Raw genomic sequence first — 55,532 nt, 5'->3', positions numbered from 1 at the left:
CGGTGGCGGCAGCGATACGGCAACCCGCCCAAGAAGCCGCGACATGCTGCTGTTGTATTCGGACTCTGTCACTGTCTTGCCCACTGCACCCTAGGTGCCATCATTGCTACGGTGATTATCTTCGGCCTTCGCATCGATACGGCCGGCGAAACGTTGCGGCCCTTGTACATCGGCGACTTCGTAGGCGCGGTGGCCGTAGGCGTCGCATTCCGCTACGCCACCGAGGCCCACACAGGTGGCCGAAGAGTATGGGCTGCAATAAGGAGCGTCGCCAGAGAGGACTTGCTGACCGTATCCGCGGTCGAGCTCGTCCTATTTATTTGGATAGAGCTAGTGGAACATCTTGTTTTCCCGGAGGCCCTGCGGCCTAACAATCCGGTGTTTTGGTTCATTCACCAGATCGGGTTGATCATCGGTTTCTTTGCCGCTTGGCCGGCAACCTCGTGGCTGATCCATCGCGGCATTAGAGGGGAAACGCCGGGCACGCCTCCGTAGTAGTTTCGCCGTACTTCATGGTCTGATCATGTGAGTCGGGTTCGGTGGTGGTACCAGCGGGCGCGGGCTTGGTGGCACTGCGCGGCGAGGCCGTGGTGGGAAGCGGCACGTGCACCCCGAGCAGGCCCCGTGACGAACTACCGGAAGCGGGGTCAGATGCCGGAGCCGGATGCGACGGTGGGGCGCACTCACATGTGGCGCCCGAGCCGGGTCGTGTCCTGGCATGAGAGCCGTCCCCGCCCTGGCGTCGGCGGTCGCCCAAGCCAAGCAACCGAAGGCGGGAGCGACGACGGGGTCAGCTCGCGCTGAGGGCTCGCACCTCGTCGAGGTACGAGACCGCCTCCGGCTCCGTCGGGTACCGCTCCCGCAGTAGGGTCGCCAACTCCTTCGAACACATCAGAAGTGACGGCAGCGACTTGCCGTCTCCTTCTAGTGCCCGTCGGCCGTAGGAAACTGCGCGCTCAAGGTCTCCCGCCCTGGCCGCCACCACGCCGAGGGTGATCCGGGCTTCGGTGTTGCGCATCGGCTTGCGCTCGGTCCCGTCCGGGTTGGTCGACGAGCGGATGACCTCGCGGGCGTACATCTCCGCCAGGCGGTCTTCGCCCGCAATGCGATAGCAGTCCATCGCGTAGAAGTCGAACTTCGCCGGGTCCGCCACGTTCGCCGGCCTCGGCGGCCGCGATGACGCCTCGATAGTCGCCCTGCGTCAGCGCGTACCAAGCCCGCATCTCGTGAGCCCAGCCCGAAATGGCAGCGTTACCGCTTTCCTCGCCCAGCCTCAACGCAGCCTTCCGGGTGCCTTCGGCGATGCGTTTGAGCCCCATGTCGTACTCGACGCTCAGCCTGGTTGCCCAGACCGGCGCGACCTGGTCGCCCGGGGCCGGGCCGCCGGCATCCCCGTAGTTGCCGCCACACAGCGGGGCCGACACGGATCCGGACGATGGGCCGGCGGGAGTGCCCGTGCCGGCCAACTGAGACAAAAACTGAGACCGCAAGATCAAACGCCCGGCGGGTCGGTGTCGACCCGCCGGGCGTTGGCGCTGCTCAGGCGAGCGGAGGATACGAGATTCGAACTCGTGAGGGGGGTTACCCCAACACGCTTTCCAAGCGTGCGCCCTAGGCCTCTAGGCGAATCCTCCGTCCGCAAGGATACAGGTCCCCGGTGGGCCGGCCACCCCACCACCCCCTGATGATCCACTGGAGTTCGGGTACTCTTGACTCACCCCCCGTGCGGCGTGCATCTCGTGAACCTCCCCAGGGCCGGAAGGCAGCAAGGATAAGCGAGCTCTGACGGGTGCACGGGGGGCCTTTCTGTCTCCGGGTCCCGGTAACGTCCCTGCGGGTCAGGTCGCGGGGTGGTGGTTGGTCACCCGTGCCCGACCGGCGCAGAATGGCTCGGTCGAGAGGAGGCGGGACGGGTGGCACTGGCCCTTTACCGCAAGTACCGGCCGCGCACCTTCGCCGAGGTCATCGGCCAGGAGCACGTCACCGAGCCGCTGTCGCAGGCGCTGCGCAGCGGGCGGCTCAACCACGCGTACCTCTTCTCCGGCCCCCGCGGTTGCGGCAAGACCTCCAGCGCCCGGATCCTGGCCCGCTCGCTCAACTGTGAGCGGGGCCCCACCCCCGAGCCGTGCGGGCAGTGCGAGTCCTGCCGCTCGCTGGCCCCCGACGGCGCCGGGTCGATCGACGTCATCGAGATCGACGCGGCCAGCCACGGCGGCGTCGACGACGCCCGGGAGTTGCGCGAGAAGGCGTTCTTCGCGCCGGCTCGCAGCCGCTTCAAGATCTATATCATCGACGAGGCGCACATGGTCTCGTCGGCCGGCTTCAACGCCCTGCTCAAGCTGGTCGAGGAGCCGCCGGAGTACGTCAAGTTCATCTTCGCCACCACCGAGCCGGAGAAGGTCCTCGGCACGATCAAGTCGCGGACCCACCACTACCCGTTCCGGCTGTTCCCGCCGAAGGTGCTCCGGCCGTACCTGGAGCAGCTCTGCGAGGCGGAGGGGGTCCGGGTCGAGCCAGCGGTCTTCCCGCTGGTGGTGCGCGCCGGTGGCGGCAGCGCCCGGGACAGCCTCTCCGTGCTCGACCAGCTCATCGCGGGTGCCGGCCAGGAGGGGGTCAGCTACGCCCGGGCCGCCGCGCTGCTCGGGGTGACCGACTCGGCGCTGATCGACGAGATGTGCGACGCGCTCGCCGCCGGGGACGGCGCGGCCGCGTACGCCACCGTCGACCGGGTGGCCGAGGCCGGGCACGACCCGCGCCGGTTCGCCTCGGACCTGCTGGAACGGCTGCGCGACCTGATCGTGCTCCAGCAGGTGCCGGACGCCGCCGCCAAGGGCCTGATCGACGGTCCCTCGGACCAGATCGAGCGGATGACCGCCCAGGCCCAGCAGCTCGGCCCCGGCACCCTCTCCCGCTGCGCCGACATCGTGCACAACGGCCTGGTGGAGATGCGCGGCACCACCGCACCCCGGCTGCTGCTGGAGCTGATCTGCGCCCGGATGCTGCTGCCCGGCGCGGACGACTCGACCGGTGGCCTGCTCCAGCGCCTGGAGCGGATGGAGCGCCGGCTCACCCTGGGCGGCGTCGAGCCGCCGTCCGCCGCCGCCGGCCCCGCGCCGGTCGCCCCCGCCGCTTCCGTACGCCAGGAGCCTCCCGCCGCGCCCGCGACTGCCGCCGCGTCCCACCCGGAGACCGCCGGCACGCCGGCGGCTGCCGGGGCCCCGTCCGGGGCGCCCGCCGCCCGCGCCGCCGCTGCGCCCGCCGCCCGCGCCGCCGCTGCGGCCGCCGGTTCCCGTCCCGCGCAGGTCGCCGCGGAAACGGCCGACCCGTCCCCGGGCGGTTCCGCCCCGACGGGCGCCGTGGCCGGTGGAACCAGCTCCGGCGCTCCCGCCCGTCGCCCCGTTCCGCCGTCGGCGGTGATGCCTGACCCAGCCATCCCCGAGCCGCCCCGCCCGGGCTCGGCGCCCGGCGGGCTGGACGCCGTGGCGGTGCGCCGGGTCTGGCCCGAGGTGGTCGGCAAGGTCAATCGGACCAACAAGCGGATCGCGGCGCTGATGCGCGACGCGGTCGTCCGCGAGCTGGACGGCGACACGCTGGTGCTGACGGTGAAGTCGACGGTGCTGGCCAAGATGATGTCCGACCATGCCCCAGTGCTCGCCGATGCGCTCTACGAGGAGCTGGGCGGCCGCTGGGAGATCCGCTGCGAGGTGGCCGGTGAGCGGGGCGGCGTGTCGCTGGGCGGCCCGGCCCGCCCGGCCGCCCCGGCCCGGCCGGCTCCGGCGTCGACCGCCACGACGGCCGCCAACGGCCCGGCCGGTGGTTCGGGTGGTGGCGGGGCCACGGGCGGGTCGACCTCCTCAGGCGGCCCGGCACGTCCGGGCGGTTCGTCCGGCGGCGCCGCGTCTCGCTCGTCCGGCGGCGGCCCGGCCCGCCCGGGTCGCTCGTCCGCCGGTGCCGAGTCCCCCTCGTCCGGCGGCGCTGCCAGTGGAGCGACCGGCACGGCCGGCGGTGGTTCGGCGCGACGTTCGGTCGGCCGGGTGACCGGGGCCGGCCCGTCGGGCGGCGACGACGAGGAGGACTGGCCCGAACCGGCCCGCCCGGGTGGCAGCGCCGGTGGGGGCGACGACTGGCCGGAGCCGGCCCGGCCCGGCGGCGCCGCGACCGCTGGCTCGGACGACTGGCCGGAACCGGTCCGCCCGGGCGGCGCGCCCGCGACCGCCACGGCGGTCACCGCGACGACCACTCCCGCCGTACCGAAGCCGGCCGGTCCGCCGGCGGCGCCGCCGCAGCCCACGGCGGCCGGCACCGGCGGCGTGCCGGTGAGCAGCGCGATCGCGGCGGCCCGGGCGGCGGCGGCCGCGGCGGGTGCCGGGGCGGCGAAGGGCTCGCGCACCGCGGCGGCGGCGCCGAAGACCGCGGACGCCGACTGGGCCGGCGAGCCCCCTTACGACCCGGACTACGACGGCCCGCTGCCCGGCGCTGGACGGACGGGCGGTGCGGCGCCGGCGACCCCGATGTACGAGGGCTTCGACCCGGGCGACGAGCCCCTGGACGAGGTGATCGACGAGCAGACCGCCCGGCAGTCCAGCGAGGAGCAGGCGGTGCAGCTGCTCCGGGAGGCGTTCGGGGCCGAGAAGATCGACGAGGTCGACGCGCGCTGACCATGTCGGTCGTCGAGGACGTGTGCCGCCGCCCGACTAGGCTGGGCGGCGGCCGAGCAGACGAGTGCGAGAAGGAGCCATCGTGCGCCCAGGTGGACAGCCGAACATGCAGCAGATGCTGAAGCAGGCGCAGAAGATGCAGCAGCAGATCGCGAAGGCTCAAGCCGAGCTGGCCGAGGCGGAGCTGACCGGCACCGCGGGCGGCGGCCTGGTCACTGCGACCGTCGCCGGCACCGGTGAGCTGAAGGCGATCAAGATCGACCCGAAGGCGGTCGACCCGGAGGACGTGGAGACCCTGGAGGACCTGGTCGTCGCGGCCGTGCACAACGCCGCCGAGGCGGCCCGGGAGCTGACCGAGCAGAAGATGGGCCCGGTCGCGGGCGGCATGGGCGGCCTCGGCCTGCCCGGGTTCTGAGCCGGCAGATGTACGAGGGTGCCATCCAGGACCTGATCGACGAGCTGGGGCGGCTCCCGGGGGTCGGCCCGAAGAGCGCCCAGCGGATCGCCTTCCACGTCCTGTCGGCGGATCCGGCGGACGTGAACCGGCTGGCCGGCGCGCTGCGCAAGGTCAAGGAGCTGGTGCGGTTCTGCACCACCTGCTTCAACGTGGCCGAGTCCGAGCAGTGCCGGATCTGCCGCGACCCGCGTCGCACGGACGAGGTGCTCTGCGTGGTGGAGGAGCCGAAGGACGTGGTGGCGATCGAGCGGACCGGTGAGTTCCGCGGCCGCTACCACGTGCTCGGCGGTGCGATCAATCCGCTGGAGGGGATCGGGCCGGACAATCTGCGGATCCGCGAGCTGATGACCAGGCTGAGCGGCGGCGCGGTGCGGGAGCTGATCCTCGCCACCGACCCGAACACGGAGGGCGAGGCGACGGCGACCTACCTGGCCCTGATGGTCAAGCCGATGGGGATCGCGGTGACCCGGCTGGCCAGTGGTCTGCCGGTCGGCGGCGACCTGGAGTACGCCGACGAGATCACCCTCGGCCGGGCGTTCGAGGGCCGGCGGGCCGTCTGACCCTTCCCGCGTACGCGGCTGGCCGGCACCTAGGTGCCGGCCAGCGCTGTTCCCGTATTCCGAATGTTGGACATGTGCCCCACGTCACTCGGACCGCCCTCAGCCCGATGGAGGTCGCATGTGTGTCGATTTGCGGTGGTCTGACTGGTCACCCGACGGACCTGCGGGTGTGACAGTCCTGTTTGCCGGAAGATCCGGCGCTGTCAGACCCGACGGCTTGGTGTCGGCTTGATAGCAATTGCCTAACGGCCGTTCCGCTTCTGTGTGTCGTGCCATAGCCTCCCGCACACGGACTGAGTCACAACTCGGCGTGGACATGCGCATGACAGAGGTGAGAGATGCAGGCGAGCAGGCTTAAAGCGGCCGTGGCCCTGGCGGCCGCTGCCGCTCTGGCGGTCGGGGCGTCCGGCTGCGCCAAGAGCGAGCGCGACGGGGACAGCGGTGGGGCCAAGACTGGCGGCACCTTCGTCTTCGCGGGTGCCGGTGACCCGAAGAACTTCGACCCGATCTTCAACGACGACGGTGAGTCGTTCCGACCGATCCGCCAGATGTACGACACCCTCGTGCAGAACAAGCCGGGCACGGCCGACCTGCAGGGCGCGCTGGCGGAGAGCTGGGAGCACGACGCGGACGGCAAGGTCTGGACCTTCCACCTCCGCAAGGGCGTGAAGTTCCACGACGGCACCGACTTCAACGCCGCCGCGGTCTGCTTCAACTTCGACCGTTGGTACAACATGAAGGGCGCCGCCGCCCAGTCGCAGATGATCTACTACATGGACGTCTTCGGTGGCTTCGCCAAGAACGACAGCCCGGACGCCGGCAAGTCGGTCTACAACAAGTGCGAGGCCAAGGACGACGCCACCGCCGTCGTCACGATGAACCAGTACAAGGGCGCCTTCCCCGGCGCCTTCGCGCTGACCGCGCTGTCGATCTCCAGCCCGGAGGCGCTGAAGAAGTACGACGCCGACACGGTCAAGCAGAACGGCGACTCCTTCGAGTACAGCGCGTTCGCCAACGAGCACCCGGTCGGCACCGGCCCGTTCACCTTCGGCGGCTGGGACAAGGCCAAGGGTGAGATCACCCTGAACCGGAACCCCGACTACTGGGGCGAGAAGGCCAAGGTCGACAAGCTGGTCATCAAGGTCATCAAGGACGAGAACACTCGCAAGCAGGAGCTGCGGGCGGGCACCGTCCAGGGCATCGACTTCCCGGCCCCGGCCGACCGCAAGGCGCTCTCCGGTGAGGGCTTCCAGGTCCTCGACCGCCCGGCGTTCAACATCCTCTACCTGGGCTTCAACCAGAAGAACCCGAAGCTGAAGGACCTGCGGGTGCGCCAGGCGATCGCGTACGCCCTCAACCGTCAGCAGCTCGTCCAGACCAAGGGCCCGGGTGGCACCAAGGTCGCCGACGAGTTCATGCCGGACACCGTGCTCGGCTACGCCTCGGACGTGCAGAAGTACGAGTACAACCCGGACAAGGCCAAGCAGCTGCTCAAGGAGGCGGGCGTCACGAACCTGACGCTCAACTTCTACTACCCGACCGACGTCTCCCGGCCGTACATGCCGAACCCGCAGGAGATCTTCACCGTCCTGGCCAACGACCTGCAGGCCGTCGGCATCAAGGTCAACGGTGTGGCCCGCCCGTGGAACGGTGGCTACAAGGACGACGTGCAGCAGTTCGGCAAGCAGGACCTGCACATCCTCGGCTGGACCGGTGACTACAACGACCCGGGCAACTTCGTCGGCACGTTCTTCGGCCGGGCCAAGAACGAGTTCGGTGACGCGGCGATGACCGACATGTTCGACGCCATCACCAAGGCTGACGGCACGGTCGACGAGGCCGGCAAGAAGGCCGCCTGGGAGCAGGTCAACCGCGACATCGCCGCCAAGTGGCTGCCGGCCGTGCCGATCTGGCACGCCCCGCCGGCCATCGTGGTCACCAAGGACGTCAAGGGTCTGGTCGCCAGCCCGCTGACCGACGAGCGGTTCAACACCGTCAGCGTCGGCTGAGGACGCCGCTGACGCCGCACACGGAATCGGCCCGGGCCGGGCTTCCCGGCCCGGGCCGACCCGCTGTTATCGAGAATCTGGTGTGAGAGATGTTGCGAGTCATAGTCCGCCGCCTGTTGCAGCTGGTGGTGACCCTGATAGCGCTGTCGGCGCTCATCTTCATCTGGCTGCGGAACCTGCCCGGCGGCCCGGTCGAGGCGCTGCTCGGTGAGCGCGCCACCCCTGAGCGCCGAGCCCTGCTGATCAAGGCGCTCGGCTACGACCAGCCGATCCTGGTGCAGTACGGCAAGTTCATGCAGCGGGTCCTGAGCGGCGACTTCGGCAACTCCATCCGGACCGGCGACCCGGTCTCGGAGGTGATCGGCCGCGCCTTCCCGGCCACCATCGAGCTGGCCCTGGTCGCCATGATCATCGCGGTCGGGCTCGGCGTACCGCTCGGTTACCTCGCCGCCCGGCACCGGGGCCGGCTGCTGGACAACCTGAGCATCGCCGGCACCCTGCTCGGCATCTCGATCCCGATCTTCTTCCTTGGCTACCTGCTCAAGGACGTCTTCACCCAGAACATCCACTGGTTCCCGCCATCCGGGCGGATCAGCACCGGGGTGGACAACACCGAGGTGACCGGCTTCTTCGTCCTCGACGGACTGCTCACCCGGGAGTTCGACGCCACCGCCGACGCGCTGTGGCACCTGATCCTGCCGGCGTTCACGCTGGCCACCATCCCACTGGCGGTGATCGTGCGGATCACCCGGGCCAGCGTGCTCGACGTGCTCAACGAGGACTTCGTCCGCACGGCCGAGGCGAAGGGCCTGCGGCACAAAACCATCCGGGGCCGGCACATCCTGCGCAACGCCCTGCTGCCGGTGGTCACCATCATCGGCCTGCAGACCGGCGCGCTGCTCTCCGGCGCGGTGCTCACCGAGAAGGTCTACAACTGGGGCGGCCTGGGGACGCTGATCACGGACTCGATCAGCGGCGGCCGTGACTACCCGGTCCTCCAGGCGCTGATCCTGCTGGCCGCGCTGGTCTTCGTGGTGGTCAACCTCCTGGTCGACCTCTCCTACGCCTTCATCGACCCGAGGGTGCGTGTGCGATGAGTGACCCGATCACCCGGCCCGGCGTGGCCGCGCCCCGCGACGGCGCCGACAAGCACGGCGGCGACCAGCGACGCGACGGCACGAGCGAGCGCAGCATCGGACTGCTCGGCGACCGGAAGAAGGCGCGACTGGACGAACTGGCCCGCGCGACCGCCGACAAGGGCGGCGTGAGCCTCGCCCGGGACGCGTTCCGTCGGCTGCGGCGCAACCCGGTGGCCATCGTCGGCGCGTCCATCGTCGGCCTCTTCATCCTGGTGGCGATCCTCGCGCCGCTGCTCGCGCCGCATGACCCGGCGCAGCGCTTCGACGAGCTCACCAGGAACCTCACCGTCGACAACATTCCCGGGGCCAGCGGCGAGTTTCCCCTCGGGTCCGACCCGCTGGGAAGGGACTTCCTCTCCCGCCTGATCTACGGCAGTCGGCAGACCCTCTTCGTCGGCGTGGTGGCCACCCTGATCGGGTTGGGCCTGGGCGTGCTGATCGGCGCGATCGCCGGCGCCTTCGGCGGCTGGGTCGACAACATCCTGATGCGCTTCACCGACGTGATGCTGGCCCTGCCGGCCCTGCTGCTGGCGATCAGCCTGGTGGCAATGGCCAGCAGGTCCAGCCAGTGGACGGTCATCTTCGCGGTGGCGGTCGTCAACGTGCCGATCTTCGCCCGACTGCTGCGCGGCTCGATGCTGGCGCAGCGGGAGAGTGACCACGTGCTGGCCGCTCGGGCGCTCGGCGTCAAGGGACGGTCCATCGTGTTGCGGCACATGCTGCCCAACGCGATGACCGCGGTGATCGTGCAGGCCACGCTCACCCTCTCCACCGCCATCCTGGAGGCCGCGTCGCTGTCCTTCCTCGGTCTCGGCGACCCGGACATCAACCGCGCCGAGTGGGGCCTGATGCTCGGTGTGGACGGCCAGCGCTACTTCGAGGTCCGGCCCGAGCTGGCGTACTACCCGGCCGTCGCGATCATCATCGTCGCGCTCGGCTTCACCCTGCTCGGCGAGGCGATGCGCGAGGCGCTCGACCCGAAGAACCGGCGGTGACGGCGATGCGACGGACCAGCACGGCCGGCGCGGGCCGGCGGCGAGCGCGAGGAGTGAGCTTGCGAGCCCCGCAGTCGCGAGCGAAAGACCAGTACGGTGAGGAAGTGACCAGATGAGCCTGCTCGACGTACGCGACCTGAGCGTGGTGTTCCAGCGCCGCGGTGAGCGGCCGTTCACCGCGGTCGACAAGGTCAGCTTCAGCGTGGAGCCGGGGCAGACCGTGGGCCTGGTCGGCGAGTCCGGCTGCGGCAAGAGCGTGACCAGCCTGGCGATCATGGGCCTGCTGCCCAAGCGCGGCAACAAGGTCACCGGCGAGGTGCTCTTCGACGGCGCCGACCTGCTCAAGCTGAGGCCCGACGACATGCGTGACCGGCGCGGCCGGGACATCGGCATGATCTTCCAGGACCCGCTCTCCTCGCTGAACCCGGTGGTCCCCATCGGAACCCAGGTGGCTGAGGTGCTGGAGCGGCACCGGGGCATGGACCGGAAGGTGGCGCTGAAGGAGGCCCGGGAACTGCTCGACGCGGTCGGCATTCCCGACCCGAACCGGCGGCTGAAGGAGTACCCGCACCAGATCTCCGGCGGCATGCGGCAGCGCGCGTTGATCGCCATCGCGCTGGCGTGCAAGCCGCGTCTGCTCATCGCCGACGAGCCGACCACCGCCCTGGACGTGACCATCCAGGCGCAGATCCTCACCCTGCTCAAGCAGCTCGTCGACGAGACCGGCACCGCGCTGGTCATGATCACCCACGACCTGGGCGTGGTGGCCGGCCTCTGCGACACGGTCAACGTGCTCTACGGCGGCAAGGTGGTGGAGCGGGCGCACCGGCACGAGCTGTTCGCCCGGCCGCGGCACCCGTACACCCACGGGCTGCTCAACTCGGTGCCGCGGCTGGACTCGCCGCGGGGCGAGCGGCTGCACGCCATCCGGGGCTCGGTGGCCGACAACATCCCGTGGGTCGAGGGGTGCGCGTTCGCGCCCCGCTGCGGCAACGTGGTGGACGCCTGCCTGGAGGGCACGCCGCCGCTCGAACCCACCGCGACCGGCGGCGACCTGCGCTGCAACAACCCCGTTTCCGAGGAGGTGGCGGTGCCGTGACCGAGCGGACCGGACCACTGGTCGAACTGCGCGACGTCAAGGTCCACTTCCCGATCAAGAGCGGTCTGCTCTTCGACCGTACGGTCGGCTACGTCTACGCCGTCGACGGTGTCTCACTGTCGATCAACAAGGGCGAGACGTACGGGCTGGTGGGCGAGTCGGGCTGCGGCAAGTCCACGCTGGGCCGGGGCCTGCTGCGCCTGGTCGAGCCGACCGCCGGTGAGATCGTCTTCGACGGCACCGACATCCGCTCGCTCAAGGGCGAGTCGATGCGCCGGGCCCGCCGTCGGATGCAGATGATCTTCCAGGACCCGCTGTCCAGCCTCGACCCCCGGCAGTCGGTGGAGTCGCTGCTGGTCGAGGGGCTCAAGGCGCACGGCCTGGCCGACGACAAGGCGGCCACCAGCCGGCGGCTGCGGGAGACCCTCGACGCGGTCGGCCTGCCCGCCTCGGCGCTGAGCAAGTACCCGCACGAGTTCTCCGGCGGCCAGCGGCAGCGCATCGGCATCGCCCGGGCGCTGGTGCTCGACCCGGACCTGATCGTCGCCGACGAGCCGGTGTCCGCCCTGGACGTGTCGATCCAGGCGCAGGTGCTCAACCTGATGGAGGACCTGCAGAACGAGCTCGGCCTGACGTACCTGATCATCGCCCACGACCTGGCGGTGGTCCGGCACATCGCCGACACCGTCGGGGTGATGTACCTGGGCGGCCTGGTGGAGGAGGCGTCCAGCGACGACCTCTACCGCGAGCCGATGCATCCGTACACCAAGGCGCTGATGTCGGCGGTGCCGGTGCCGGACCCGCTGGTGGAGGACCGCCGAGAGCGGATCCTGCTCGCCGGCGACCTGCCCTCGCCGACGAACCCGCCGGCCGGGTGCCGGTTCCACACCCGCTGCCCGTGGGCGCAGCCGACCCGCTGCGCGGACGAGCGGCCGGCGCTGCGCGAGGTGCTCAGCGGGCACCGGGTGGCCTGCCACTACGCGGAGGACATCGCGGCCGGGCGGATCCGCCCGCACGAGGTCGAGCCGGAACTGGTCCGGCCGGACGAGGGCGCGGCCTCGGGTGACACCGGTGAGCTGATCCCCACGCCGTGAGTACGGCACGAGGCCCCCTTCCCGACACGGGAAGGGGGCCTCGGCCGTTTCAGCCCTCGGGGCGGTTGAGCAGGGCGACCGCGATGCCGTGCACCGCGTCCAGCCCGGCCGGGTCGGCCAGCGCCACCTTGCCGCCGGTCACCGTGTACCACTCGTCGGCGTCCTTGTACTGCACCCGCAGGGTGACCTGTCCGTCGGCATACTCGGTGCGCAGGGTGAGCTCCCCGGTCACCACGCCGACCTCGTCGGTCATCACCCCGCCCGGACCGGCCGTGATGTCCGCGGTCCGCTGCCGCTCCCCGGTCACGGTTTGTTCGCCCATGTGCAGCCCTCCAACATCTCGGTGAGGGCGGCCTTCTCGGCACTGGTCACCGTCAGCCGCCAGTAGTGCTTGACCGTCACCCAGTCTGCCGCGTACTGGCACCAGTACGACCGGTTCGCCGGCTTCCACTGGGACGGGTCCTGATCACCCTTTGCCCGGTTGGAGCGCATGGAAACCGCGACGAGCTGCGGCCGGGTCAGATCGTTGGCGAAGTCGCCGCGCTTCGAGTCGTCCCACTCGTCCGCGCCCGAGCGCCACGCGTTGGCCAGCGGCACCACGTGGTCGATGTCCACGTCGGCCGGATCGGTGAAGACGAGACCGTCGTAGGGGCTCTCCCAGCGCCCGGCCACCACGTTGCAACCGGAGAGCTTGATGCTCTCCCCGTCCCGCTGGAGCACGCTGTCGCGGACGTCGCAGTTCTTGCCGGTGTCCCGCCAGTGCGGGAACCGCGCCCGGCTGTAGCCCTTCATCGAGCCGGCGGCGGCGACGGTCAGTTCGCCGAGCTGCTGGGTGACGGTGCCGCTGCTGCTCGGCTCCGGCTCCGCCTCGTCGACCGGCACGCAGCCGGCCGCGCCGAGGGCGATCGCCGCGGCGAGCGCGGCCGCCGTCGCGGCGCGGGCTCCTGATCTGGTACGCACAGACGACACCTCTCCAGCTTGCGCGCTCCCGGCGATCCCGCACAGTACTCCCGGACGGTTTCGGCGATTCGAGGCGTCCCGATTGGATCGGCAGGAAGATTGGTAACCATGACCGCACCCGCTCCCGCGCTCCGGACGGGCACCGCCGCCGGGCGGGGCACGCTGCTGGCCGCCACCCTCGCCTCCGGCATGGTCTTCCTGGACGCCACCGTGGTCAACGTGGCGCTGCCCCGGCTCGGCGCCGAACTCCGCGCAACGGTCGCCGGTCTGCAGTGGACCATCAACGGCTACCTGCTCATGCTGGCCGCGTTCGTGTTGCTCGGCGGGGCGCTCGGCGACCGGTTCGGCCGACGACGGGTCTTCCTGCTCGGCGTGGTGTGGTTCGCCGGCGCCTCGCTGCTGTGCGGGCTGGCCCAGGGGACCGGCTGGCTGATCGCGGCCCGCTTTCTCCAGGGCGCCGGCGGGGCGCTGCTCACCCCGGGCTCGCTCTCCGTGCTGCAGGCCAGCTTCCATCCGGACGACCGGGGGAAGGCGATCGGCATCTGGGCCGGGCTCTCCGGCGTCTCCACCGCCCTCGGTCCGCTCCTCGGCGGCTGGCTGATCGACACGCTCTCCTGGCGGTGGATCTTCTTCATCAACCTGCCGTTGGCCGTGGCGGTGGTGCTCGCTGCGCTGCGCTGGGTGCCGGAAAGCCGGGACGAGGCGGCGTCGCGTGGCGGGGGCCGGCGGTTCGACGTGACCGGCGCGCTGCTCGGCGCGCTCGGCCTCGGCGGCGTGACGTACGCGCTGATCGACGCCCCGGCCCGCGGCGTCCGCTCCCTCCCGGTGCTGCTGGCGCTGCTGGTCGGGGTGGTCGCGGCGGTGGCCTTCGTACTGGTCGAACGGCGCCGCGGGGACGCCGCGATGCTGCCCACCGGACTCTTCACCAGCCGGCTCTTCTCCGCGCTCAACGTCTTCACCGTGGTGGTGTACGCGGCCCTCGGTGGTTTCACCTTCTTCCTGGCCGTCTACCTGCAGAACGTGGTCGGCTGGTCGGCGATGCTCACCGGCCTGGCCACCGTACCGATGACGGTGCTGCTGGCGGCCGGCTCGTCCCGGGCCGGCGCGCTCTCGGCGCGGATTGGTCCGCGGCTGCCGCTCACCGTCGGCCCGGTGGTCGCGGCGGTCGGCCTGCTGCTGCTGCGCCGGGTCGGGCCGGGCGCGTCGTACTGGGTGGACGTGCTGCCCGGGGTGGTCCTGTTCGGGGCAGGGCTCACCCTGGTGGTGGCGCCGCTGACCGCCTCCGTGCTGGCCGCGGTGGCCGACCGGTACGCCGGCGTGGCGAGCGGCTTCAACAACGCGGCCTCCCGGGCGGGGGGTCTGCTGGCGGTGGCCGCGCTGCCGCTGCTGGTCGGCCTCTCCGGTAGCGGCTACGAGCAGAAGGCCCAGCTGACGGACGCCTTCCGTGGCGCGATGCTCTGGTGCGCCGGACTGCTGCTGGCCGGCGCGGCGATGGCCGCGCTGCTGATCCACCGACCGGAGCGGGAGGCGCCGCCCGCGCAGCCCTGCCCGTCGCTGCCCGCCTCGACCCCGCCCGAGCGGCGCCGCTGACCGGCGGGCCTGACGCGGCAGTGTCCACTGGGTGCGGTGGGGCCATCGGCCACCGGGCGGAACCGGGCGGCCGCACCGACACACCCAGCGGGTGATCGTCATCGAGGTGACCGACCCGGCGGCGGTGACCCCGCGCCCCGCCGACCCGTTGCTCCGGTCCTATCTGGACCGGCTTGTCCGGGACACGGGGTCGTCGGTGGTGGTGCGGGCGCCGATCGCCGGGCCGGATCAGGAACAGGCCGTGATCGATCGGCTGGCCCGGCAGGGCGTGCCCCGCACCGACGGCTGACCGGGCCGCCGCCCACCCGGTGACCGCAGGGCCGGGCGGCGGCGTCCGGCGGGTGCCGGACGCCGCCGGAGACTCAGCCCCGGGCGCGGTTGACCGCGCTGGTGACCGCCTTCACCGAGGCGGTCACGATGTTGGCGTCCACCCCGACGCCCCAGACGGTCCGGCCGTCCACCTCGCACTCCACGTACGCGGCGGCCTGCGCGTCCCCACCGGAGGACATCGCGTGCTCGTGGTAGTCGAGCACCCGTACCGCCACGCCGAGGGACTGCAGCGCGTTGACGTACGCGTCGATCGGGCCGTTGCCGACCGCGGTGAGCGACTGCTGCGCACCGCCGAAGCCGACCTGGGCCTCGATCTCCACCTTGCCGTCCGCGGTGCCGATGGCGTAGCTGGCCAGGGTGAGCGTCGGGTCGGCCTGGTGGTCGACCAGGTAGTTGCGGGCGAAGATCTCCCACATGGTGGCCGGGTCGACCTCGCCGCCGTCATGGTCGGTGACCTGCTGCACGACGCCGGAGAACTCGATCTGGAGCCGGCGCGGCAGGTCGAGCTGGTGCTCGGTCTTCATGATGTAGGCGACGCCGCCCTTGCCGGACTGCGAGTTGACCCGGATGACCGCCTCGTAGGTGCGGCCCAGGTCCTTCGGGTCGATCGGCAGGTAGGGCACCGCCCAGGTGTGCTGGTCGACCGGCACCCCGGCGGACTCGGCATCCTTCGCCAGGGCCTCGAAGCCCTTCTTGATCGCGTCCTGGTGGGAGCCGGAGAAGGCGGTGTAGACCAGGTCGCCCGCGTACGGGTGCCGCTCGTGCACCGGGAGCTGGTTGCAATACTCGACGGTCCGCTTGATCTCGTCGATGTTGGAGAAGTCGATCATCGGGTCGATGCCCTGGGAGAACAGGTTCAACCCCAGCGTCACCAGGTCGACGTTGCCGGTCCGCTCGCCGTTGCCGAAGAGGCAGCCCTCGATCCGGTCGGCGCCGGCCAGCAGCCCCAGCTCGGCGGCGGCCACCCCGGTGCCCCGGTCGTTGTGCGGGTGCAGGCTCAGCACCAGGCTGTCTCGCCGGGGCAGGCGCCGGTGCATCCACTCGATCGAGTCGGCGTACACGTTCGGCATCGCCATCTCGACGGTGGCCGGCAGATTGACGATCAGCTTCCGGTCCGGGGTGGGGTCGATCACCTCGATGACCTTGGCGCAGACCTCGAGCGCGTAGTCCAGCTCGGTGCCGGTGTACGACTCCGGGGAGTACTCGTAGTGGATGTCGGTGTCCGGGGTGTGGATCTCCGCGTACTTCCGGCAGAGCCGGGCGCCCTGGGTGGCGATGTCGGCGATGCCGTCCCGGTCCAGGCCGAAGACCACCCGCCGCTGCAGCGTCGAGGTCGAGTTGTAGAAGTGCACGATGGCCCGCCGGGCGCCGCGCAGCGACTCGAAGGTCCGGTCGATCAGGTGCTCCCGGCACTGGGTGAGCACCTGGATGGTGACGTCCTCCGGGATCAGGTCCTGCTCGATCAGCTGCCGGACGAAGTCGAAGTCGGTCTGGCTGGCCGACGGGAAGCCGACCTCGATCTCCTTGTAGCCCATCTGTACGAGCAGCTGGAACATCCGGCGCTTGCGCTCCGGCGACATCGGGTCGATCAGCGCCTGGTTGCCGTCGCGGAGGTCGACCGCGCACCAGCGGGGCGCGGCCTCGACCCGGCGGGTCGGCCAGGTGCGGTCCGGCAGGTCGATCCGGAATTGCTGGTGGTAGGGCTGGTAGCGCTGGAACGGCATCCGGCTGGGGCGCTGCCGGGCGATCGGATCGGTTTCAGCGTCGATGGCGGGTTGAGCCATTACGGAGTGCTCCCCTGAAATGTGGCGTCAGCAATCGGAAGGTGTCGGCGTGCTGCCGGGCGACGTTGCCGGGCGGTGCCGATGAGAAGTTCGGATGTGCTGGACGGCGCGGTTCAACTCCGCGACGAGGTGCCGGCCGTCAGGCCTCGTCGCGGCAGCCAAGGAGAAGGAGCGCCTGCCACATGACAGGGTGACCCTACGTGATCACGTGGGTTCGTGGTAGCGCGGTCCGCAATTTGAGACGTGGGTCCCAGTGACGGGTCTCTGGTCAGCTCGCCACGGTAGCCGGCTCGCCGATCGCAACGACCTCGTCCTCGCCGAGGCGGGGGCGGCGGGCCGCCCAGTCGACCAGGGGCACCGCCGCGACGGCGGCGACGCCGAAGAGCGCGGCCATCGGCAGCCAGCCCCAGCCGCCGGTGCTCACCCCGAGCGCGGTCAGCCCGGCCGGGGCGGCCAGGTACTGGAGTTGTCCGCCGAGCCGGAAGGCCCCGACGTACGCGCCCCGGTGCGCGGCGGGCGGCATGGTGCTGGTGATCCCCCAGGCGCCGGCCGACTGGACCAGCTCGGCGAGGGTGAGCACCACCGCCGCGACCACCAGCACCGCGATGGTCACCACCCCGCTGGTCAGCGCCGAGATCGGCAGGATCAGGCAGAACAGGGCGATCAGCAGGCCGCCGGTGCGCAGCGCCCGGCCGGCGCCGGCCACCGCTTCCGCGCCCCGGCTGGCGCGTACCTGCAGCAGCACCGCGAGGATCGTGTTCAGCAGCACCAGCGCCGCGATCAGGGTGCGCGGGGCGTCGGTGTGGCTGAGCACCCAGAGCGGCAGCACCACCAGGTAGAGCGTGCCGTGCGAGCTGAGCAGCCCGGCCAGCAGCGACACCGCCATGAACGGCCGGTCGGTGAGCACGGCCAGCCGGCTGGTCTTCTCCACCGAGCGCGGGGCGACCGGCACCCGGGGCAGCCGGACCACGAAGACGGCGGTGACCAGCAGCATCGCCGCGTTGAACCAGACCATCCCCCGGTACGCGACCATCGTGTCCAGGGCCAGCACCACGCCGCTGATCACCGCGCCGAGCCCGAAGCCGACATTCAGCGCCGAGCGCTGGTACGCCAGCGCGGTCACCCGCTGGTCGGGCGGCAGCACGTTGATCGAGTAGACGCTTCGGGCCACGCCGGCGCTCGCGTCCACCACGGCCAGCGCGACCACCACGGCCAGGAAGCCGGCGAAGCCGCCCACGAACGGGTACGCCGCGAAGAGCGCCGCCTCGGCGAGCAGCCCGACGAGCCAGACGCGCTGCGCGCCGTACCGGTCCGTGAGCGCGCCGAGCGGGACCGTGCCGAGCAGGGACACCCCGGCGGCCAGCGAGAGCCCGAGCCCCACCTGGGTCGGGCTCAGCCCCAGTGCCCGGGTGAAGAAGACGGCGCTGCCGGCCTGGAAGAGGCCGTGGCCGATCGCGTACACCATGGCCTGCACGGCCAGGGCGCGGGTCAGGCCCGCCGGCGGTACGACGTGGCTCACGGCGGTGCGGATGGTGTCCCTGATCCCCATGGCGCCAGAGCAAACCGTGCCCCCCACGGCCGGGTCGAGCCTTTTAGGCTGGAGCGAATTCTCGGCGGGGGTGGAGATGTCGCAGCTGCGGTTCAGCGCGTCGGACGTCGCGGGACTGCGGTTCGGTGTCTCCGCCGTCTGGGACACGGTGTCCAGTCTCTGGACGCTGCGGTGCCCCGTGCGCGGTGCCGTCCACCTGCCCTGGATCGACCGCGCCCGGCAGATCATCCGGCGGCCCGATGTCGCGGTCGCGGTCGGCCCCCTCCGGGAGCTGACCCGTCCCCGCAGGTGGCTGCCCGACTTCCTCACCCCGCCACCGCCCGGGCCGGACGCGGAGTTCGAGGAACAGCTCGAGCAGATCGCCGCCACCCCGCCGGACGTGGTGGTCCGGGACCTGCTCGCCACCACCCGCCGGGGACCGCTGGGCCCCTTCGGTGACGCGCTGCGCAGAGACCCGAAGGCCGTGCTGCCCGACCTGGTCACCGCCGTACAGGTGTGGCACGACGCGGCGATCGCTCCGGACTGGCCGCGGATGCGGGCGTTGCTGGAGGCGGACATCGCCCACCGGGCGACGCGGCTGGCCGATGGTGGTGCGGGGCAGGCCCTCGGCACGCTCCACCCGACCGTACGTTGGGCCGGCGACCGCGTGATCAGCGACGATCCCTGGCGGCTCGACTTTGACCTGGGCGGCCGTGGGTTGGCGTTGAACCCGGGGATCTTCACCTCGTCCCGGGTCCTGTGGAACCTGCTGGAGGATTCGCCGCCCGGCGGGACGTACCCGGTGCGGGCCGTGGCCACGCTCTGGGAGGCGCCCCCGGTCGCGGCCGCTGACCCGCTGGCCCGGGTGATCGGATCGGGGCGGGCGGCGCTGCTCAACCTGCTCGACACCGCGACAACCACCACCGACCTGGCCCGCCGGACGGGGATGTCCTGCGGGAACGTCTCCCAGCACCTCGCCGCGCTGCACGCCGCCGGGCTGGTCTCCCGGTCCCGGCAGGGCCGGCACGTCCTCTACCGGGGCACCGAGGCGGCCGCCGTCCTGCTCCGGGCCAGCCGGGGCGGGTGACCTCGGGCGCTCTCCGACCGGTCAGGGCGACGCGGCCCGCGACGTCGAGCTGATCCGGCGTGGTCAGCCCGGCTTGGCGGGGGCGCTGACAGGGTGGCCAATACGACCCTTAACAGGACAACGGGTCACGGCGTTTCCGCGCTCGGGCTGTCGGCCGGGGACGGCGCGGCGCTGTCGAGCGGCTCGCTGTCCACCACCGGCCCGGCCAGTTGCACCGTCGCCGACGCCGGGCCGGGCGGCCCCGCCAGGGTGAGCGTGCCGAAAGCGGCGCGTACCGCGGTCGGGGTGCCGTCCGGCTGGTAGCAGTAGATGCCGACGTCCAGCGGCGCGTTCAGCGAGGCCGAGGTCGACTCGACCGAGTAGCACTGGCCGCTGACCCCGGACGGCGGGGTGGCGGGCGAGACCGCGAGCGGGGCCCGCCGGTCGGTGAGCACCTCGAGCCAGTCGGTGAAGGGGTGCTGCACCCGGGGATCGAGCCGCCGCGGCACGGTGTCGTCGGGGTCGCCGAGGCGTACGCAGGCCGGGTCCGGCCGGCCGGCCGACGGCAGGGCGCACTGGAAGAGCCCGTCGGCGGTGGCGGCGAGCGAGATGTCGACCGTGCCACCCAGCCCCCAGGCCGGCACGTCGACCCGCCAGCTGCCGTCGTTGGCGCTGGTCACCACGATCGTGCGGTCCGGGGCGTCCGCCGCGTTCAGCGTGTACCGGGCGGTGAGGTGGCGGTCCAGCGCGGCGGCCGCCAGGGCGGCCAGCTCGTCGCGCGCCGCGTCCATCCCGGCCGGCACCGGGTCGGCGGTGGCGCTGGGTGGGGGCGGCGTCGGAGGGTCGGCGGTGCAGGCGGCGAGGAGCGCCGGCATGGCGATCGCCAGGGCGCCGGTCAGCCGCCGGGCCGCGCGGAGGTGAGCGTGCACCGACACATTCTCCGGTGCCGGGACGGGTCTCGGGAGCCCGCCGGGCGGCTGTCGCCCCGGCGTGTCGCGTCGCCCGTCGGTCCGGGTCGGCCCTGGTGAGCCGGCCCACGCCGGGGCCGGATGGTGGGATCACCCGGACCGGCGAGGACCGCCACGGGATACCCTGAACGGGTCTGACACGCGCCGCCGGGCCGAATCCCGGCGGCGTCGGCACGCTCAGGGTCGCTGGGAGGGAGTGCACCGTCGTGGCACTGGTGGTGCAGAAGTACGGCGGGTCCTCCGTCGCCAACGCCGAGCGGATCAAGCGGGTGGCCGAGCGCATCGTGGCCGCCCGCAAGGCCGGCGACGACGTGGTGGTGGTGGTCTCCGCGATGGGGGACACCACCGACGAGCTGCTCGACCTGGCCAACCAGGTCAGCCCGCTGCCGCCGGGCCGCGAGCTGGACATGCTGCTCACCGCCGGGGAGCGGATCTCCATGGCGCTGCTCGCCATGGCCATCCACAACCTCGGGTACGAGGCCCGTTCGTTCACCGGCTCGCAGGCCGGCGTGATCACCACCTCGGTGCACGGCAAGGCGCGGATCATCGACGTCACCCCGGGCCGCCTCAAGGGCGCGCTGGACGAGGGTGCCGTGGTGATCGTGGCCGGCTTCCAGGGCGTCTCGCAGGACACCAAGGACGTCACCACGCTGGGCCGGGGCGGGTCGGACACCACCGCCGTGGCGCTCGCCGCCGCGCTCGAAGCGGACGTCTGCGAGATCTACACCGACGTGGACGGCATCTTCAGCGCCGACCCGCGGATCGTGCCGAACGCCCGGCACATCAAGCAGATCACCTACGAGGAGATGCTGGAGTTGGCCGCCTGCGGCGCCAAGGTGCTGCACCTGCGCAGCGTCGAGTACGCCCGGCGCGCGGGGTTGCCGATCCATGTCCGTTCGTCATACTCGACCAACACCGGCACGATGGTCACCGGATCGATGGAGGACCTTCCTGTGGAACAGGCACTGATCACCGGGGTCGCCCACGACCGCAGCGAAGCGAAGATCACCATTGTCGGGGTGCCCGACGAGCCGGGCGCCGCCGCGCGGATCTTCGACACCGTGGCCGGCGCCGAGATCAACATCGACATGATCGTGCAGAACGTCTCCACCGAGGGCACCGGCCGCACGGACATCTCGTTCACGCTGCCCAAGACCGACGGCCCGACCGCGATGGCCGCGCTCAGCAAGATCCAGGACGTGGTCAAGTTCAAGGGCCTGCTCTACGACGACCACGTCGGCAAGGCCTCCCTGATCGGCGCCGGTATGCGCTCGCACCCGGGGGTCGCGGCGGCCTTCTTCGCCGCGCTCGGCGCGGCGGGGGTCAACATCGAGATGATCTCCACGTCCGAGATCCGGGTCTCGGTGGTCTGCCGGGACACCGACCTCGACAAGGCGGTCCGGGCCATCCACGACGCCTTCGACCTGGGCGGCGAATCCGAGGCCGTGGTCTACGCGGGGACCGGGCGGTAAGGCCATGTCGTCGCTGCCCACCCTCGCCGTGGTCGGGGCGACCGGTGCCGTCGGCACGGTGATGTGCCAGCTGCTCTCCTCCCGGCGCAACGTCTGGGGGGAGATCCGGCTGCTCGCCTCCGAGCGTTCGGTGGGCCGGCAGGTGCAGTGCCGGGGCGAGTACCTGACCGTCCAGGCCCTCACCCCGGAAGCGTTCGACGGCGTCGACGTGGCCATGTTCGACGTGCCCGACGAGGTCTCGGCCGAGTGGGCGCCGATCGCGGTCAGCCGCGGCGCGGTGGCGGTGGACAATTCCGGCGCGTTCCGGATGGACCGGGACGTCCCGCTGGTGGTCCCGGAGATCAACCCGGAGCAGGTGCGCAACCGGCCCAAGGGCATCATCGCCAACGCCAACTGCACCACCCTCGCGATGATCGTGGCGATCGCCCCGCTGCACCGCGAGTACGGCCTGCGCGAGCTGGTGCTCGCCTCCTACCAGGCGGTCTCCGGCGCCGGGCAGGCCGGCGTGGACGCGCTGCACGCCCAGCTCGGCAAGATCGCCGGGGACCGGGTGCTCGGCTCCCGGCCCGGCGACATCCGGCAGGCGGTCGGCGACGAGCTCGGGCCGTTCCCGGCCCCGCTGGCGCTCAACGTGGTGCCCTGGGCCGGCTCGCTGGCCGACGGTGGCTGGTCGTCCGAGGAGATGAAGATGCGCAACGAGTCGCGCAAGATCCTCGGGCTGCCCGACCTCAAGGTCTCCGCCACCTGCGTCCGGGTGCCGGTGGTGACCGGCCACTCGGTGGCGGTGCACGCGGTCTTCGCCACCGAGGTGGACGCCGAGGGCGCTCGCGAGGCGCTGCGCAACGCGCCGGGGGTGATCCTGGTCGACGACCCGGCGGCGGGCGAGTTCCCGATGCCGATCGACGCGGTCGGCACCGACCCCTCCTGGGTCGGCCGGATCCGCCGCGCCGTCGACGACCCCAGGGCGCTGGACCTGTTCGTGACGGGCGACAACCTCCGCAAGGGCGCCGCCCTCAACACCGCCCAGATCGCCGAACTCCTCGCCGCCGAACTCACCCACCCCTGACCCACCCCCACCCACCCCCACCCCCGGGCTCACCCCCCCGGCTCCGCGATCTTGCAGTTTCGGTGCCGACAAAGCGGGCTGTAAGGTCCAAAAGGTCAGCCCAAAGTGCAAGATCGCTGCGGGCTGCGGGCTGCGGGCTGCGGGCTGCGGGCTGCGGGCTGCGGGCTGCGGGCTGCGGGGTGCGGGGGTTAGGCGGCGGCGAGGCGGACGCCGTCGCGGCCGTGGCGCTTGACGGCGTAGAGGGCCTGGTCGGCGCGGCGGAGGGTGCCCTCGGGTGACTCGCCGGGCTGGGGGAGGGCGACGCCCACGCTGATCGTCCGGCCGGTGCGCCGCGCCGCCTCGGTGAGCCGCTCGGCGATCCGGACCGCCTCCTCGGGGCGGTTCACCTCGATCACCGCGACGAACTCGTCGCCGCCGATCCGGTACAGCTCGTCGCCCTGCCGCAGCGCCGCCTCCAGCGCCCGGGCCAGCCCGACCAGCAGCCGGTCGCCGGCCTGGTGGCCGTACGTGTCGTTCACGTCCTTGAAGCCGTCCACGTCGATCGCCAGCAGGGCGGTACGCCCCGGCGTGGCGGCCGCGATCCGCTGGCCGAACGGCCCGGTGTGCCGCAGCCCGGTGAGCGGGTCCGAGCTGGCCTGCTCGCGCAGCCGGGCCAGGGTGTGCAGCCGGTCCAGGCAGGTCCACGCCTGCCCGGCCAACAGTTCGATCAGGTTGACCGTGGTCGGGTCGGGCCGGAGCAGCCGTTCGTCGGCGACCAGCAGCACGCCACCGGTGTCCGGGGGCCCGACCGGCACCGCCACCAGGGTGCGTACGCCGGCGCGGGCCAGCGGCGCGTACTCGGCGGTGGGTGGGTGGCCGGCCTCGCCGAGAGTGTACCCGGAGCCGTGCCGGTGGGCGCGGGTGATCATCCGGCCGAGCGCGATGGGTCCCGCCTCGGTCAGCTCGGCCCGGATCCGCGACTCCAGTTCGCCCGGGGCGGCGCCGGTCGGGGCGCCGAGTCGGGGCCCCCGCCGGCCGGCGAGCACCAGCACCGCCGCGGTGAGGGTGGAGACGTCCCGGGCGGCACCGATCGCCGCGGTCAGCAGGTCCCACTCGGTCGGCGCAGCGGTCAGCGCGGCGGCGTGCCGGAGCAGTTTCTCGCTGCGGCTCTCGGCCGGTGCGCCGCCGAGCGCCACGATCCGGGCCCCGAGCCGGGCCGCCACCCGTGCCGCGGTCTCCCGCCACGGGTCCAGCTCGACCGGGTCGCTCCACTGCAGGTCCAGTACGCCGATCGGCCGCCCCGCCGGATCCAGCACCGGTACGCAGACCTCGGCGGTCACGTCGGGGCGTACCGGGAGGTAGTCGGGGTCCGCGGTGACGTCGGGGACGGTGGCGGCCTCGCCGGAGGCGTACACCCGGCCGACGATGCCGGTCTTCAGCGGCACGGTGGAGAAGACCTGCCACGCGCCGGTGGCCGCGACGCAGCGGAGCCGGTCGTGGACCTGGAGCAGGATCGAGATGGTCGCCGGGGCGTGTCGGGCGAGCGCGCTGACCGTCCACTGGCATGCCTCGAGGGCGGTCGACGCCATCGGGAGGCGGACCGTGACGTCTCGGATGACTCGCTCGTGATCCACGTCGTTCCTGGTCGGGGGCCCGGGCCGGCGCCGGGGGGCGCGATCAAGCGTACTCAGCGGGCGATGGACCGCCCACCGGCAAGATCATCCGCTGCCCTCGTACACATGTGCTATCCACAGGATGTGGACGCGGCCTGTGGGTGCGGCGGGGCGCGCGCCGCGGGTCGTCGGCGATAGCGTGAGGGTTCCGGTCCCGAGGAGGCGTCGATGCTCATCGCCCAGCTCAGCGACCCGCACGTGACCACCGGGCCGCTCGCCGCCGAGCAGGCCACCGGGCTGCACTGGGCCCTCGGTCGGGTGCTGGCGCTGCGTCCCCGGCCGGGCTGCGTGGTCATCACCGGTGACCTGGTCAACAACGGCCGCCCCGACGAGTACGTCGCGCTGCGCGACATCATCGGGCGCTTCCCGTTGCCGGTCCACCTGGCCACCGGCAACCACGACGACCGGGAGTCGCTGCTGGACATCTTCGGCGGCACGCCCTGCCTGGGCGGTGGCTTCTCGGCGCACTACCACGTGGACCACCCGGAGGCCACGATCGTGGTGCTGGACTCGCTGACGGCCGGCAACGGCGGCGGGCGGCTCGGCGACGAGCAGCTCGGCTGGCTGGACGGCGTGCTGGCCAGCCGCCCCGCGGTGCCGGCCGTCGTGTGCCTGCACCACCCGCCGGTCGCGGTCGGCGTCCCAGCCGCCGACGCCATCCGGCTCGCCGACGGCGACGCACTCGCCGAGGTGGTCGGCCGCCACCCCCATGTCGTACGGGTCACCGCCGGGCACCTGCACCGCGCGGTCACCACCGCCTTCGCCGGCACCGTGCTGACCACCGCCCCGAGCACCTGGGTTCAGGCCTCGCTGACGATGACCGATGAGGAGGAGATCGGGCTGGTCGCCGAGCCGACCGCCTTCCTGCTGCACCGGGTGAGCGACGACGGCTGCGTCACCCACACCGTGCAGGTCAGCCACGCCGCCGGGCAGACCTGCTGGTTCTGACCGCGCCCTTCATGATCACCGTCCGGTTCGGAGTGCCTCGGTGACGGGTCAGCCGAGCAGGGAGTCGCGGAGCTCGGCGGCGAGGTGCTCCGGGGGCACCTCGTGGAAGCCGCCCTCCAGGCTGCGGTGGGTCGCGCCCGGGATGGCGCTGGCCGTCGCGGCAGCCGCGTCCCGCAGCCAGGGTGGGCTGCCCGTGCTGTCGACGACGACGGTCGGCGCGGTGATCGTCCCGAGCCGGGCGGCGGGCAGGGGGCCGTCGCCGGTGACGGTGGTGTCGTAGGCGAGGGTGTGTGCCAGCCCCTCCATCCACGACCACTCCGGCATGCCCCGCATCCCGGCGACGGCATTGGGCGGCAGCCCCACCGCAGCGGTCAGGAACAGCTCGACCGCGTCGCCGCGGCGGCCCGCCGACACCAGCTCGGTGAGCCGGTCCGGCAGCTCCGCCTTGGCACCGCCGTGCGGCCCGACCTGGAACGGGGGCTCGAAGAGGGCCAGCCCGGTGATCGGCAGCCCCTCGGCCGCGGCGTACGCGGCGAGGATCGCCCCGGAGGAGAGGCCGTAGACGTACGCCCTGCTGCCGGCCACCTCGATCAGCGCCGCAACGTCCTCGATCTCGCGCTGTACCGCGTACGGCCCGGTGTCGCCGCTGTCCCCGCGGCCCCGGCGGTCATAGCCGTACGCCGTGAAGTCGGACGCCAGCGCGGCGGCCAGCGCCCGGGTGGTCGACCGGTCGTTGAAGGCGCCACCGACCAGAATGATCGGCGGCCCCTCGCCGGCCGTCTCGTACGCGATCGTGGTGCCATCGGCGGACCGCACCGTGTCCACCGTCCAGGTAGTCCCGTTCGACGTCATGGCTACTTTTCTAGTCCAGCGGCCTGACAGTGGGTGGCCGTGCAGGAATTCACCTGCCCGTCATGTCGGACTCGTCGGGCAGACCGGTACAGGTCGCCGTCAATATCCATGGTTCTCTTGTGCTGCCCCGGTCGACCGATTGGGCGGCGGATGAGAAGCTTGCCCTCGGGCAACGGCCCCCGACCGCCGCCGCCCGCGCTCGACCCCTGTCACGGCACGGATCAGGGCCGCCGGACGAACCATCGCCCGGACAGCCACGCGCCGAGTCTCACGAGGAGTTTCATGTCCGTCCCCGGGATGCGCCGGGCCGCCGTCGGTCTGGCCGCGCTCGCCGCGACCGCGCTCGGCACGGTCGCCGTCAACCCCAGTCAGGCCGAGGCCGAAGCCACGCCGGCCCACGTCAAGCTGCTCGCCATCAACGACTTCCACGGCAACCTCGAGCCGCCGACCGGCTCCAGCGGCAGCATCGACGGGAAGTTCGCCGGTGGCGCCGAATACCTGGCCACCCAGCTTGCCAAGCTGCGCGGTACCACGGAGGAGGAGCAGGACCGCACGGTCACGGTCGCCGCGGGTGACCTGATCGGCGCGTCCCCGCTGCTCTCCGCGGCGTTCCACGACGAGCCGACCATCGAGGAAATGAACCTGGCTGGCCTGGACTTCGCCAGCGTGGGCAACCACGAGTTCGACGAGGGCGCGGCCGAGCTGCTCCGGATGCAGAACGGCGGCTGCCACCCGGTCGACGGCTGCGCCGACGGCACCCCGTTCAAGGGCGCGAAGTTCCAGTACCTCTCTGCCAACGCCTTCACCACCGCCACCGGCCAGCCGCTGCTGCCGCCGTACGGCATCAAGCGGGTCGACGGGGTGAAGGTCGGCTTCATCGGGATGACCCTGGAGGGCACCCCGGAGATCGTCAGCCAGCAGGGCGTCGCCGGGCTCACCTTCGCCGACGAGGCGGAGACCGCCAACAAGTACGCCCGGATCCTGCAGGCCCAGGGCGTGCAGACCATCGTCGTGCTGCTGCACGAGGGTGGCGTCCAGACCGGCGGCATCGACATCAACAGGTGTGACGGCTTCGCCGGGCCGATCGTCGACATCGCCAACCGGATGGACCCGTCGATCGACGTGATCGTCAGCGGGCACACCCACCAGGCGTACAAGTGCAACATCAACGGCAAGCTGGTCACCAGCGCCAGCTCCTTCGGCCGGCTGGTCACCGACATCAACCTGGAGGTGGACCGGAAGACCGGTGACGTGCTCACCGCCAAGGCGAACAACGTCGTGGTCACCCGGGACGTCGCCAAGGACCCGGAGTCGACGGAGCTGATCAACCGGTACAAGACCGTCCTCGGCCCGGTCGCCGACAAGGTGGTCGGCGAGACCACCGAGGGGATCACCCGCACCCCGGAGGTCCTGCTCGGGACCGCTCCGTGCGACTACAAGGTGGTGAAGGGGTCCTGCGGTGAGTCGCAGCTGGGCAACCTGATCGCCGACGCGCAGCTCGCCGCCACCGACGACGAGCAGGGCGCAGTCGCCGCGTTCATGAACCCCGGCGGCGTCCGGGCCGACCTGGACGCCGGCCCGGTCACCTACGGGGAGGCGTTCAGCGTCCAGCCGTTCGCCAACAATCTGGTGACCCTGGACCTCACCGGTGCGCAGCTCTACTGCCTGCTGGAGCAGCAGTTCGTCGCCGGCCCGGTGCTCCTCCCGTCGTCGACGGTCCACTACGTCGTCGATTTGGCCGGCACCGCCGGCCCGGCAACCGACCCGTGCGCCGGCAGCCGAATCGTCCGCGGCAGCCTCACCATCGGCGGCACGGCCGTCAGCGCCGACGCCACCTACCGGATCACGGTGAACAACTTCCTCTCCGGCGGCGGTGACGGGTTCAACGTCCTCAAGGGCGGCACCAATCCGGTCACCGGCATGATCGACCTGGACGCCTTCGTCGCGTACCTGACCGAGAAGTCGCCGGTCTCCGCGCCGACGCTGGACCGGATCCGCACCACGGCCGAGGTCGCGGCCGCCTGACGGCAGACCTCATCGCATCGGGCCCCGGAGCCTTCCGCTCCGGGGCCCGTTCGCTGTCCGAGATCCGAGCCCGACCGCGATGCCGTCAGCCGGCGGCGGGTTCGGGCTCGCGGGCGGGGATCGGGGCGGGGGTCGCCCGCCCGTCCTGGGTGGCGGACAGCAGCGGGCGGAGGGAGAGGGCCAACAGCGAGGCGCTCAGGCAGCCGCCGACCACCACGGCGACCCAGATCTTCCCGTCGGCCGCGCCGATCAGCGGGCCGGCGGTGACCGGACCGATGATCCCGCTGATCCCGAAGATCATCGAGCTCATCGCGTTGTACCGGCCCCGCAGCTCGTCGGTGGCGAGCGCGTTGGTCAGCGCCGGCATCACCGGCGACAGCATCGTCTCGCCGAAGCCGAAGATCACCGAGCAGGCCACCACCCCGAGCGCGGCGACCAGCGCGTTCCCGGTACCGATCAGGCCGGCCGCACCGAGGACCAGCCAGGCGGTCGCGAAGACCGCGCCCACCGCGACGAGCGCGCCGGTCCGGCTCCGCCCCTCCATCCGGCGGATCACCAACAGCTGGGAGAGCACGATCATCACCGTGTTGCCGGCGAGCGCCCAGGCCACCACCCGCGGCGTCACCTCGGCCACCCGGACCGCGTACGCGGTGAAGCCGACCTCGATCTGCGCGTACCCGCAGGTGGTGAGCACCAGGCCGAAGATGACCAGCCGCCGGAACGGACGGTCGCGCAGCACCGACAGGTAGCCCCCGGTCGACGGCCGGTCCGCCGTGCTCGCCGCGCCAGCCAGCCGGTGGCCGACGTGCGGCAGGGTCAGCAGGATCGCCCCCGGCATCAGGTAGCTCACCGCGTCGAGCAGGTAGATCACCTGGAAGGTGACCGGGCGGGCGGTGTCGACGATCGCGCCCGAGGTCAGGCCGCCGATCCCGATGCCGAGGTTGAGCAGGGCGAAGTTCAGCCCGTACACCCGCTGCCGCTCACCGTCGTCGGTGAGTGAGGCGAGGATGGTGTTCTGACCGGCCCAGATCGCCGAGCTGCCGACCGCGATCACCGTGGCCACGGCGAACGCGGAGGCGGTCGAGTCGACCAGGGCCAGCGAGCCGGTGCCGATCGCCTCGATGAGCAGGCAGGGCAGGACGACCCGGCGCGCGCCGAACCGGTCGATGAGCGTGCCACCCAGCGGTGACAGCGCCAGGGTCACCGCGCCGTACCAGCCGATCACCAGGCCGGCCCGCGCGTCGGTCAGCCCGCGCACGTCGGTGAGGTAGATGAACAGGAACGGCAGGGTCAGGCCACGCCCGATGGCGGACAGCAGGGTGCCGATCAGAATCCGGCGGGCTTCGGGTCGGGCGGGTAGGGCGCGGCGCAGCATGCCTGGATTCTGTTGTGCAGGTACGACAGGTGGCGAGCGGTTTACCGGCGTCCCTGCGTGCAACGGGCCGTGGGGTGACCAATCGCACGTGGCACGCGCCTCTGCCCCGGCCGGTCGGGGGCCACCAAGCTGCGTCCCGCGCCTCCCGGTCACGCCTGCGCGGCGGCTTCCCGGGCCTGTCGGTGCCTTCTGCCATGCTGGCCCGGTGACCGCGACCTGGCGACACCTGCCCGCATCAGCCCGCGAGATCGCGGTGGCCGCCACGGACGCGGTCGCCGCCGCCCGCAACCGGGACGCCGGGGCGTACGAGCCGGCGGTCGACCGGTTGGCGGGCGCCGACCGGTCCGGGCTGGTGCTCGGCGGGGTGGTCCGGCTGCTGCTGGAGGAGACCCATCCGGACGGGCTGGACGGCGACGACGTACGGCAGGTGCTGGAGCGTTGCGTACGCGGTGCGGCGCCGTGGCGGCCCGAGGTCGACCCGCACGTGCTGCTGGTCCTGCTGGCGAGCGCCCTCGGCGTGTACGACCCGGGTGCGGACGACGCCCCGCCCGACCCGGCGGAGGTCGCCCGGCACGCCCCGCTGCTCGTCGCCGACCTGCTGGCGGCCACCGGTCGACCGCTGGAGGGCTACCTGACCACCGCGTTCGCCGAGGTCGCGCGCACCGAGTTGCACGACTGAACGGCGGGCTGCCCAACGAATGTCACGTGATCATCACAGCGGCGAAGACGGTGTCCCGCGCCAGCGCCTGCGTCTTGCGGCGGGGCAGCGCAGAAGTCGATCACGGTGAATACTCCGATGGTCACCTTTCTCCCGGTCGAGAGGCTGCTGCCCGTGCACTGTGTGAACTGTCGAATGCCGGTCGGCACCTGGGAGGTTGCCTGCCCCGCCTGCGGTGCAGTCCCGGATCGCCCAACCTCCGGCCCGGCAGTGGGTGAGTTCTTCGGTCGCTGGTGGCGGTGGATGGTGGGGATCGTCGTCGTGGCGCTGTGTTGCGGCGGCGGGGGCTGGATGGTGTTCCGGGATCCGTTGACGCCCGAGCAGGTCGTGTACCGGTACTTCGAGGCACTGGCCGATCGGGATGCCGACGAGGCCCGGTCGTACCTGGTCCGTGGACCGGACGAGGACGTGGAGACGGTACTGCTGGACGACGACACGCTGGAGCACGAGGACTACACCCCGCCCGACCATCTGAGCATCAAGGAGCTCGTTCCGGAGGAGAACAGACTGGTGGCCACAATGCAGGTGACCTACCAGGTCGCCGGCGCCACCTACGATCGGGAGTTGCGCTTCACCCGGGACTACGCGCGCCAGTCCTGGCGGATCCATCGCGGGTGGTTCTCGCTACCGGCCAACACCAGGACGGCGTATCCGCTGGTGGTCGCCGGGACCCTCGTGCCGACGAGCGAGTTCGGCCACGTGCCCGCCTTCCCCGGCGCGTACGTGGTGCGCCTCGCCAGGAACCCGATGTTCGAGGCGCCGCCGGTCACCGTGGTTGCCGGAACGGGCGAGGCCCCCGGCCTGCAACTGCGCCTCCGGGGAAGCCGCCAGCCGGAGTTGGAGCGTCAGGTCCGCGAGCACCTGGACCGCTGCGCCGCCCGCCCCGACCCGGAGCCGGTCAGTTGCCCGTTCGAGCGGGTGCCGGACGTCGACTATCCGTCGACGGTCCGGCGCCGGATCATCGCGTATCCGTCGGTGGCTCTGCTCGTCGACGGCGCGGAGCTGCGGGTCGCCAGCGGAACCCCGGGTCGGGCCGAGGTGAGGGATTCCGTGGCCGGAGAGTCCGCGCGTCCGATCGCGGAGGAGCGGATCACGGTCACGGGAAGGCTTGAGGTCGACGGCGACCGGCTCACCTTCGTCCCCGACTAGCGTCGGCGACCCCTACCACCCTCCCGTCGCGAGCTAGGCTCTCGCGACGGAGCAGCCGTTCCCGTGACGACCGCTCCTTCAGGTTTCCCCGTACTGGCAGGTAGGCGTAGATCCCATGACTGACCGACCGCCGAATGGTCTACCGCGCTACCGCGTGCTGACCGGACCGGACGACGAAGCGTTCTGCCGAAGGGTCAGCCAGGCCCTCGACCTCGGGTTCCGCCTCCACGGCAGCCCGGCAGTCACGTTCAACGGTGAGCGAGTGATCGTCGCGCAGGCCCTGACCTGGCCGAGCAGCGCCAAGGAATGACCCGCTCACCGCACCACCCGGGGCCGCCGTCGTAGAGCACCACGTGCAGCTCGTCGCTCAGGAATCCGCCCGCTCGTACGTCAGATACAGCACACCGGTGCTGAAGGTCTGCGAGTCGGTCAGGCGTAGCGGCACCTGCGGGCCGTCGTCGAAGAGCCGCTTGCCGCTGCCGACCACGATCGGGTGCACCAGCAGGTGCAGCTCGTCGAGGAGCCCTTCGCGCAGCAGTGAGCGGACGAGCGTGCCGCTGCCGGTCACGCCGAGCTTTCCGCCGGGCTGCTCCTTGAGTCGGGCCAGCTCCTTGAAGACGTCGCCGCTGACGAGCGTCGAGTTCTGCCACTCGGCCGACGTCAGGGTGTTGGACACGACGTACTTCTGGGTGCCGTTCATGCGGCCCGCGATGTCGTCGGTGGAGGTGGGCCAGTACGCCGCGAACTCCTCGTACGTCCGGCGGCCCAGGAGCATCGCCTCCCCGCCATCCATCATGGACTGGACGGCGTTGCCCATCTCCTCGTTGAAGTACGGGAAGTGCCACTGGTCGGGGGCCTCCACCACGCCGTCGAGCGAGATGAAGAGCCCACTCACGATCTTTCTCATCCTCGTGTCTCCTTTGGTCTCTCAGGCGGACAGGCGGGTAAGCCACGCCCGCCACGCCTGCTCGGTTTCCTTCCGGTCCACACCCTCGGCGAAGAGGTGGTGCGTGACGATCATCGGGCCGATGAACCCGCGCACGAAGCGGTACAGCGCGTCCTGCGTCCGGATCCCGATCGCGTCCGGGTTGACGAAGTCCACGACGCCGTCGATCGCCGGCAGGCCCTCAGGGGTGACCTGCACCCGGTCGCCGGCCACCGGCTCGGCAGCCAGCCCGAGGGCGCCCGGGACCCGGTCGAACACCCCCCGCGCGTCCGGCACCACCGGAGCGGCCGCCGTGATCGGCGTCGCGGTGCGGCCGGCGAAGTGGGTGAGGTACGCAACGAGCGTGGCGAAGTACATCGCGCCGCCCTTGCGCATCGCGTCGTACTCGGCCTCCCAGTCGTCGCCGGGGAGGAAGCCGTTGGTCACCAGCCGCAGCACCGTGCTGCCCTGCTCGCGCCCCTCGATGAGGAACTCGAACGCGATGAACCGCCCGTCCGGGGTCTCGTCGCCACGGTAGGCAAACCGCCGCAGGGGCTCCCACGCGGTGACCGTGGACTCCATCACATAGCCGCCCAGGTCGGTGCGGACCGCGCCGCCCTCGCCCGGCACCACCTCGGTGCGCCCCATGAACCAGGAGTCGTACCCCGGCCCGGTGGCGATCGCCTCCCACACCTGCTCCGGGGTCGCGTCGACCTCGACCTCGTCGTGCTGCTCCCATTCGCGACCCACGTCAGGACTCCTTCGTCTCAGGCCCGCGGGCCGGTACAGCGGGATGGATGGCGACGACGACCCGGTGCGTACGCCCCCCGGCCGCGCCCTCGTCGTGATACCGGCCGACCAGCGTGGTGACCGTCCGGGCCAGCTCTTCTGCGAAGGCGGCCCGGTCGCCCGCCGAGGCGAAGCGCACCTCGCCCTCGATCGCGAACGTCGCCACGGGCTTGTTGGCCCGCGCCGCGCCGGTGACCAGCGCCCCCACGTCCCGCACCAGCCGCGCGGCCAGGGCGAGAAGCCACCGCGCCGACAGCCGGTCGGGGGCGCGTCCGGGGTCCGGCGCCACCGCGGCCAGGGCGGCGGGGGAGATGACGTACGACGCCGCGGTGGCCTGCAGCACCCGCTCGGTCATGTTGCCCTTGCGGCGCTCCTCGACCAGCTCCACCAGCCCGTGTCGCTCCAGCTCGCGCAGGTGGTAGTTCACCTTTTGCCGGGCCAGCCCGACCCGGTCGGCCAGCGCCGTCGCCGACGCCGGCTCGGTCAGCTCGGCCAGCAACCGGGCCCGCATCGGGTCCAGCGAGACCGCAGCCGCGGCCGGGTCCTCGATCACCGCCACGTCGAACATGCCGCAAGGCTTTCACCGACAATCGTTCTTGTCAAGACAGCAAACGTTGTCGGCGATCGACGGCTTCTCGCGGCGCGCCGTTTCTCGGTTGTGGACAGCCGTCCGTGCTGGATGGATTCCTGAGCCGCTGGGAGGCAAGGTCCGCGTCGTCGCCCGCTGCGGGCCTGGGCCACAATCCAGGCCGTGTCAGGTTCGCTTCGTTGTCGCGGCAGGGCACGCCGGCATCGACTTTCCCTGATCGCCTGCTTCACGGCGGCTGGCGCCGTCGCGGCGCTCGCCGACCTGTTCGCCTGGGAGGAGTCGCTGCCGATCGTTGCGTTCGTCATAGCGGTGGTGGTTGCCGGCGCACTCGTGTTGGACCAGCGCGTCTGGAGCGCCGCTTCCCTTCGGGTGAAGGCTGCCGCGATGGCCGCGTTCGTCGCGTCCTTCTTCTGGCTGATCGCGATGATGTATGCCCCTCGGCTCACTGTGCTCGCTCTGCGCGGGGAGCCGGTGGTGGCGAGCGTCGTGGACCACGACGTCACCCACTACTCCAGCCGCTCAGGCGGATACGACGTGCACTGCTACAGCTTGCAGCGCACCGACGGCAGCCCGATCTTCGGCGACATCTGCCGCCACTCGGACGACGAGATCATCGAGGGCGAGACGATCAGTGTGCTGGTCGACCCCAGTGGCCTCATCGCACCCGAAACCCCAGACGAGGTTGCCGACGCCCGCTTCTGGCAGATTCCCGGGCTCGTGAGTCTCGTCGCGACCCTCGTTCTGTGCTGGGTCACCGGCGGACTCATCGCGCGCGTGGGTAGTGGCCACCTCGTTCCCGACGGCTCCCTCGTCCACCACGATCCAGACGTCGGAGCAGGTATGAACCTTGATCAATTCTCGGCTACGCAAAGATCGAGACTGCGGTCGGTGGGCGTCGGCAGCTGCCGTTGACCTGTACGCCCTGTCGTCTCGCGTCTGTCCTCGACCGGTCCAGTCGGCTGGCTTGGCTGCGGGGCTGGCGAATGGTCTTGGCTGTACGGATGGCTGGATAGCCAACGCGCGTGTCAGCGTCGCCTAGCCTGCATGACCATGGATGCAGAGGTTCTCTCCGCTACCCGGGACTCGTACGACGCTGTGGCCGACGAGTACGCCGAGATGGTCGCCTCGCACCTGGACGGCATGCCCATAGACCGTGCGTTGTTCACCGCCTTCGCAGAGCTGGTGCGCGACAACGGCAACGGGCAGGTCGCCGATGTGGGTTGCGGACCAGGCCGCGTGACCATCCTGCTGTCCCGCCTGGGACTGGATGCCTTCGGCATCGATCTGTCACCCGGGATGGTGGCGTTGGCCCGTCGTACCTACCCTCACCTCCGGTTTGAGGAGGGGTCGATGCTGGCCCTGGACCTGAGGGACTGTTCCCTCGGCGGGCTACTCGCCTACTACTCGATCATCCATATCCCATGGGACCAGCGACCGCAGGTCTTCGCCGAGTTCCACCGGGTACTCGCACCTGGCGGAGTGCTGATGCTGGGCTTCCAGGTCGGGGACGAGCAGGGCCACACCGCTGAGTTCTTCGGCAAGGCTGTCTCAGTCGACTGGTACCGGCAACAACCGGGGGAGGTGGCCAGTCTGCTGCGCGAGGCAGGCTTCGAGATGATGATGACCGCGGTACGTGAGCCCGGAGAGACGGAAAAAACCGCCCAGGGCTGCATCATGGCCCGCAAGCCAAGCCGAGGAGTCGATGGGATTCCTCGGCACCTGGTGACCGACCGCTGACTGCCCCGAGACGGCGCTGGCTTCGCCAGCGGATAGACGCCGCTCTGCTCCCGTCCCCCGGTTAGGTGCCAGAGACTGCGGCGCCCACCCGCAGTCAAGGGTGGCCGCAGGCCATCGGCGTGCCGACGCGCAGCGCCCTTGACGCCGGGAGGCCGACGAAGACGAAACTGGCGACTAGGGCCTGTGTCGAAGTCGGCGGTGGTGAGCGAAGATTTCGGCGCGTCGGTGATCGATAAGTAGCGAGGTCTCCGGTAGATGGTTCATCGACGAAGAAGACCATCAGCACGGAGACCTCGTGGCCACTGTAGCGGTGACGAGGCGGCACGACCTGACTGACGCGCAGTGGGCGGCGGTGGAGCCGCTGCTACCTGTGGGGCGTCGGCCGGGTCGGCCGCCGACATGGACGAAGCGGCAGCTCATTGATGGGATCCGGTGGCGGACCCGGGTCGGTGCGCCGTGGCGGGACGTACCGGAGTGCTACGGGTCATGGGCGGCGGCGTACGCGTTGTTTCGCCGCTGGCAGCGCGACGGGACCTGGGCGAAGATCTTGACCTGGTTGCAGGCGGTGGCCGACGCGGCCGGGCGTGTGACGTGGGACGTGTCGGTGGACTCGTCGGTCGCCCGGGCGCATCAGCACGCCGTCGGGGCGCGTAAAAGGGGGATCTGCAGATCGAACCGCCGGGCGGGGGTGACGGTCGAGCCGGCCGATCATGCGCTCGGGCGGTCGCGGGGTGGGCTGACGACGAAGCTGCACCTGGCCTGCGAGCAGGGGCAGAAGCCGTTGTCGATCGTGCTGACCGCGGGGCAGCGTGGGGACAGTCCGCAGTTCGTGGCGGTGCTCGACGGCATCCGGGTGCCCCGTCTGGGCAGCGGCCGGCCGCGGACCCGGCCCGGACCGGGTCCTGGCCGACAAGGCGTACACGTCCCGGGTCAACCGCCGCTACCTGCGCCGACGCGGAATCAAGGCCACCATCCCGTCGAAGGCCGATCAGGACGCCAACCGGCGGAAACGGGGCTCGAAGGGCGGCCGGCCACCGGCCTTCGACCCCGAGCGGTACAAGCAGCGTCATGCCGTGGAATGCGGCATCAACCGGCTCAAGCGCAACCGCGCCGTGGCCACCCGATTCGACAAGCTCGCCGTGCGCTACGAAGCCACCGTGCACGTCGCCGCGATCAGCGAGTGGCTGTGACCGACTTCAACACAGGCCCTAGCCGGCGGCCTGAGCCGATGGTGGAGATCATCCTGGGGATGACAAAATGCCAGGTGAGCGACCTCTCACCTGGCCTTTGGCCGTTGGTCGGGGTGGCCGGATTTGAACCGACGACCTCTTCGCCCCGAACGCGGCTGCGGTGCATCGTCTGCTGTCATCGGTTGTCATTCCGTGCCTGTTACCTCGGCTACGACCCTGCCCGCTGTCCGGACTTGTCGACGGCAGGCGAGGTGTTCGCTGCCTCCTTGCTGCCTTTCGGGCGTGGTTGAGGAAAGCAGACGCATGCCCTGGCCCTCAGCCGGCAACCTCGTCGGCGGGCCAGCGGGCGGTGCCCCCTGCACCCTTTCCAAGTCTGCTCGGCCCTATACGCGCTTGATCGGGTGAGTTCGCCACCTAAGCCAACTCGAGCGGCCGGTCGTTCACGGTCGCCCCCGCACGCTAGCGAACGAGACGACAAGTGAGACGAATGCAGGACGGCGCCCGATCATCCTGATCTAAAGGCCGCCCCCGACGGCCAGACGTAAATCCACGGCGGGCCGACGCCGGCCAAGGGCTCTAACTCGTAGACGCCGGCCATGTCGGCATCGAGTAACTCGCCACCGAACTCCACCCACAGCCAGTTCTGGTCGGAGGCGTCGTAACTACGATCCACCCATGCCCGAGTCTTCCAGATTGCCGGAACTTCCCAATACGCCTGCAGGGACGGCGGCGCTGTCCGTGGCCACCCGTTACTGCTCGCCTGCGCTGCTCAACCACTCCATCCGGTCCTTCCTGTGGGGGGTGATGTACGCCCGTGCACACGGAATTGCCTTCGATGACGAGCTGTACTACGTCTCGGCCCTCCTGCACGATGCCGGGCTGACCGAGCTGTTCGACAGTCATTCGCTTCCGTTCGAGGAGGCCGGCGGGAACCTCGCGTGGGTCTTCGGAGTCGCCGCCGGCTGGCCCGAGGCCCGCGCGGCCCGCGTGGAACACATCATCGTCACCCACATGCGCGCCGACGTGTCCGCCGCCGAGGACGCCGAGTCCCACCTGTTGCAGGTCGCGACGGCCTGGGACGTGGCAGGACGACGTCCTGAAAAATTCGCCGAGGACAGCAGGAAAAGCGTGCTCGACCGGTACCCCCGACTCGACTTCGCCACGGAGTTCCTGGCCTCGTTCGAGGACCAGGCGGAACGCAAGCCGTCCAGTGCGGCAGCACAGGCAATCGAATCCGGCGGACGCCTCCGGATCCTCGCGCATCCGCTCGACGCCTAGGCCGTGTTTCATAGGTGGTTCGAAGTGAGGAAGTCTCGGCGCGTCGGTGATCGATAAACGGCGAGGTCTCCGGTAGATGGTTCATCGACCAAGAAGACCATCAGCACGGAGACCTCGTGGCCAGCGTATCGGTAACGAGGCGGTTCGACCTGACCGACGTGAAGTGGGCGAAGCTGGAACCGCTGCTGCCGTCGGGCAAGAAGCCAGGCCGGCCACCGAAGTGGAGTAACCGGCAGCTCGTCGACGGAATCCGGTGGCGGGTCCGGGTCGGCTCACCCTGGCGGGACGTGCCGGAGTGCTACGGACCCTGGCAGACCGTCTACGGGTTATTCCGCCGCTGGCAGCGCGCGGGAGTCTGGCAGCAGATCGTCGCCGGGCTGCAGGCTCGCGCGGACGCGGCCGGGCTCATTACCTGGGACGTCAGCGTGGACTCCACGATCAGCCGGGCGCATCAGCATGCCGCTGGCGCACGCCGCGACGGTAACTTGCAGCGGGAGCCGCCGGGCGGGGCGCGCAGGAGCCGGCCGACCATGCGCTGGGCCGCTCCCGCGGTGGGCTGACCACGAAGATTCACCTGGGGTGTGAGCAGGGGCAGAAGCCGCTGTCGATCGTGCTGACCGCTGGGCAGCGCGGGGACAGCCCGCAGTTCATCGTCGTCCTGGGCGGGATCCGGGTGCCGCGTCTGGGTGGTGGCCGGCCCCGCACCCGCCCGGACCGGGTCCTGGCCGACAAGGCCTACACATCGCGGGCCAACCGCCGCTACCTGCGCCAGCGTGGGATCAAGGCGACCATTCCGTCCAAGGCCGACCAGGACGCCAACCGGCGCAAGTTGGGGTCCAACGGTGGCCGGCCGCCGTCTTTCGACCCCGAACGCTACCGGCAGCGCCACGCGGCGGAGTGCGGTATCAATCGCCTCAAGCGTCACCGTGCTGTAGCCATGCGGTACGACAAGCTAGCCGTGCGATACCAGGCCACACCGCCGTATATCACCGCGATCAACGAGTGGCTGTGAGCATCACGGTTTGCGGGCCAGCAGTTGCACCGCTTTCGATCGATGATGGTTCATGGTGGTGACGTCAACCCGGCGTTCGTCCAGGATGTCGAGATTCTTTAGGAGGGCACGCAGTTCGGTGATGTCATGGTGTCGGCACACTGCCCCGTCGCCGGTGGCAAACACTCCGTACGGGGTGCCGAACTGCTGGGCATACGCTGCGTAGCGGCCTCGGTTTCGTTCGTCCTCCTGAAGGACCATGTCGCTTACATAGAGCAGCCCGCCGGGCGCCAGGACACGGACCAGTTCGGCGACGAGTGCTCGCTGGGCGTCGTCGTCGGGGATACACGTCAGCACCGCGAAGAGCAGGACGACGTCGAAGCTTGCTGACACGTACGCCAGCGTTGGCGGGGACTCCAGCACCTCGAACTGCAGGTCGGGCCTCAACTGACGGCCTCGCGAGATCAGCGCGGGAGACAGGTCCACCCCCGACACATCAGAGAAGCCCTGCTCGTTCAGCTCTGCCATGACACGGCCGTATCCGCAGCCGTAGTCGAGAACCCGGGATTTCCGGCTTACCCCCGTCAACCACGTGAAATTCACCGGGTGTGTGAACCTCTTCGTGGCGCCGACGCTGTCCCAGTAGGCGATCTGGCTACCAAGATTCTTCATGCAGGTGCAGCATACGGACCCCAAGTCTCCCGCCCATCGCCACCTAACAGCTTCTGAAACAGGGCCTAGTCGTCCCGGCTCTGAACGACGACAGGGGCGCGTGAACGGCTCACCCGAGCCCGGTCCGGCCGGCGGGATTTGAACCCGCGGAGGGCGTAAACCCTCACACGCTTTCGAGGTCTGGGACCCGACGTTCAGGCTCCGCCGACTGTGGTCATAAGCAGGGCGGGAAACCTGGTCCGCCCGCTGACGGACGGCCTCGTTGACACTCCGCCGCCCTGCAGCACTGGACCCACGCCTGGCCAAGCTCGACGAGCTGATCGGAACTGACGGCGACGGCTGAAAGGAATTCAGCGCCTCGACCGTCGCCCGTCGCGTGTGACGCGGCCGATCGGCCCCAGGCAACGGCGGCACATCCGATATCCACCAACGCTGCTGCATGGTACGAATGCTTCTGAGGTCGACAAAAGCGGCAGAAGCGGGCGAGCCGGATGACCACGAGTGGGGCAGCGAAACTGCTGCGGAGACCCGAGGAACCGCGGGCGGGGTTCCTGGAGCTGTTCTTCGACTTGGTGTTCGTCTTCGCGCTCGCAAACCTCTCGCACGGGCTGGTGGAGCATCTGACCTGGCGCGAGGCCTTTCAGACGCTGGTGTTGCTGCTCGCCCTGTGGGCGATCTGGAGCCGCACGGCGGGGATAACCGACCGGTTGGACCCGAAGCAACCGCCGGTACAGGTGCTGGTCATGGCGACCATGTTCGGCACCCTGGTGATGGCCGCCGCAGCGCCTGAGGCGTTCCGCGAGCGAGGCCTGCTCTTCGCCGGCGTGTACGTCGCCACGGAGATCGGTCGCTATGTCGTCCTCGTGCTCATCCTGTCGGGCCACGACGCTCAGCGCCTGTTTCTGCGACTGCTCGTCTGGTCCGGCGTGTCCGCGGTGCCGTGGATCGCGGGCGCTGTCGCTCAAGACACGGCGCGAAGCGTGCTGTGGACCCTGGCGGTGGCCGTGGAGTACGCGGCAATCCCACTCAGCTTCCGCGCACCACGGCTGGGCCGCGCGATCACGGCCGAGTTCGCGGTCTCCGGCGAGCACGCGGCCGAGCGCTTCCAGCAGCTGTTCATCATCGCGCTCGGCGAGCTGATCCTGATCACCGGGCTGACCTACAGCGGCAGCGGGTTCGGGGCCGCCAGCGGCGCCGCGACGGCGATCGGGTTCGCCACCACCGCGCTGCTGTGGCGGATCTACATCCACCGCGCCGGGCAGCTGCTGGCCGAAGCCATCGCAGCGGCCTCCGACCCAGTCCGCGTTGGTACGTTGGCGATACACGCCCACCTGGTGATGGTCGCCGGCATCATCGCCATCGCCGTCGGCGACGAACTTGTCATCGAGCATCCGTTCGGGCACACCGACCCTGCCCTGATCGCCGTCATCCTCGGCGGACCTGCGCTGTTCCTGGCGGGACGCGCCCTGTTCGAGTACGGGGTGTTCAGCCGGGTGTCCCGCAACCGGCTGATCGGGTTCGGAGTGCTCGCCGCCTGCTCACCGCCAATGATTTTGCTGCCGCCGCTGGTGGTCGCCACCGCCGCTGCCCTCGTCCTGGCCGGGATCGCCGTATCCGATGCGGCCCGCGCCCGAAAACGCCCACCCGAGCCGCCCTCACCACCCCGCTAGGCAAATGCGTCACCCACGTCCGAGACTGCTCTGTCCCAAACCTCATGAGACCCGGCACGATCTTCGGCACTCGTGCCCGACTGCAGTGAGGGCCGGAAACGAATCAAGACCCCTCGATGGAGGGGCCTTGACCTGCTGTTACCTCTGGTCGGGGTGGCCGGATTTGAACCGACGACCTCTTCGTCCCGAACGAAGCGCGCTACCAAGCTGCGCCACACCCCGAGGCGTGCCGACAAATAGTAGCCCACCCGCCCCGACGGTCAAACTCGGTACCCCCACCGGCCGTGCGGGCCCGCGGAGATCCCCTCGAAACGCCCAGTGATGGCCAGTCCACCCCCTGATGTCGCAAACGATTCAGCTCCAGAGGCATGTCGAAGCGGAGCCGGAGGCCGCGCCAGCGCGGCGGTGAGGCCCCCGGCCACCCGGGGCGGCCTCAGTGTGACCAGTGTCACCGATGCCGCCGTCCGGAACGGCTCAGCGGGAGATCAGCGTGAGCACGCTCGCCTCGGGCGGGCAGGCGAAGCGCACCGGCGCCGTCGGGTGGGTGCCGAGGCCGGCGGAGACGTGCAGCCAGGAGTCGGAGCCCGGCCAGCGGTGCAGTCCGCGGGCCATCGAGCGGGGCAGCCCGCAGTTGGTCACCAGCGCACCGTAGCCCGGCACGCAGACCTGGCCGCCGTGCGTGTGGCCGGCGAGCAGCAGCCCGAAGCCGTCCGCGGCCATCTGGTCGAGCACGCGCGGCTCGGGCGAGTGGGTCAGGGCGATGGAGAGGTCCGCCGAGGCGGCGGCCGGCCCGGCCACCGAGGCGTAGTCGTCCCGCTCGATGTGCGGGTCGTCGACGCCGACCAGCTCGACCACGCGGCCGCCGGCCTTCAGCGTGGTCCGGGCGTTGTTGAGGTCCGCCCAGCCGGCCCCGGTGAAGACGTCGCGCAGCTCCTCGTACGGCAGCTCGACCCCCTCCCGGTAATCCCGGTCCGGCAGGAAGTAGGTGAACGGGTTCTTCCAGACCGGCCCGGTGTAGTCGTTCGAGCCGAAGACGAAGGCGCCCGGGTAGTCGAGCAGCGGTTGCAGGGCCCGAAGCACCCCCGGGACGGCGCCGGGGTGGGCCATGTTGTCCCCGGTGACCACGACCAGGTCCGGGTCGAGGGCGGCCAGCGAGGCCACCCAGTCCTGCTTGCGCCGCTGGTTGGGCATCATGTGCAGGTCCGACAGGTGCAGCACGCGCAGCGGCTCGGCGTCGGCCGCGAGCACCGGCACGTCGTACCGGCGCAGGGTGAACATGTTGCGCTCGATGAGCGACGCGTACGCCAGGGTGGCCGCGCCCGCGGCGGCGGTCCCGGCGACAAGCCGGAATAGTGTGCGCTTTCGCATGGCGTTCAGGGTAGTTTGACGGTCCATGAGCACGCTGAAGGACCGTCTCACCGCCGACATGCGCGCCGCCCTGAAGGCGCGCGACGAGCTGACCACCTCGACCCTGCGGATGGCGCTGGCCGCCGTGGGCAACGCCGAGGTGGCCGGCAAGGCCAAGCGCGAGCTCGCCGACGACGAGGTGCTCGCGGTGCTGACCAAGGAGGCGAAGAAGCGGCGCGAGGCGGCCGCCGCCTTCGCCGACGCCGGCCGCACCGAGCAGGCGAGCAAGGAGACCGCCGAGGGCGAGGTGCTGGAGCGCTACCTGCCGAAGCAGCTCTCCGACGAGGAGCTGGCCGAGCTGGTCGCGGGGGCGCTCGCCGCGGGCGGCTTCACCGGCAAGGCCCAGATGGGCCCGGCCATGAAGGCGGCCCAGGCCGCGGTGGCCGGCCGGGCCGAGGGGGGCCGGGTGGCCGCCGAGGTACGCCGACAGCTCGGCCTCTGACCGGCGGACGTACACAGAAAGGCGGGCGGGCCCCACCTGGGGGTGCCCGCCCGCTGTCGTGTCGCGGTCAGCCGCGTGGTCGCCCAGGACCGTTGGGTGGGGGCGGGAGTCCGGGAAGGGTGGTTTTGCCCGGCTTGGCGCCACCACCGGCGCTGACCTCGATCATGACCACGCCGCCCTTGATGGTGCGGCCCTCCGGGCTGGTGCCGGCGGCGGTGTCCGCCGGGCAGTCCGACGGGACCTTGTTGCTGGAGACGACCGGCTCGAAACCGGCTTCGCGGAGCCGCGACTTCGCGTCGTCGATGGACTTGCAGGTCACGCTCGGGATGGACCGCTGGTCGCCGGTTATGATCTTGCCGCTCGGCGGGGTGAAGTCGATGCGCTCCTTGTCCCTCATCGCGTCGCGGAGCGTCTCGTACACCGCCGGGTTGATTCCGGTCGGTACGTCGTGGCCCATCTTCTGGGTGGTCTGCGGCCAGTCCGGGTCGGCCTCAATGCCGGCCACCGCGTACTGCTTGGTCATCGCGACCAGGGCGGAGGTCTTGTCCGAGTCGGTGGTGCCGGACTTGCCGGCCACCGGTGCCTTGACGATCCCGTGGACGTTGCCGGCGGTGGCGCCGGTGCACTTGGAGGTCGAGGACTGGTCGCCGACCGGGCAGCGGGCCGCGTCCACGGCGGCCCGGGCCACCTGGGTGCTGATCCGCTGCTCGCAGTGGGGGTTGGCGATGTCCAGCTTGTTGCCGTCCGGGCCGCGGATCTCCTGCACCGGGATCGGCTCGCAGTACTTGCCGTCCGCGGCGAGGGTGGCGTACGCGTTGGCCAGTTCCAGCGGGGTGGTGTCCGAGACACCCAGGGTGAACGCGCCCCACTGGTTCGCGCCCTTCTCCCGGTCCAGGTCCTCCTGGGAGCGGAAGTTGATGCCCAGCTTGTGTGCCGCCTTCACCACGTTCTCCGCGCCGACCTGCTGCTCAAGCGGCACGAAGTAGGTGTTGACCGACCGGCCGAACGCGCTCCACATGTTGTGCACGCCGGTCATGCTGGCCGAGGCGTTCTTCGGGCAGTAGAAGTGTGTGCCGGGGCAGGCGGCCGGGGAGTTCTGCTCGATGATGTAGTTCGAGCGGAAGACCGGCTGCGCGTTGATCGTGTAGCTGAGCGGGATGCCCTTCTCCAGCGCCGCCACGATGGTGAACATCTTGAAGGTGGAGCCGGCCTGGTAACCGACGATGCCCTGTCCGCCGGTGAGCAGCGGGTTGACCGTGTTCGGGTAGTTGCCCCGCTGCTTCTTCTTGGCCTTTTTCGGGTCGCTGGAGATCTTGTTCTGCGGGTTCTTCGGGTCGTCGATCTTGAAGTTCCGGTTCACCGCGAGCGCCCGCACCCGGCCGCTGCCCGGCTCGATCACCGCGACCATCCGGGCCGCCTTGCTGGTGACCGGGAGGTGCTTGCGGACGGCCCTGTCGGCGGCGTTCTGCGCCTGCACGTCGAGGCTGGTGGTGATGGTGAAGCCGCCGCTCTTTAGCCGCCGCTCCCGGTCGTACGAGGTCGAGCCGAAGGTCTCCTGCTGCAACCACCAGCGGTAGAAGTAGTCGCAGAAGAAGCCCCACTCCTTGTCGTTGGTGGCAACGCAGCCGTTCGGGGTGCGCTTGTCCTTCACCACCAGCTTGACGGCCTTCGCCTGGTCGGCCTCTTGCTGGCTGATCGCCCCGATCTTGACCATGTTGTCGATGACGTAGTCGCGCCGGGATACCGCCTGGGGGTAGCCGCTGCGGGTGGTGGGGTCGAACGCGCTGGGCGCCTTCACCATGCCGGCCAGCAGCGCCGACTCCTGAATGTTGAGCTGGCTGGGCTTCTTGCCGAAGTAGACCTGGCTGGCGGCGAAGACGCCGTACGCGCCGTTGCCGAAGGCGGCGATGTTCAGGTAGCGCTCCAGGATCTCGTCCTTGGTGAGCTCCTTGTCGACCTGGAGCGCGTACCGCATCTCGCGCAGCTTGCGGGCGCTGGTGTCCTCGGTCGCGGCGACCACGTCGGCCGGGTGGGTGGCGGAGTACGAGATGGCCAGCCGGACGTACTGCATGGTCAGCGTGGACGCGCCCTGCCGGGAGTTGGTGCCGGACTGGTTGTTGACGAACGCCCGGGCGACGCCGTTGAGGTCGACGCCGTTGTGCTTGTAGAAGTCGTGGTCCTCGGCCGCGATGATCGCCTTCCGCATCACGGGCGCGATGTCCTTGAGCTTGACGTCCTTGCGGTTCTCGTCGTACATCGTGGCGAGCGGCGTCTTGCCGTCCGAGGCGAGCAGGTAGGTGATCTGCGGGGACCGGGCCACCGTCAGTTCCTTCGGCAGTGCGCCGAAGGTCTCGGCCCCCGCCTTGGCGGCCAGCCCGGACATCGCCACCGCGGGGAAGGCCGCCGCCGCGACCACCACGCCGGCCAACAGGCCGCAGATAAGCAGCGATGCGGCGTTGGTCAGCACATTGTGGTCACGTTTCCGCATCCAGGTCACCTCGACAGGGTACGCGAGTAGGCAACGAGGGGCGCGCGGAGTTCTTTCCCATTTCCTGCGCGCGCCGACCCTCGTTGTGCTAGACGCACGAGCCCTGGTGCGTGGTTGCGTGGACCTGAGACGAGTCTCCTCCGAAAGGGTGAACGGCGCAGCGTTTTCACGGACTCCGGGCGGGTACACGCGGGCGAAGGCCCGGGAAGCCGGGAGTGTCCGGAATGATGGATTTCGCCGACAACGTTGCGTAATCGGGCGACTACAGAGCATGATGAGGCGGCGACAGAGCCGCAGTCGTCCGTGCCGCCTTGGGGAAGGACGGGCGGACGGCCAGGGGGTCAACGACGGCTGGTCGCACGAAGTCGGTAGGTACTGCAAGGGGGACGTGTACAGATGGGCATGATCACTGACTGGCCGTCACTGGCGGCGTGTCAGAACGGGGACCCGGACGCGTTGTTCGTACAGGGCGCCGAACAGAACGTGGCGAAGCGGATCTGCCGGAGCTGCCCAGTTCGGTACGAGTGCCTGGCCGACGCGCTCGACAACCGGATCGAGTTCGGGGTGTGGGGCGGCATGACCGAGCGGGAGCGCCGGGCACTGCTGCGCCGTCACCCGCAGGTGACGAGCTGGCGCAAGATGTTCGAGGCGGCCATGAAGAAGAACGCCAAGGAGAAGGCCGGCAAGGACAAGGTCCTGGTCACCGCCGGCTGACCATTGCGCCTCACGGCCGGCTGATCGCCTCGCCGATCGTCCGCAGCCCGTCGACGTCGTGCACGTCGGCGGGCTGCGCCGTCACCGACACCGCCGGCACCACCGGGAACGCCTCGGTGAACCGGGCCGCCACCTGCCGCTCGCGTACCGCCTGCTGGGCCAGCGCGGCGTGGGCGCGCAGCACCTCGACGGTGCCCTCGTGCCCACCGAGGGCGGCCAGCCGCTCCGCGGCGGCCAGGCTGCCGGCCGCGTCCAACGACTCCACCGCCGGGCGGTGCACCCGGTTGAGCACCAGGCCGGCCAGCGGCATCCGCTCGTCGCGCAGCCGTCCGGCGAAGTAGGCGGCCTCCCGGACCGCGTCCGACTCGGGCGCCGCGACCAGCAGGAACGCCGTCTCCCGCGCCTGCAGGATCCGGTACGTCTGCTCCGCCCGCTGCCGGAAGCCGCCGAACATCGAGTCCAGCGCGGCGACGAAGCCGGAGAGGTCGGTGAGCAGCTGCGCGCCGATCACCTTCTGCACCGCCTTGGAGAACAGCCCGAAGCTGGCGGTCACGAAGCTGAACATGCTCCGCCCCCCGGTGCGGGCCGGCGCGAGCAGCAGCCGCAGCATCCGGCCGTCGAGGAAGCGGGAGAGCCGGGCCGGGGCGTCGAGGAAATCCAGCGCCGAGCGGGACGGCGGGGTGTCCACCACGATCAGGTCCCACTCGCCCCGGGCGTGCAGCTGCCCGAGCTTCTCCATCGCCATGTATTCCTGCGTGCCGGCGAAGGTCGAGCTCATTGCCTGGTAGAAGGGGTTGGCGAAGATCTCCGCCGCCTTCGCCGGATCGGTGTGCTGGAGCACCACGTCGTCGAAGGTGCGCTTCATGTCGAGCATCATGGCGTGCAGCTCACCGCCGCTCGCCTCGACATCGATGCCCTTGACCTGGCGCGGCGTGTTGTCCAGCTCGGTCAGGCCGAGCGACTGGGCCAGTCGCCGCGCCGGGTCGATGGTGAGCACCACCGTTCGTCGGCCGTGCTGCTCGGCGGCCCGCAACGCGAGCGCCGCCGCGGTGGTCGTCTTGCCCACTCCGCCCGCCCCGCAGCAGACCACGATCCGTACGCCGGGGTCGGCGAGGATCTGGTCGACGTCCAGCGGTGGCGCCGCGACTTCGGAAGGCACCAATCGAGCGTATCGGGCTGGCGGGTGTCTCTGCTCTGGGCGGCCGCAGGTGTGAGTCAATCCGCCCGGACGAGCGCCGCCGCCAGCGTCTCCAGGCCGGCCCGGTCCACCCCGTCCGGCAGCAGCGGCAGCTCGGTCAGGGGCAGGCCCAGCTCCACCAGGTCGGCCCGGAGCGAGTCCTCCAGCTCCCGGCGGACGACCTGGTCCCGGGCCTCCTCGGCCAGCCCGGCCACGGTGTCCCGGTCGGCCGGCAGCCCGGCGGCGAGCAGCCCCCGCTTCAGCTCGGCCTGGCTCACCACCCGTCCCGCCCCGACCGGGGGCCGGGCGGCGTTGACGATCACCCGACCGACCGGGAAGCCGAGCTGGGTCAGCTCCTCGATCGCGTCCACCGTCTCCTGGACCGGCATCTCCTCGAGCAAGGTCACCACGTGCACCGCGGTCATCGGGGAGCGCAGCAGCACGGAGACCCCCTCGCTCTGCGTCTTGATCGGGCCGACCTTGGCCAGCCGGGCGGTCTCCGCCGTGACGTTGAGAAAGCGACCGATCCGCCCGGTCGGCGGCGCGTCCAGCACCACCGCGTCGTACGTCCGGCGCTGCCCGTTGGTGCGGGTGGTCGCCTCCTTCACCTTGCCGGTGAGCAGCACGTCGCGCAGGCCGGGTGCAATGGTGGTGGCGAAATCGATCGCGCCGAGCTTGCGCAGCGCCCGGCCGGCCGCGCCGAGCTTGTAGAACATGTCCAGGTACTCGAGGAGGGCTTCCTCGGCGTCCACCGCCAAGGCCCGCACCTCGCCGCCGCCGGGGGCGTCGGTCAGGTGCCGTTCCTCGTAGGGCAGCGGGTCGGTGCCGAAGAGCTGGGCGATGCCCTGCCGCCCCTCCACCTCGACCACCAGGGTGCGCCGGCCGCCGGCGGCCAGCCCGAGGGCCAGCGCCGCGGCCACGCTTGTTTTGCCCGTGCCGCCCTTGCCGGTCACCACGTGGAGGCGGGCCGGCCACCCGGTGCCGGCCGGATCGGCCGGATGCTCAGCTGCTCGCACCCGTCGAGCCTATCCAGCCGCCGGGCTCAGGCGACCTCGCAGACCCACCAGCCGGTCTTCCGCACCACGGTGAAGCGCAGCTCCTGGTCGGCCACCTTCTCGTCAGAGGTGGTCATGGTGACCTTGGTGGTGACGGTCGCCCGGTCCCCGGTCTGGTTGTCCACCTTCGGGGTGGTCCACCGGAACCGCGGGTTCTGGTAATCCGCGGAGTACTTCTGCACCTCGGCCACCTTGGCGGCGATCTTCTTGTCGTCCCGGGAGGCGGAGCAGACGAAGGTGGCCGCCTTCTTGGCGTCCCGGTCCTTGTAGACAGCGGTGAGGAAGCCGTCCACCGCGACCGCCGGCTCCTTGGCGCCCTGGCCGTCCTCGGCGTTGCGCACGGTCAGGAACGCCGCCGTGCCGCCACCGCCGCAGAGCAGCAGGGCCGCGGCCAGCACGATGGACGCGATCAACAGGCCGCGCTTCTTTCGCGGGGGCGTTGCCGGCGCCTCGTACGGCGGGTAGCCGGGGGGCTGCGCGCCCGCCTGGTGCGGCGGGTAGCCGGGGGGCTGCGCGCCCGGCGCCTGGTGCGGCGGGTAGCCGGGCGGCTGCGCGCCCGCCTGGTGCGGCGGGTAGCCGGGCGGCGGCGGGATGGCTCCCGGGGCCTGGCCGGGGGGCGGCGTGGCCCCGATCGGGCCGGGGTAGGCGGGCGGCTCCTGACGGAACGGACCGCTGGGCGATCCGCTGGCGCCGAATGGCGGTTGGGTCATTGTCTTCCCCCGGGGTGCGGCGCCGTCGCCGCCCGGGGCGACGGACGCATCATCGAGCGTGGCGGGCGAGCGTGGTCGCCCGTCCGACGGGAAGGGTAGCGGTCGGCGGGCCACTTGCCAGCCCCGCATGGTCCGCCGACCGCGGCCGATGTCCTCTCGGCACGCCCACGGCGGACCCTGCGGTGAGCTGCCTCCCCGACGTCCGAGCAGCGTCCCGTGCCCCGGTCGTCCTGCCGGACCTTAGGCTGTGCCTGAAGAGTCCATGCCAGGAGAGGAAGACCTCCACCGATGCAGAAGTGGGAATACGCCACGGTCCCGCTGCTGGTCCACGCGACCAAGCAGATCCTCGACAACTGGGGCGAGGACGGCTGGGAACTGGTCTCCGTGGTCCCCGGCCCGAACCCGGAGCAGCTCGTCGCCTACCTGAAGCGCCCGAAGGCGTGAGCGGCATGAGCAACGGACCGCACGCCAAGCTCGCGGAGCTCGGCCTGACCCTGCCCGAAGTGGTGCCGCCGGTGGCCAGCTACGTGCCGGCCGTCCAGTCCGGGCAGCACGTCTACGTCTCCGGCCAGCTGCCGATGGCGGAGGGGAAGCTGCTCGCCACCGGCAAGGTCGGCAACGGCGTCTCCGCCGAGCAGGCGAAGGACCTGGCCCAGCGGTGCGCGCTGAACGCGCTGGCCGCGATCGACTCGCTGGTCGGGCTGGAGAAGGTCGTCAAGATCGTCAAGCTGACCGGCTTCGTCGCGAGCGCGCCCGGCTTCACCGGCCAGCCCGGCGTGATCAACGGCGCCTCCGACCTCTTCGGCGCGGTCTTCGGCGAGGCCGGCCGGCACGCCCGCAGCGCCGTCGGCGTCGCCGAACTCCCCCTCGACGCCCCCGTCGAGGTCGAGGTCATCGTCGAGGTCGCCTAACGCTCCTTCCCCGCGATCTTGCGGTTGTGGTGGCGGCAGATGGCCCGCTAGGGGACATAACACCAACCGAAACTGCAAGATCGCGGGGAGTGGCGGGCGGGGTCGTACGATCGCTGCCATGGGCGGGCATGTGACGGGAGCCGCAGGGGCGCTGGCCGATGAGCTGCCGGGGTGGGTGACGCTGCTGCGCGCCCCGAACCCGGGGCCGATGACGCTCGACGGCACCAACACGTGGGTGCTGCGCACGGACCCCGGGGCCCCGGCCGTGGTGGTCGACCCCGGGCCGGCCGACGAGGAGCACCTGGCCGCGATCGCCGGGCACCGGCCGGTCGGGTCCGTGCTGATCACCCACGGGCACCCGGACCACACCGAGGGCTCCGCGCGCCTTGCCGAGCTGCTCGGCGACGCGCCCGTGCTCGCCGCCGACCCCGCGCACACCATCGGCGCGGAGCCGCTCACCCTGGCGAGCGCGCTGGACGCCGACGGCCTCGCCATCCGGCTGCTGCCCACCCCCGGCCACACCGCCGACTCCGTCTGCTTCCTGGTGGAGCACGGCGCCGAGCGGGTGGTGCTCACCGGCGACACCATCCTGGGCCGGGGCACCACCGTGGTCGCCCACCCGGACGGTCACCTCGGTGACTATCTGTCGAGCCTGGAGCTGCTCTCGACGTACCGGGGGATCCCGGCGCTGCCCGGGCACGGCCCGGCGCTGGCCGACTGCGGCGCGGCGGCGGAGTTCTACCTCGCCCACCGCCGGGCCCGGCTCGACCAGGTCCGGGCGGCGGTCGCCGACGGCGCCACCACCGCACGGGAGGTGGTCGAGCGGGTGTACGCGGACGTCGACCGGTCGCTCTGGTGGGCGGCCGAGTGGTCGGTCCGCGCCCAGCTCGAATACCTGGGGATCCCCCCGGACGGGGTGGAGCGGCCGTGACCTGCCCGGTGTGCGGAACGGTCGCCGTCCCCGGCGCGCGGTTCTGCCACAACTGCGGCGCCGCGCTGCCCGCCGCCGCGACGCTGCCCGCCGCCGAGCGGCGGGTGGTCACCGTGCTCTTCGGCGACCTCTCCGACTTCACCTCCTGGTCGGAGGACCTGGACCCGGAACGGGTCGGCGCGGTCACCGACCGGGTGCTCGCCGCCCTGGCCGGCGCGGTCAAGACCTTCGGCGGGCACGTCGACAAGCTCACCGGCGACGGCATCATGGCGGTGTTCGGCGCGCCCGTCGCCCACGAGGACGACGCCGAACGCGCCGTCCGCGCCGCACTCTCCATGCAGCGGGCGGTCCGCCGGGTGCTCGACGACGAGCGGGGCGGCGGCGCGCCGCTCGGCCTGCGGGTCGGGCTGAACACCGGCGACGTGATCGCCGGCATCCAGGCGGCCATCGAGTACACGGTCATCGGCGACACGGTGAACACCGCGGCCCGGCTCGCCGACGCCGCCGCCGTCGGCGCGGTCTACGCCGGCGCCCGGACCTCCGCCGCGACCCGGCACGTGGCCTCCTGGCGGGCCCTGCGCCCGCTGCGGCTCAAGGGCAAGCGCGAGCCGGTCGAGGCGTACGAGCTGCTGGGCCTCCTGGACGCGCCGGGCACCCGCTCCGGCCTCGGCGACGAGGCTCCCTTCGTCGGCCGGGAGACCGAGATCGGGCGGGTGGCCGGCCGGCTCGCCGAGGTGATCGACCGGGGCGAGCCCCGAGTGCTGCTGATGACCGCCGAGGCGGGGATCGGCAAGTCCCGCTTCGCCGCCGAGGTGGAACGCCTCGCGGCCGGTTACGACGTCGGCGCCGGCCGGTACGCCGCGCACACCGGCGCCCGGGTGCTCTCGGTACGCTGCGCCGCGTTCGGCGAGCGACGCCGGCTCGCGCCCCTGGCCGACCTGGTCCGGGCGGCGGTCGGCCTGCCCAACGACGCCTCCACCGCGCTCACCCGGCCGGCGGTCGAGGAGCGGCTGCGCCGGCTCGGCCAGCGGCTCGGCCGGCTGCCCGGCGACCTGCCGCCGGTCGCCACCGACCAGCTCCTGGCCCTGCTCGGGTACGCCGAGCTGCCCGTCGCCACCGAGAACGCCGAGTGGGACGCCGCCTCCCCGCCCCCGGACGCGGAGGCCGTGCCGAACGCGGTCGCCGGACTGCTCAGCGCGCTCGCCGTCGAGGCGCCGCTGGTCATCGTCGTGGACGACCTGCACGACGCCACCGCCGAGACCATCAACGCCCTCGGGGTGACCCTCTCCCGGCTCACCGGCCCGGTGCTGGTGCTGCTGCTCGGCCGCCCCGAGCTGGTGCGTACCGCCGGCGCGCTGACCCGGGTCGCGGACGCCGAGGTGCACGCGCTGCCCCCGCTGCGCGGCGCCGACGCGGCCCGGCTGCTCACCAGCTACCTCGGCGGCGGGAAGCTGCCGCAGGCCGACGCGGACCGGCTGCTCGCCACCGCCCAGGGCAACCCCTTCTATCTGGCCGAGCTGGTCACCCTGCTGATGGAGCGGGGCGCGCTGACCGCGGGCGCGGGCCCCGCCGCACCGGGCGGCTGGCGGCTGGCGCCCGGCTCGCTGGGCAGCCGGCTGCTTTCCCGGGACCTGGCCGCCGTGCTGGCGGCGCGTATCGACGCGCTGCCGGTGGACGCCCGCTCGGTGCTCCGCGACGCGGCGGTGGTCGGCGACACCGTGCCGGCCGGCGCCCTGGAGGCGCTCCGCGAGCAGCGCGCCGGACGGGACGGCCGGCCGGCGGCGGTGGTCGCGGTCGAGCTGGACCGGGCCGTGGAGGAGCTGCTGCAACGCCGGATGCTGCACCGCACCCGCACCGGCTATGCCTTCGCCACTCCGCTGATGCGGGAGGCCGCGTACGCCGGGGTGAGCAAGGCGGAACTGGCCGAGCGGCACGCCGCCCTCGCCCGTTGGGCCGCCCCGGAAACCTCCGGCGGAGACCCGGGATCCATCCCGCCAGGCGGGTTCACCGAGGCCGCCCGGGACGACTTCGTCGCCCAGCATGTCGAGCGGGCCGCCGCGCTCGCCGACGCCGTGAAGCTGCGGCCCGACGCGCCGGCCCGCGCGGTCGTCCCGCTCGGGGTCGCCGCGCTCGGCCGGGCCGCCCGCCGGGCGCTGCGCGCCGGTGAGCCGGCCCTCGCGGTCGAGTACGCGGAACGCGCGGCCGAACTGGCCCGCGACGGCGTGCCGCTCGCCGACCGGGTGGTGCACGCCCGGGCGCTGCTCCAGATCGGCCGGCCCGCCGACGCGCTCGCCTTCGCCGAGAAGATCGCCGCCAACGCCGGTGACGCGGCGGCGGCCCGGACGAGCGCCCTGCTGCTCGCCGGTCAGGCCCACCAGGCCCTCGGCGACCAGGACCGGGCGGTGAGCTGCTGGCAGGAGGCGTTGCAGGTGGCCACCGCGGCCAACCTGCCGACGCTGCGCGCCTCGGCGATGCGCCGGCTCGGCATGGCCGACTTCATCGCCGGCCGGCTGGGCCAGGCGAGCAGCCGGCTCGCCGCCTCCTACCAGGTCAGCCTCGCCGCTCGGGACCCGCGCGGGCAGGCCTGGTCGTTGCAGAACCTGGCCTGGGTCACCACCACCCGGGGCGATTTCGCCGGCACGGACGCGGTGCTCGGCCGGGCCGCCCGGCTCTTCGCCGAGCTGAAGGACCCGTACGGCCGGGCCTGGCTGCGCGGCACCACCGCGTTCGCCCGGCTGCTCGCCGGTCGGCTCAAGGAGGCCTGCCGGCTGGCGCAGGTCTTCCTCCCCTTCGGCGAGCGGGTGGGCGAGGCGTGGGCGGTCGGCACCCTGCGCGCGGTCGAGGCGTACGCCACCGCCGAGTTGGGCGAGCTGGCCGAGGCGGACCGGGGGGCGCGGCAGGCGTACCGGGACTTCGCCGAGATCTCCGACGACTGGGGGCAGGGCTTCGCGCTGGTGGTCCGGGGTGTGGTGGCGCGCGGTCTGGGCGAGCCGGAACACGCCGCCGACCTGCTCAGCGACGCGCTGGCGTACGGGGACCGGACGTCCCACCCGCTGCTCACCGGGATGGCCGGCACGCTGCGCGGCTTCGTGGCGCTGGACATGGGCGACTGGGAGACCGCGGAGCGGGCCGCCCGGTCGGTGCTGACCACCGTCGAGCCGCACAACCCGCAGGCGCCGGCGCAGGTGGCGCCCCGGGTGCTGCTGGCCACGGCGCGGCTCGCCGCCGGTGACCCGGCGACCGCGGTCGGGCTGCTGGCCCCGGTCGCCACCACCGCCCTGAACAGCCCGTCGCTGCTCTTCTCCCGCCGCCAGACCATGGCCCGGTACGCCTCCGCGCTGCTCGCCCACGGCCAGCGGGTGCAGGCGCTGGACTGGGCGCAGCGGGCGGTCGCCGCCCCGGCGGAGGACGTGCGCAGCCAGGTCATCGCGGCGAGCGTGCTCGCCGAGGCGCTGGCGGCCTGCGGCCGCCCGGTCGAGGCACTGGCCAGCGCCGAGGAGGCGGTACGCCTGGCGTACGCGACCGAGCAGCGCAGCGAACGCAGCGCCGCCGACGCCCTCCGCGCCCGCCTGTTCGCCTGAGTTCGCCGACGGCGCGGCGGACCGTCGCAGGTCTGCCGGTTCCGGCGATGTGTGTGTCGGGGGCGCCGGTTAGCGTGGGTCGGGTCGATGGGCCGTCCACACCAGGCGGTCGAGTCCTGGGGAGGACCAGATGAGGCTGCCACGCTCCGGTGCCGGCTGGACAATCGCCGTCTTCGGCGTCCTCGCGCTGCTGCTGGGGGCGCTCGGGTTGATCTGGCCGGAGGCGCAGCTGCGGCTGCTCGGCTTCGAGGTGCCGGCCGAGCGCGGCCCGGGTGACTACACCGGCACCTTCCTCACCGCCTCCTCGATGGCCTCGTTCAACATGGGCGTCTACTACCTGCTGGCCGCGGCCACCGAGTGGCGGCCGTTCTACCGGTTCACGGTCTACTTCCGGCTGGTCACCTTCACCGTCTTCAGCATTGCGGTGCTCTCCGACGTCGCCCCGGACCGGTTCTTCGGGGTCGCCGTGTGGGAGGGACTGGGCGCGCTGGCCACCGCCATCGGCCTCTGGTGGGACGCCCACCGCGCCGCGCCGGGAGCGCCGGCGGTGACCGCGCCGGACGCCACGCCCGCCGCGTCCGGGTCCGCGCCGGCCACCGACGCGGTCAACTGACCGACCCGGATCGTTGGGTATTTTCGAGCCGTGACCGACACCCCGCCTGGCGCCCTGCGGCTGCCCATCGTGCCCGGTCTGACCGGTCTGGAGGTGTTCGCCCGGGGCGGCTACGCCACGGTCTACCGGGCCACGCAGATCTCGGTGGGGCGCGAGGTCGCGGTCAAG

General features: G+C 71.5%; 52 protein-coding genes, 2 tRNA genes and 1 other RNA gene (2 of these 55 running past the window's edge). 34 read left to right on the top strand and 21 right to left on the bottom strand.

The window, feature by feature from the left end:
* Positions 1-495: the 3' portion of a DUF4396 domain-containing protein gene (locus tag GA0070624_RS35505; RefSeq protein WP_091336457.1), read on the top strand. 183 nt of this gene lie to the left of the window's left edge; the window shows 495 of its 678 coding nt (coding positions 184-678); its start codon lies off the left edge, out of view; it ends in the stop codon at positions 493-495.
* Between the two features lie 295 nt (positions 496-790).
* On the opposite strand, the gene GA0070624_RS03010 is transcribed toward GA0070624_RS35505, so the two are convergent.
* Positions 791-1,153 (bottom strand): tetratricopeptide repeat protein, encoded by a 363-nt coding sequence (locus tag GA0070624_RS03010; RefSeq protein ID WP_245718637.1) that lies wholly within the window; start codon positions 1,151-1,153, stop codon positions 791-793.
* 395 nt (positions 1,154-1,548) lie between these two features.
* A tRNA-Ser gene (locus GA0070624_RS03005) sits at positions 1,549-1,634 on the bottom strand.
* Positions 1,635-1,715: 81 nt separating this feature from the next.
* Between GA0070624_RS03005 and ffs the strand changes: the two genes are divergently transcribed.
* From ffs to GA0070624_RS02960, 9 genes are all read left to right on the top strand, one after another.
* Positions 1,716-1,806, top strand: an RNA gene (ffs, locus tag GA0070624_RS03000) — signal recognition particle sRNA small type.
* A 107-nt stretch (positions 1,807-1,913) separates the two neighbouring features.
* Positions 1,914-4,658 carry a DNA polymerase III subunit gamma and tau gene (locus GA0070624_RS02995; RefSeq protein WP_091336453.1) on the top strand — a complete coding sequence of 915 codons (2,745 nt, stop codon included), beginning with the start codon at positions 1,914-1,916 and terminating at the stop codon, positions 4,656-4,658.
* Between the two features lie 106 nt (positions 4,659-4,764).
* Positions 4,765-5,073, top strand: coding sequence for a YbaB/EbfC family nucleoid-associated protein (locus GA0070624_RS02990; RefSeq protein ID WP_018786541.1), 309 nt, complete (start codon positions 4,765-4,767; stop codon positions 5,071-5,073).
* An 8-nt stretch (positions 5,074-5,081) separates the two neighbouring features.
* Positions 5,082-5,675 (top strand): recombination mediator RecR, encoded by a 594-nt coding sequence (gene recR / locus GA0070624_RS02985; RefSeq protein ID WP_091336451.1) that lies wholly within the window; start codon positions 5,082-5,084, stop codon positions 5,673-5,675.
* 338 nt (positions 5,676-6,013) lie between these two features.
* Positions 6,014-7,684, top strand: coding sequence for an ABC transporter substrate-binding protein (locus tag GA0070624_RS02980; protein ID WP_091336449.1), 1,671 nt, complete (start codon positions 6,014-6,016; stop codon positions 7,682-7,684).
* An 89-nt stretch (positions 7,685-7,773) separates the two neighbouring features.
* Complete coding sequence (locus GA0070624_RS02975; protein WP_091336447.1) at positions 7,774-8,781, top strand: ABC transporter permease; 1,008 nt, start codon at positions 7,774-7,776, stop codon at positions 8,779-8,781.
* Positions 8,778-9,818 carry an ABC transporter permease gene (locus GA0070624_RS02970; protein ID WP_091336445.1) on the top strand — a complete coding sequence of 347 codons (1,041 nt, stop codon included), beginning with the start codon at positions 8,778-8,780 and terminating at the stop codon, positions 9,816-9,818. The genes GA0070624_RS02975 and GA0070624_RS02970 overlap by 4 nt, the downstream gene beginning before the upstream one ends.
* Before the next feature lie 112 nt (positions 9,819-9,930).
* Entirely contained in the window at positions 9,931-10,917 is a 987-nt protein-coding gene (locus tag GA0070624_RS02965) for an ABC transporter ATP-binding protein (RefSeq protein ID WP_091336443.1), read from the top strand.
* A complete protein-coding gene (locus GA0070624_RS02960; RefSeq protein WP_091336441.1) occupies positions 10,914-12,011 on the top strand; it encodes an ABC transporter ATP-binding protein in 1,098 nt (365 codons plus the stop codon). Before GA0070624_RS02965 ends, GA0070624_RS02960 begins: the two co-directional genes overlap by 4 nt.
* A 49-nt stretch (positions 12,012-12,060) precedes the next feature.
* Here GA0070624_RS02960 and GA0070624_RS02955 read toward each other — a convergent pair whose 3' ends face one another.
* A complete protein-coding gene (locus GA0070624_RS02955; RefSeq protein ID WP_342672761.1) occupies positions 12,061-12,417 on the bottom strand; it encodes a hypothetical protein in 357 nt (118 codons plus the stop codon).
* Positions 12,315-12,971 carry an HNH endonuclease family protein gene (locus tag GA0070624_RS02950; protein WP_091336439.1) on the bottom strand — a complete coding sequence of 219 codons (657 nt, stop codon included), beginning with the start codon at positions 12,969-12,971 and terminating at the stop codon, positions 12,315-12,317. The genes GA0070624_RS02955 and GA0070624_RS02950 overlap by 103 nt, the downstream gene beginning before the upstream one ends.
* A 108-nt stretch (positions 12,972-13,079) precedes the next feature.
* On the opposite strand from GA0070624_RS02950, the gene GA0070624_RS02945 reads away from it, so the two are divergent.
* Both GA0070624_RS02945 and GA0070624_RS02940 read left to right on the top strand, forming a co-directional pair.
* Positions 13,080-14,561 (top strand): MFS transporter, encoded by a 1,482-nt coding sequence (locus GA0070624_RS02945; RefSeq protein WP_091336437.1) that lies wholly within the window; start codon positions 13,080-13,082, stop codon positions 14,559-14,561.
* Between the two features lie 91 nt (positions 14,562-14,652).
* A complete protein-coding gene (locus tag GA0070624_RS02940; RefSeq protein WP_091336435.1) occupies positions 14,653-14,850 on the top strand; it encodes a hypothetical protein in 198 nt (65 codons plus the stop codon).
* A gap of 73 nt (positions 14,851-14,923) precedes the next feature.
* Here the strand turns inward: GA0070624_RS02940 and leuA are convergent, their stop codons facing one another.
* Both leuA and GA0070624_RS02930 read right to left on the bottom strand, forming a co-directional pair.
* Entirely contained in the window at positions 14,924-16,675 is a 1,752-nt protein-coding gene (gene leuA / locus GA0070624_RS02935) for a 2-isopropylmalate synthase (RefSeq protein WP_091336433.1), read from the bottom strand.
* A 268-nt stretch (positions 16,676-16,943) separates the two neighbouring features.
* Positions 16,944-18,224, bottom strand: coding sequence for an MFS transporter (locus GA0070624_RS02930; protein WP_176731571.1), 1,281 nt, complete (start codon positions 18,222-18,224; stop codon positions 16,944-16,946).
* 76 nt (positions 18,225-18,300) lie between these two features.
* On the opposite strand from GA0070624_RS02930, the gene GA0070624_RS02925 reads away from it, so the two are divergent.
* The gene (locus tag GA0070624_RS02925) at positions 18,301-19,290 is read left to right on the top strand and encodes an ArsR/SmtB family transcription factor (RefSeq protein WP_245719114.1); all 990 of its coding nucleotides are present in this window, start codon (positions 18,301-18,303) and stop codon (positions 19,288-19,290) included.
* Between the two features lie 125 nt (positions 19,291-19,415).
* On the opposite strand, the gene GA0070624_RS02920 is transcribed toward GA0070624_RS02925, so the two are convergent.
* A complete protein-coding gene (locus GA0070624_RS02920; protein WP_245718636.1) occupies positions 19,416-20,198 on the bottom strand; it encodes a hypothetical protein in 783 nt (260 codons plus the stop codon).
* A gap of 245 nt (positions 20,199-20,443) precedes the next feature.
* On the opposite strand from GA0070624_RS02920, the gene GA0070624_RS02915 reads away from it, so the two are divergent.
* Both GA0070624_RS02915 and GA0070624_RS02910 read left to right on the top strand, forming a co-directional pair.
* A complete protein-coding gene (locus tag GA0070624_RS02915) occupies positions 20,444-21,709 on the top strand; it encodes an aspartate kinase (protein ID WP_091336429.1) in 1,266 nt (421 codons plus the stop codon).
* A gap of 4 nt (positions 21,710-21,713) precedes the next feature.
* Positions 21,714-22,775: an aspartate-semialdehyde dehydrogenase gene (locus tag GA0070624_RS02910; RefSeq protein ID WP_091336427.1), complete on the top strand. Its 1,062-nt coding sequence runs from the start codon at positions 21,714-21,716 to the stop codon at positions 22,773-22,775.
* A gap of 188 nt (positions 22,776-22,963) precedes the next feature.
* Here GA0070624_RS02910 and GA0070624_RS02905 read toward each other — a convergent pair whose 3' ends face one another.
* Positions 22,964-24,388 (bottom strand): diguanylate cyclase, encoded by a 1,425-nt coding sequence (locus tag GA0070624_RS02905; RefSeq protein ID WP_091336425.1) that lies wholly within the window; start codon positions 24,386-24,388, stop codon positions 22,964-22,966.
* 207 nt (positions 24,389-24,595) lie between these two features.
* Between GA0070624_RS02905 and GA0070624_RS02900 the strand changes: the two genes are divergently transcribed.
* The gene (locus tag GA0070624_RS02900) at positions 24,596-25,375 is read left to right on the top strand and encodes a phosphodiesterase (protein WP_091336423.1); all 780 of its coding nucleotides are present in this window, start codon (positions 24,596-24,598) and stop codon (positions 25,373-25,375) included.
* Positions 25,376-25,423: 48 nt separating this feature from the next.
* On the opposite strand, the gene GA0070624_RS02895 is transcribed toward GA0070624_RS02900, so the two are convergent.
* Complete coding sequence (locus GA0070624_RS02895; RefSeq protein ID WP_091336421.1) at positions 25,424-26,227, bottom strand: alpha/beta fold hydrolase; 804 nt, start codon at positions 26,225-26,227, stop codon at positions 25,424-25,426.
* A gap of 282 nt (positions 26,228-26,509) precedes the next feature.
* Here GA0070624_RS02895 and GA0070624_RS02890 point away from each other — a divergent pair, with 282 nt between their 5' ends.
* Positions 26,510-28,252 carry a bifunctional metallophosphatase/5'-nucleotidase gene (locus GA0070624_RS02890; protein WP_091336419.1) on the top strand — a complete coding sequence of 581 codons (1,743 nt, stop codon included), beginning with the start codon at positions 26,510-26,512 and terminating at the stop codon, positions 28,250-28,252.
* 85 nt (positions 28,253-28,337) lie between these two features.
* Here the strand turns inward: GA0070624_RS02890 and GA0070624_RS02885 are convergent, their stop codons facing one another.
* Complete coding sequence (locus GA0070624_RS02885) at positions 28,338-29,627, bottom strand: MFS transporter (RefSeq protein WP_091336417.1); 1,290 nt, start codon at positions 29,625-29,627, stop codon at positions 28,338-28,340.
* A 205-nt stretch (positions 29,628-29,832) separates the two neighbouring features.
* Between GA0070624_RS02885 and GA0070624_RS02880 the strand changes: the two genes are divergently transcribed.
* The 3 genes from GA0070624_RS02880 to GA0070624_RS02870 all read left to right on the top strand — a co-directional run bounded on the left by GA0070624_RS02880 (position 29,833) and on the right by GA0070624_RS02870 (position 31,804).
* Entirely contained in the window at positions 29,833-30,306 is a 474-nt protein-coding gene (locus GA0070624_RS02880; protein ID WP_091336415.1) for a hypothetical protein, read from the top strand.
* 249 nt (positions 30,307-30,555) lie between these two features.
* Entirely contained in the window at positions 30,556-31,494 is a 939-nt protein-coding gene (locus tag GA0070624_RS02875; RefSeq protein ID WP_091336413.1) for a hypothetical protein, read from the top strand.
* Between the two features lie 154 nt (positions 31,495-31,648).
* Positions 31,649-31,804, top strand: coding sequence for a DUF1737 domain-containing protein (locus GA0070624_RS02870; protein WP_245718635.1), 156 nt, complete (start codon positions 31,649-31,651; stop codon positions 31,802-31,804).
* Positions 31,805-31,861: 57 nt separating this feature from the next.
* Here the strand turns inward: GA0070624_RS02870 and GA0070624_RS02865 are convergent, their stop codons facing one another.
* Genes GA0070624_RS02865 through GA0070624_RS02855 form a run of 3 tightly spaced genes read right to left on the bottom strand, consistent with a single transcriptional unit; the run spans position 31,862 to position 33,776 of the window.
* The gene (locus GA0070624_RS02865; RefSeq protein WP_091336409.1) at positions 31,862-32,401 is read right to left on the bottom strand and encodes a dihydrofolate reductase family protein; all 540 of its coding nucleotides are present in this window, start codon (positions 32,399-32,401) and stop codon (positions 31,862-31,864) included.
* Between the two features lie 21 nt (positions 32,402-32,422).
* The gene (locus GA0070624_RS02860) at positions 32,423-33,169 is read right to left on the bottom strand and encodes an SRPBCC family protein (protein WP_091336407.1); all 747 of its coding nucleotides are present in this window, start codon (positions 33,167-33,169) and stop codon (positions 32,423-32,425) included.
* A gap of 1 nt (position 33,170) precedes the next feature.
* Positions 33,171-33,776: an ArsR/SmtB family transcription factor gene (locus tag GA0070624_RS02855; RefSeq protein WP_176731569.1), complete on the bottom strand. Its 606-nt coding sequence runs from the start codon at positions 33,774-33,776 to the stop codon at positions 33,171-33,173.
* Positions 33,777-33,959: 183 nt separating this feature from the next.
* Here GA0070624_RS02855 and GA0070624_RS02850 point away from each other — a divergent pair, with 183 nt between their 5' ends.
* The 3 genes from GA0070624_RS02850 to GA0070624_RS02840 all read left to right on the top strand — a co-directional run bounded on the left by GA0070624_RS02850 (position 33,960) and on the right by GA0070624_RS02840 (position 36,724).
* Positions 33,960-34,709 (top strand): hypothetical protein, encoded by a 750-nt coding sequence (locus tag GA0070624_RS02850; protein WP_091336405.1) that lies wholly within the window; start codon positions 33,960-33,962, stop codon positions 34,707-34,709.
* A 183-nt stretch (positions 34,710-34,892) separates the two neighbouring features.
* Positions 34,893-35,534 (top strand): class I SAM-dependent methyltransferase, encoded by a 642-nt coding sequence (locus tag GA0070624_RS02845; RefSeq protein ID WP_245718634.1) that lies wholly within the window; start codon positions 34,893-34,895, stop codon positions 35,532-35,534.
* A gap of 310 nt (positions 35,535-35,844) precedes the next feature.
* A protein-coding gene (locus tag GA0070624_RS02840) for an IS5 family transposase (protein WP_425413534.1) occupies positions 35,845-36,724 on the top strand; the annotation gives its coding sequence in 2 pieces (ribosomal slippage) (positions 35,845-36,423 and positions 36,425-36,724; 879 coding nt in all).
* Between the two features lie 505 nt (positions 36,725-37,229).
* On the opposite strand, the gene GA0070624_RS34545 is transcribed toward GA0070624_RS02840, so the two are convergent.
* Positions 37,230-37,397, bottom strand: coding sequence for a hypothetical protein (locus GA0070624_RS34545; protein ID WP_176731568.1), 168 nt, complete (start codon positions 37,395-37,397; stop codon positions 37,230-37,232).
* A 2-nt stretch (positions 37,398-37,399) separates the two neighbouring features.
* Between GA0070624_RS34545 and GA0070624_RS02835 the strand changes: the two genes are divergently transcribed.
* Entirely contained in the window at positions 37,400-38,002 is a 603-nt protein-coding gene (locus tag GA0070624_RS02835; RefSeq protein WP_091336400.1) for an HD domain-containing protein, read from the top strand.
* A 116-nt stretch (positions 38,003-38,118) separates the two neighbouring features.
* Positions 38,119-39,014 (top strand): IS5 family transposase gene (locus GA0070624_RS02830; protein WP_245718632.1). Its coding sequence is split into 2 segments (ribosomal slippage): positions 38,119-38,530 and positions 38,530-39,014, totalling 897 coding nucleotides; the frame shifts between segments, so codons are not numbered across the junction.
* Between the two features lie 3 nt (positions 39,015-39,017).
* Here GA0070624_RS02830 and GA0070624_RS02825 read toward each other — a convergent pair.
* Positions 39,018-39,665: a class I SAM-dependent methyltransferase gene (locus tag GA0070624_RS02825; RefSeq protein WP_091336397.1), complete on the bottom strand. Its 648-nt coding sequence runs from the start codon at positions 39,663-39,665 to the stop codon at positions 39,018-39,020.
* Between the two features lie 491 nt (positions 39,666-40,156).
* Here GA0070624_RS02825 and GA0070624_RS02820 point away from each other — a divergent pair, with 491 nt between their 5' ends.
* Positions 40,157-41,335 (top strand): low temperature requirement protein A, encoded by a 1,179-nt coding sequence (locus GA0070624_RS02820; RefSeq protein WP_091336395.1) that lies wholly within the window; start codon positions 40,157-40,159, stop codon positions 41,333-41,335.
* Between the two features lie 145 nt (positions 41,336-41,480).
* Here the strand turns inward: GA0070624_RS02820 and GA0070624_RS02815 are convergent.
* Positions 41,481-41,557: transfer RNA gene (locus GA0070624_RS02815), tRNA-Pro, on the bottom strand.
* Between the two features lie 252 nt (positions 41,558-41,809).
* A complete protein-coding gene (locus GA0070624_RS02810) occupies positions 41,810-42,703 on the bottom strand; it encodes a metallophosphoesterase (RefSeq protein WP_091336393.1) in 894 nt (297 codons plus the stop codon).
* Positions 42,704-42,728: 25 nt separating this feature from the next.
* On the opposite strand from GA0070624_RS02810, the gene GA0070624_RS02805 reads away from it, so the two are divergent.
* Positions 42,729-43,184, top strand: a complete 456-nt coding sequence (locus tag GA0070624_RS02805) for a GatB/YqeY domain-containing protein (protein ID WP_091336390.1) — start codon at positions 42,729-42,731, stop codon at positions 43,182-43,184.
* A gap of 67 nt (positions 43,185-43,251) precedes the next feature.
* Here GA0070624_RS02805 and GA0070624_RS02800 read toward each other — a convergent pair whose 3' ends face one another.
* Positions 43,252-45,672, bottom strand: coding sequence for a penicillin-binding protein (locus tag GA0070624_RS02800; protein WP_091336388.1), 2,421 nt, complete (start codon positions 45,670-45,672; stop codon positions 43,252-43,254).
* 396 nt (positions 45,673-46,068) lie between these two features.
* Here GA0070624_RS02800 and GA0070624_RS02795 point away from each other — a divergent pair, with 396 nt between their 5' ends.
* Positions 46,069-46,386 (top strand): WhiB family transcriptional regulator, encoded by a 318-nt coding sequence (locus GA0070624_RS02795; RefSeq protein WP_091336386.1) that lies wholly within the window; start codon positions 46,069-46,071, stop codon positions 46,384-46,386.
* 10 nt (positions 46,387-46,396) lie between these two features.
* On the opposite strand, the gene bagB is transcribed toward GA0070624_RS02795, so the two are convergent.
* The 3 genes from bagB to GA0070624_RS02780 are packed head-to-tail and all read right to left on the bottom strand — an operon-like array spanning position 46,397 to position 49,328.
* Complete coding sequence (gene bagB, locus GA0070624_RS02790) at positions 46,397-47,548, bottom strand: ArsA family ATPase (RefSeq protein ID WP_176731567.1); 1,152 nt, start codon at positions 47,546-47,548, stop codon at positions 46,397-46,399.
* Between the two features lie 53 nt (positions 47,549-47,601).
* On the bottom strand, positions 47,602-48,579 hold the full coding sequence (bagA, locus tag GA0070624_RS02785) for an ATPase BagA (protein ID WP_091336384.1): 978 nt from the start codon (positions 48,577-48,579) through the stop codon (positions 47,602-47,604).
* Positions 48,580-48,605: 26 nt separating this feature from the next.
* Entirely contained in the window at positions 48,606-49,328 is a 723-nt protein-coding gene (locus GA0070624_RS02780; RefSeq protein WP_091336383.1) for an Rv0361 family membrane protein, read from the bottom strand.
* 288 nt (positions 49,329-49,616) lie between these two features.
* On the opposite strand from GA0070624_RS02780, the gene sp36 reads away from it, so the two are divergent.
* The 6 genes from sp36 to GA0070624_RS02750 form a co-directional block, all read left to right on the top strand.
* Positions 49,617-49,772: a Sp36 family protein gene (gene sp36 / locus GA0070624_RS02775; RefSeq protein ID WP_013736319.1), complete on the top strand. Its 156-nt coding sequence runs from the start codon at positions 49,617-49,619 to the stop codon at positions 49,770-49,772.
* Positions 49,773-49,777: 5 nt separating this feature from the next.
* Positions 49,778-50,239 (top strand): RidA family protein, encoded by a 462-nt coding sequence (locus GA0070624_RS02770; protein ID WP_091348017.1) that lies wholly within the window; start codon positions 49,778-49,780, stop codon positions 50,237-50,239.
* A 118-nt stretch (positions 50,240-50,357) separates the two neighbouring features.
* Positions 50,358-51,170, top strand: coding sequence for an MBL fold metallo-hydrolase (locus GA0070624_RS02765; protein WP_091336381.1), 813 nt, complete (start codon positions 50,358-50,360; stop codon positions 51,168-51,170).
* A complete protein-coding gene (locus GA0070624_RS02760) occupies positions 51,167-54,751 on the top strand; it encodes an adenylate/guanylate cyclase domain-containing protein (protein ID WP_091336379.1) in 3,585 nt (1,194 codons plus the stop codon). Before GA0070624_RS02765 ends, GA0070624_RS02760 begins: the two co-directional genes overlap by 4 nt.
* A 130-nt stretch (positions 54,752-54,881) precedes the next feature.
* Positions 54,882-55,364 carry a hypothetical protein gene (locus tag GA0070624_RS02755; protein ID WP_091336377.1) on the top strand — a complete coding sequence of 161 codons (483 nt, stop codon included), beginning with the start codon at positions 54,882-54,884 and terminating at the stop codon, positions 55,362-55,364.
* A gap of 30 nt (positions 55,365-55,394) precedes the next feature.
* Positions 55,395-55,532, top strand: partial view of a serine/threonine-protein kinase gene (locus tag GA0070624_RS02750; protein ID WP_091336375.1) — the beginning only. It continues 1,404 nt past the right edge of the window; the window shows 138 of its 1,542 coding nt (coding positions 1-138); the start codon lies at positions 55,395-55,397; the stop codon falls past the right edge of the window.

It is taken from the genome of Micromonospora rhizosphaerae (genome assembly GCF_900091465.1).
Classification (GTDB): domain Bacteria; phylum Actinomycetota; class Actinomycetes; order Mycobacteriales; family Micromonosporaceae; genus Micromonospora; species Micromonospora rhizosphaerae.
Note: the sequence above shows the minus strand (reverse complement) of the source record. Positions and strands in the feature narration are given on the sequence as shown.

Excerpts from the sequence above, each read along its gene's own strand:
- GA0070624_RS02990 (WP_018786541.1), top strand. The coding sequence starts at position 4,765 with ATGCAGCAGATGCTGAAGCAGGCGCAGAAGATGCAGCAGCAGATCGCG.
- recR (WP_091336451.1), top strand. The coding sequence starts at position 5,082 with ATGTACGAGGGTGCCATCCAGGACCTGATCGACGAGCTGGGGCGGCTC.
- GA0070624_RS02980 (WP_091336449.1), top strand. The coding sequence starts at position 6,014 with ATGCAGGCGAGCAGGCTTAAAGCGGCCGTGGCCCTGGCGGCCGCTGCC.
- GA0070624_RS02975 (WP_091336447.1), top strand. The coding sequence starts at position 7,774 with ATGTTGCGAGTCATAGTCCGCCGCCTGTTGCAGCTGGTGGTGACCCTG.
- GA0070624_RS02970 (WP_091336445.1), top strand. The coding sequence starts at position 8,778 with ATGAGTGACCCGATCACCCGGCCCGGCGTGGCCGCGCCCCGCGACGGC.
- GA0070624_RS02965 (WP_091336443.1), top strand. The coding sequence starts at position 9,931 with ATGAGCCTGCTCGACGTACGCGACCTGAGCGTGGTGTTCCAGCGCCGC.
- GA0070624_RS02945 (WP_091336437.1), top strand. The coding sequence starts at position 13,080 with ATGACCGCACCCGCTCCCGCGCTCCGGACGGGCACCGCCGCCGGGCGG.
- leuA (WP_091336433.1), bottom strand. The coding sequence starts at position 16,675 with ATGGCTCAACCCGCCATCGACGCTGAAACCGATCCGATCGCCCGGCAG.
- GA0070624_RS02930 (WP_176731571.1), bottom strand. The coding sequence starts at position 18,224 with ATGGGGATCAGGGACACCATCCGCACCGCCGTGAGCCACGTCGTACCG.
- GA0070624_RS02925 (WP_245719114.1), top strand. The coding sequence starts at position 18,301 with ATGTCGCAGCTGCGGTTCAGCGCGTCGGACGTCGCGGGACTGCGGTTC.
- GA0070624_RS02910 (WP_091336427.1), top strand. The coding sequence starts at position 21,714 with ATGTCGTCGCTGCCCACCCTCGCCGTGGTCGGGGCGACCGGTGCCGTC.
- GA0070624_RS02900 (WP_091336423.1), top strand. The coding sequence starts at position 24,596 with ATGCTCATCGCCCAGCTCAGCGACCCGCACGTGACCACCGGGCCGCTC.
- GA0070624_RS02895 (WP_091336421.1), bottom strand. The coding sequence starts at position 26,227 with ATGACGTCGAACGGGACTACCTGGACGGTGGACACGGTGCGGTCCGCC.
- GA0070624_RS02890 (WP_091336419.1), top strand. The coding sequence starts at position 26,510 with ATGTCCGTCCCCGGGATGCGCCGGGCCGCCGTCGGTCTGGCCGCGCTC.
- GA0070624_RS02885 (WP_091336417.1), bottom strand. The coding sequence starts at position 29,627 with ATGCTGCGCCGCGCCCTACCCGCCCGACCCGAAGCCCGCCGGATTCTG.
- GA0070624_RS02865 (WP_091336409.1), bottom strand. The coding sequence starts at position 32,401 with ATGAGAAAGATCGTGAGTGGGCTCTTCATCTCGCTCGACGGCGTGGTG.
- GA0070624_RS02855 (WP_176731569.1), bottom strand. The coding sequence starts at position 33,776 with ATGTTCGACGTGGCGGTGATCGAGGACCCGGCCGCGGCTGCGGTCTCG.
- GA0070624_RS02835 (WP_091336400.1), top strand. The coding sequence starts at position 37,400 with ATGCCCGAGTCTTCCAGATTGCCGGAACTTCCCAATACGCCTGCAGGG.
- GA0070624_RS02825 (WP_091336397.1), bottom strand. The coding sequence starts at position 39,665 with ATGAAGAATCTTGGTAGCCAGATCGCCTACTGGGACAGCGTCGGCGCC.
- GA0070624_RS02820 (WP_091336395.1), top strand. The coding sequence starts at position 40,157 with ATGACCACGAGTGGGGCAGCGAAACTGCTGCGGAGACCCGAGGAACCG.
- GA0070624_RS02810 (WP_091336393.1), bottom strand. The coding sequence starts at position 42,703 with ATGCGAAAGCGCACACTATTCCGGCTTGTCGCCGGGACCGCCGCCGCG.
- GA0070624_RS02805 (WP_091336390.1), top strand. The coding sequence starts at position 42,729 with ATGAGCACGCTGAAGGACCGTCTCACCGCCGACATGCGCGCCGCCCTG.
- GA0070624_RS02800 (WP_091336388.1), bottom strand. The coding sequence starts at position 45,672 with ATGCGGAAACGTGACCACAATGTGCTGACCAACGCCGCATCGCTGCTT.
- GA0070624_RS02795 (WP_091336386.1), top strand. The coding sequence starts at position 46,069 with ATGGGCATGATCACTGACTGGCCGTCACTGGCGGCGTGTCAGAACGGG.
- GA0070624_RS02780 (WP_091336383.1), bottom strand. The coding sequence starts at position 49,328 with ATGACCCAACCGCCATTCGGCGCCAGCGGATCGCCCAGCGGTCCGTTC.
- sp36 (WP_013736319.1), top strand. The coding sequence starts at position 49,617 with ATGCAGAAGTGGGAATACGCCACGGTCCCGCTGCTGGTCCACGCGACC.
- GA0070624_RS02770 (WP_091348017.1), top strand. The coding sequence starts at position 49,778 with ATGAGCAACGGACCGCACGCCAAGCTCGCGGAGCTCGGCCTGACCCTG.
- GA0070624_RS02765 (WP_091336381.1), top strand. The coding sequence starts at position 50,358 with ATGGGCGGGCATGTGACGGGAGCCGCAGGGGCGCTGGCCGATGAGCTG.
- GA0070624_RS02755 (WP_091336377.1), top strand. The coding sequence starts at position 54,882 with ATGAGGCTGCCACGCTCCGGTGCCGGCTGGACAATCGCCGTCTTCGGC.